Source organism: Nonomuraea fastidiosa, assembly GCF_042751225.1.
GTDB lineage: Bacteria > Actinomycetota > Actinomycetes > Streptosporangiales > Streptosporangiaceae > Nonomuraea > Nonomuraea fastidiosa.
In genome coordinates this window covers 3,250,981-3,308,651 of sequence record NZ_CP170570.1, presented here as the reverse complement: position 1 = coordinate 3,308,651, position 57,671 = coordinate 3,250,981, and the positions used below count along the sequence as shown (strand labels likewise).

General features: G+C 70.5%; 48 protein-coding genes (2 of these 48 only partly in view). 30 read left to right on the top strand and 18 right to left on the bottom strand.

The window, feature by feature from the left end; all coding sequences use genetic code 11:
- A protein-coding gene (locus ACFMQL_RS15090; RefSeq protein WP_364061991.1) for a GH92 family glycosyl hydrolase crosses the window boundary here: on the top strand, positions 1–169 show its 3' portion. The gene continues 2,837 nt to the left of window position 1, outside the view; 169 of the gene's 3,006 nt are visible here — the last part of the coding sequence; the start codon falls outside the window, past its left edge; its stop codon occupies positions 167–169.
- A gap of 30 nt (positions 170–199) precedes the next feature.
- On the opposite strand, the gene ACFMQL_RS15085 is transcribed toward ACFMQL_RS15090, so the two are convergent.
- Complete coding sequence (locus ACFMQL_RS15085) at positions 200–1,288, bottom strand: ROK family protein (protein ID WP_378785927.1); 1,089 nt, start codon at positions 1,286–1,288, stop codon at positions 200–202.
- A gap of 112 nt (positions 1,289–1,400) precedes the next feature.
- Between ACFMQL_RS15085 and xylA the strand changes: the two genes are divergently transcribed.
- From xylA to ACFMQL_RS15040, 9 genes are all read left to right on the top strand, one after another.
- On the top strand, positions 1,401–2,555 hold the full coding sequence (xylA, locus tag ACFMQL_RS15080; RefSeq protein ID WP_364061985.1) for a xylose isomerase: 1,155 nt from the start codon (positions 1,401–1,403) through the stop codon (positions 2,553–2,555).
- On the top strand, positions 2,552–3,295 hold the full coding sequence (locus ACFMQL_RS15075; protein ID WP_378785926.1) for a sugar phosphate isomerase/epimerase family protein: 744 nt from the start codon (positions 2,552–2,554) through the stop codon (positions 3,293–3,295). Before xylA ends, ACFMQL_RS15075 begins: the two co-directional genes overlap by 4 nt.
- Positions 3,292–4,392, top strand: a complete 1,101-nt coding sequence (locus ACFMQL_RS15070; protein WP_364061979.1) for a Gfo/Idh/MocA family oxidoreductase — start codon at positions 3,292–3,294, stop codon at positions 4,390–4,392. The genes ACFMQL_RS15075 and ACFMQL_RS15070 overlap by 4 nt, the downstream gene beginning before the upstream one ends.
- Before the next feature lie 155 nt (positions 4,393–4,547).
- Positions 4,548–5,834 carry a S8 family serine peptidase gene (locus ACFMQL_RS15065; RefSeq protein WP_378790161.1) on the top strand — a complete coding sequence of 429 codons (1,287 nt, stop codon included), beginning with the start codon at positions 4,548–4,550 and terminating at the stop codon, positions 5,832–5,834.
- 1 nt (position 5,835) lies between these two features.
- On the top strand, positions 5,836–6,057 hold the full coding sequence (locus ACFMQL_RS15060) for a hypothetical protein (protein WP_364061973.1): 222 nt from the start codon (positions 5,836–5,838) through the stop codon (positions 6,055–6,057).
- 47 nt (positions 6,058–6,104) lie between these two features.
- Positions 6,105–7,724 (top strand): lysine--tRNA ligase, encoded by a 1,620-nt coding sequence (gene lysS / locus ACFMQL_RS15055; RefSeq protein WP_378785925.1) that lies wholly within the window; start codon positions 6,105–6,107, stop codon positions 7,722–7,724.
- Positions 7,721–8,263 (top strand): AAA family ATPase, encoded by a 543-nt coding sequence (locus ACFMQL_RS15050; protein WP_364061967.1) that lies wholly within the window; start codon positions 7,721–7,723, stop codon positions 8,261–8,263. The genes lysS and ACFMQL_RS15050 overlap by 4 nt, the downstream gene beginning before the upstream one ends.
- 60 nt (positions 8,264–8,323) lie before the next feature.
- Positions 8,324–9,052: a glycosyltransferase family 2 protein gene (locus tag ACFMQL_RS15045; RefSeq protein ID WP_378785924.1), complete on the top strand. Its 729-nt coding sequence runs from the start codon at positions 8,324–8,326 to the stop codon at positions 9,050–9,052.
- 19 nt (positions 9,053–9,071) lie between these two features.
- Complete coding sequence (locus ACFMQL_RS15040) at positions 9,072–10,034, top strand: 2-dehydropantoate 2-reductase N-terminal domain-containing protein (protein WP_364061961.1); 963 nt, start codon at positions 9,072–9,074, stop codon at positions 10,032–10,034.
- On the opposite strand, the gene ACFMQL_RS15035 is transcribed toward ACFMQL_RS15040, so the two are convergent.
- Positions 10,009–10,536: a DUF6886 family protein gene (locus ACFMQL_RS15035; RefSeq protein WP_378785923.1), complete on the bottom strand. Its 528-nt coding sequence runs from the start codon at positions 10,534–10,536 to the stop codon at positions 10,009–10,011. The genes ACFMQL_RS15040 and ACFMQL_RS15035 overlap by 26 nt on opposite strands.
- A gap of 74 nt (positions 10,537–10,610) precedes the next feature.
- On the opposite strand from ACFMQL_RS15035, the gene ACFMQL_RS15030 reads away from it, so the two are divergent.
- Positions 10,611–11,033 (top strand): hypothetical protein, encoded by a 423-nt coding sequence (locus ACFMQL_RS15030; RefSeq protein ID WP_378785922.1) that lies wholly within the window; start codon positions 10,611–10,613, stop codon positions 11,031–11,033.
- On the opposite strand, the gene ACFMQL_RS15025 is transcribed toward ACFMQL_RS15030, so the two are convergent.
- Positions 10,969–11,394, bottom strand: a complete 426-nt coding sequence (locus tag ACFMQL_RS15025; protein ID WP_364061953.1) for a hypothetical protein — start codon at positions 11,392–11,394, stop codon at positions 10,969–10,971. The genes ACFMQL_RS15030 and ACFMQL_RS15025 overlap by 65 nt on opposite strands.
- Positions 11,395–11,456: 62 nt before the next feature.
- Here ACFMQL_RS15025 and ACFMQL_RS15020 point away from each other — a divergent pair, with 62 nt between their 5' ends.
- Positions 11,457–13,361, top strand: a complete 1,905-nt coding sequence (locus ACFMQL_RS15020) for a nitrate- and nitrite sensing domain-containing protein (RefSeq protein WP_364061950.1) — start codon at positions 11,457–11,459, stop codon at positions 13,359–13,361.
- A gap of 77 nt (positions 13,362–13,438) precedes the next feature.
- Here ACFMQL_RS15020 and ACFMQL_RS15015 read toward each other — a convergent pair whose 3' ends face one another.
- Positions 13,439–14,182, bottom strand: a complete 744-nt coding sequence (locus tag ACFMQL_RS15015; RefSeq protein ID WP_378785921.1) for an MBL fold metallo-hydrolase — start codon at positions 14,180–14,182, stop codon at positions 13,439–13,441.
- 9 nt (positions 14,183–14,191) lie between these two features.
- Positions 14,192–14,335, bottom strand: coding sequence for a hypothetical protein (locus ACFMQL_RS15010; protein ID WP_364061944.1), 144 nt, complete (start codon positions 14,333–14,335; stop codon positions 14,192–14,194).
- A 458-nt stretch (positions 14,336–14,793) separates the two neighbouring features.
- On the opposite strand from ACFMQL_RS15010, the gene rho reads away from it, so the two are divergent.
- From rho to ACFMQL_RS14995, 3 genes are all read left to right on the top strand, one after another.
- On the top strand, positions 14,794–15,915 hold the full coding sequence (gene rho, locus ACFMQL_RS15005; RefSeq protein ID WP_378785920.1) for a transcription termination factor Rho: 1,122 nt from the start codon (positions 14,794–14,796) through the stop codon (positions 15,913–15,915).
- A 37-nt stretch (positions 15,916–15,952) separates the two neighbouring features.
- Positions 15,953–16,993, top strand: coding sequence for a putative RNA methyltransferase (locus ACFMQL_RS15000; protein ID WP_364061938.1), 1,041 nt, complete (start codon positions 15,953–15,955; stop codon positions 16,991–16,993).
- A gap of 144 nt (positions 16,994–17,137) precedes the next feature.
- The gene (locus ACFMQL_RS14995; RefSeq protein ID WP_364061935.1) at positions 17,138–18,904 is read left to right on the top strand and encodes a prolyl oligopeptidase family serine peptidase; all 1,767 of its coding nucleotides are present in this window, start codon (positions 17,138–17,140) and stop codon (positions 18,902–18,904) included.
- Positions 18,905–19,030: 126 nt separating this feature from the next.
- Here the strand turns inward: ACFMQL_RS14995 and ACFMQL_RS14990 are convergent, their stop codons facing one another.
- Positions 19,031–20,509 carry a PP2C family protein-serine/threonine phosphatase gene (locus ACFMQL_RS14990; protein ID WP_378785919.1) on the bottom strand — a complete coding sequence of 493 codons (1,479 nt, stop codon included), beginning with the start codon at positions 20,507–20,509 and terminating at the stop codon, positions 19,031–19,033.
- Positions 20,510–20,698: 189 nt separating this feature from the next.
- Between ACFMQL_RS14990 and ACFMQL_RS14985 the strand changes: the two genes are divergently transcribed.
- Complete coding sequence (locus tag ACFMQL_RS14985) at positions 20,699–24,919, top strand: HAMP domain-containing protein (RefSeq protein WP_364061929.1); 4,221 nt, start codon at positions 20,699–20,701, stop codon at positions 24,917–24,919.
- 3 nt (positions 24,920–24,922) lie between these two features.
- Entirely contained in the window at positions 24,923–25,552 is a 630-nt protein-coding gene (locus tag ACFMQL_RS14980; protein WP_364061926.1) for a response regulator, read from the top strand.
- 35 nt (positions 25,553–25,587) lie between these two features.
- Here the strand turns inward: ACFMQL_RS14980 and ACFMQL_RS14975 are convergent, their stop codons facing one another.
- Positions 25,588–27,027 carry an NYN domain-containing protein gene (locus ACFMQL_RS14975; RefSeq protein WP_378785918.1) on the bottom strand — a complete coding sequence of 480 codons (1,440 nt, stop codon included), beginning with the start codon at positions 27,025–27,027 and terminating at the stop codon, positions 25,588–25,590.
- A gap of 180 nt (positions 27,028–27,207) precedes the next feature.
- Complete coding sequence (locus tag ACFMQL_RS14970) at positions 27,208–29,757, bottom strand: sigma-70 family RNA polymerase sigma factor (protein WP_378785917.1); 2,550 nt, start codon at positions 29,755–29,757, stop codon at positions 27,208–27,210.
- 688 nt (positions 29,758–30,445) lie between these two features.
- Here ACFMQL_RS14970 and pyrE point away from each other — a divergent pair.
- Positions 30,446–30,979, top strand: a complete 534-nt coding sequence (pyrE, locus tag ACFMQL_RS14965; protein WP_364061917.1) for an orotate phosphoribosyltransferase — start codon at positions 30,446–30,448, stop codon at positions 30,977–30,979.
- Between the two features lie 169 nt (positions 30,980–31,148).
- Here pyrE and ACFMQL_RS14960 read toward each other — a convergent pair whose 3' ends face one another.
- Both ACFMQL_RS14960 and ACFMQL_RS14955 read right to left on the bottom strand, forming a co-directional pair.
- Positions 31,149–31,616 (bottom strand): hypothetical protein, encoded by a 468-nt coding sequence (locus ACFMQL_RS14960; protein ID WP_364061914.1) that lies wholly within the window; start codon positions 31,614–31,616, stop codon positions 31,149–31,151.
- Positions 31,617–31,689: 73 nt separating this feature from the next.
- Positions 31,690–32,403: a DedA family protein gene (locus ACFMQL_RS14955; RefSeq protein WP_364061911.1), complete on the bottom strand. Its 714-nt coding sequence runs from the start codon at positions 32,401–32,403 to the stop codon at positions 31,690–31,692.
- Between the two features lie 187 nt (positions 32,404–32,590).
- Here ACFMQL_RS14955 and fbaA point away from each other — a divergent pair, with 187 nt between their 5' ends.
- From fbaA to ACFMQL_RS14940, 3 genes are all read left to right on the top strand, one after another.
- A complete protein-coding gene (fbaA, locus tag ACFMQL_RS14950) occupies positions 32,591–33,613 on the top strand; it encodes a class II fructose-bisphosphate aldolase (protein ID WP_364061908.1) in 1,023 nt (340 codons plus the stop codon).
- 34 nt (positions 33,614–33,647) lie between these two features.
- Entirely contained in the window at positions 33,648–34,058 is a 411-nt protein-coding gene (locus tag ACFMQL_RS14945; protein ID WP_364061905.1) for a DUF3151 domain-containing protein, read from the top strand.
- Positions 34,059–34,157: 99 nt separating this feature from the next.
- On the top strand, positions 34,158–35,441 hold the full coding sequence (locus tag ACFMQL_RS14940) for an adenylosuccinate synthase (protein WP_364061902.1): 1,284 nt from the start codon (positions 34,158–34,160) through the stop codon (positions 35,439–35,441).
- 4 nt (positions 35,442–35,445) lie between these two features.
- On the opposite strand, the gene ACFMQL_RS14935 is transcribed toward ACFMQL_RS14940, so the two are convergent.
- A complete protein-coding gene (locus ACFMQL_RS14935; protein ID WP_364061899.1) occupies positions 35,446–36,093 on the bottom strand; it encodes a GNAT family N-acetyltransferase in 648 nt (215 codons plus the stop codon).
- Positions 36,094–36,142: 49 nt separating this feature from the next.
- On the opposite strand from ACFMQL_RS14935, the gene ACFMQL_RS14930 reads away from it, so the two are divergent.
- A complete protein-coding gene (locus ACFMQL_RS14930; protein WP_364061896.1) occupies positions 36,143–37,108 on the top strand; it encodes a glycerophosphodiester phosphodiesterase family protein in 966 nt (321 codons plus the stop codon).
- A 25-nt stretch (positions 37,109–37,133) separates the two neighbouring features.
- On the opposite strand, the gene corA is transcribed toward ACFMQL_RS14930, so the two are convergent.
- A complete protein-coding gene (gene corA, locus ACFMQL_RS14925; RefSeq protein WP_364061893.1) occupies positions 37,134–38,174 on the bottom strand; it encodes a magnesium/cobalt transporter CorA in 1,041 nt (346 codons plus the stop codon).
- 974 nt (positions 38,175–39,148) lie between these two features.
- Here corA and purD point away from each other — a divergent pair.
- The 5 genes from purD to ACFMQL_RS14900 all read left to right on the top strand — a co-directional run bounded on the left by purD (position 39,149) and on the right by ACFMQL_RS14900 (position 45,914).
- On the top strand, positions 39,149–40,369 hold the full coding sequence (gene purD, locus ACFMQL_RS14920; protein ID WP_364061890.1) for a phosphoribosylamine--glycine ligase: 1,221 nt from the start codon (positions 39,149–39,151) through the stop codon (positions 40,367–40,369).
- 133 nt (positions 40,370–40,502) lie between these two features.
- Positions 40,503–41,339, top strand: a complete 837-nt coding sequence (locus ACFMQL_RS14915) for a phosphoribosylaminoimidazolesuccinocarboxamide synthase (RefSeq protein ID WP_364061887.1) — start codon at positions 40,503–40,505, stop codon at positions 41,337–41,339.
- 76 nt (positions 41,340–41,415) lie between these two features.
- Positions 41,416–42,681: a UDP-N-acetylglucosamine 1-carboxyvinyltransferase gene (gene murA, locus ACFMQL_RS14910; protein WP_364061884.1), complete on the top strand. Its 1,266-nt coding sequence runs from the start codon at positions 41,416–41,418 to the stop codon at positions 42,679–42,681.
- A gap of 200 nt (positions 42,682–42,881) precedes the next feature.
- Entirely contained in the window at positions 42,882–44,171 is a 1,290-nt protein-coding gene (locus ACFMQL_RS14905) for a GTP cyclohydrolase IIa (RefSeq protein ID WP_364061881.1), read from the top strand.
- A 783-nt stretch (positions 44,172–44,954) separates the two neighbouring features.
- Complete coding sequence (locus ACFMQL_RS14900) at positions 44,955–45,914, top strand: EamA family transporter (protein WP_364061878.1); 960 nt, start codon at positions 44,955–44,957, stop codon at positions 45,912–45,914.
- Here the strand turns inward: ACFMQL_RS14900 and hisC are convergent, their stop codons facing one another.
- The 6 genes from hisC to ACFMQL_RS14870 form a co-directional block, all read right to left on the bottom strand.
- The gene (gene hisC / locus ACFMQL_RS14895; RefSeq protein ID WP_364061875.1) at positions 45,915–46,973 is read right to left on the bottom strand and encodes a histidinol-phosphate transaminase; all 1,059 of its coding nucleotides are present in this window, start codon (positions 46,971–46,973) and stop codon (positions 45,915–45,917) included.
- Positions 46,974–47,036: 63 nt separating this feature from the next.
- Positions 47,037–47,702, bottom strand: coding sequence for an NUDIX domain-containing protein (locus tag ACFMQL_RS14890; RefSeq protein WP_378785916.1), 666 nt, complete (start codon positions 47,700–47,702; stop codon positions 47,037–47,039).
- A gap of 69 nt (positions 47,703–47,771) precedes the next feature.
- The gene (locus ACFMQL_RS14885) at positions 47,772–49,571 is read right to left on the bottom strand and encodes a DUF4434 domain-containing protein (RefSeq protein ID WP_364061869.1); all 1,800 of its coding nucleotides are present in this window, start codon (positions 49,569–49,571) and stop codon (positions 47,772–47,774) included.
- A gap of 28 nt (positions 49,572–49,599) precedes the next feature.
- Entirely contained in the window at positions 49,600–50,688 is a 1,089-nt protein-coding gene (locus tag ACFMQL_RS14880; protein WP_364061866.1) for a glycosyltransferase, read from the bottom strand.
- Between the two features lie 19 nt (positions 50,689–50,707).
- A complete protein-coding gene (locus tag ACFMQL_RS14875; RefSeq protein WP_364061864.1) occupies positions 50,708–51,955 on the bottom strand; it encodes a nucleotide sugar dehydrogenase in 1,248 nt (415 codons plus the stop codon).
- A gap of 130 nt (positions 51,956–52,085) precedes the next feature.
- The gene (locus tag ACFMQL_RS14870; RefSeq protein WP_364061861.1) at positions 52,086–53,771 is read right to left on the bottom strand and encodes a glycosyltransferase family 4 protein; all 1,686 of its coding nucleotides are present in this window, start codon (positions 53,769–53,771) and stop codon (positions 52,086–52,088) included.
- A 56-nt stretch (positions 53,772–53,827) separates the two neighbouring features.
- Between ACFMQL_RS14870 and wecB the strand changes: the two genes are divergently transcribed.
- The 3 genes from wecB to ACFMQL_RS14855 all read left to right on the top strand — a co-directional run.
- The gene (gene wecB / locus ACFMQL_RS14865; RefSeq protein ID WP_364061858.1) at positions 53,828–54,958 is read left to right on the top strand and encodes a non-hydrolyzing UDP-N-acetylglucosamine 2-epimerase; all 1,131 of its coding nucleotides are present in this window, start codon (positions 53,828–53,830) and stop codon (positions 54,956–54,958) included.
- 54 nt (positions 54,959–55,012) lie between these two features.
- On the top strand, positions 55,013–57,049 hold the full coding sequence (locus ACFMQL_RS14860) for a glycosyltransferase (RefSeq protein ID WP_364061855.1): 2,037 nt from the start codon (positions 55,013–55,015) through the stop codon (positions 57,047–57,049).
- 84 nt (positions 57,050–57,133) lie between these two features.
- Positions 57,134–57,671, top strand: the 5' portion of a protein-coding gene (locus ACFMQL_RS14855; protein ID WP_364061852.1) for a winged helix-turn-helix domain-containing protein. Its footprint extends 428 nt past the window's final position; 538 of the gene's 966 nt are visible here — the first part of the coding sequence; it begins with the start codon at positions 57,134–57,136; its stop codon lies off the right edge, out of view.

The window sequence follows — 57,671 nt, the reverse complement described above, 5'->3', positions numbered from 1 at the left end:
GCCCGCGCTGACCGCAGACACCCGCTACAACGTCAATGGCACGGCCGACGGCCGCAAGGTGACGATCTGGCGGGTCTCGGTGCCGGTGGACGCCTCCCGCGAGGCGGTCTCGTTCACCAGCACGGCGGTGCCCAACCTGAAGGTCTTCGCGCTCACCGCACGCGGCTGAAGCAAGCGCGGCCGGGCGTTCATAGGCCGGTCAGAGGCCGAGCAGCTTGGCGGGCTCGGCGATGATCTGCTGGATGACCAGCCCGGCCGCCCCCAGCACGGCGGCGTCGGAGCCGGTGGACGAGACGGCGAGCGCGGGCGGCGCGCCGCGCATCTGCCCGAGCCTGGTCTCCAGGCCGGCGGAGACCGGCTCCGACAGCCAGGGGAACAGCGGCGCGAAGATGCCGCCGAGCACGATCGTGCCGGGGTCGAGCAGGTGCACGGCCGAGGTGAGCGCGACGCCGAGCGCGTGACCCGCCCGCCGGCACGCCTCAAGTGCCGCTTCGTCGCCCGACTCCAGCACGCACACCAGCTCGGTCACCGAGCCGAGGTCGCCGAGGAGCGCGTCCTGGCCCGCGTACACCTCCAGGCAGCCGCGCCCGCCGCAGCGGCAGCCGGGCCCGTCGGGCACGACCACGACGTGGCCGAGCTCGCCGGCCAGCCCGTACGTGCCCCTGAACACGCCGCCCTGCACGACGAGGCCCGCGCCGATGCCGATCTCGCCGGAGACGTAGAGGAAGTCGCTCTCGCGCGGGCCGAACCACAGCTCGCCGAGCGCCGCCAGGTTGGCCTCGTTGTCGATCTCCAGGGGCACGTCCACTAGATCGGCCACGCGTACGTCGCGCCAGCCGAGGTGCGGGGCGCTGCGCAGCATGCCGCCCTCGACCAGGCCGGGCACGGCCAGCGCCGCCCCGATGACGCGCAGTCCCTCGGCGGCGGCCTCGGCGGTGATCTCCTTGGCCAGGCCGCGCAGGCGTTCCAGGATGACGGCGGGGTCGGAGTTGCGGTTGTCGGCGGGGATGATGTGCCGCACCCGGACCGTACGGGTGAGATCGACGACGCAGGCGGCGAGGTAGTCGATGTTGATCTCCAGCCCGAGCGCGGCCACCCGGTGCCCGCTGAGGCTGACCGCCACGCCGGGCCGCCCGCGCTCGCCCGCGCGCACGGCGCCGGTCTCGGTCACCGCGCCCGCCTCCAGGAGGTCGGCGACCAGGCTGGATACGGTGGTCTTGGTGAGCCCGGTCCGCTCGGCCAGCGCCGCGCGGGTGTGAGGTCCTGATCGGTGGATGGTCGCCAGCACTACGGCCAGGTTACGGGCACGCATGGAATCGTGCCTGACCCCTCTTGACGACACGGTGCCCACCTCCTCAGGATAAGTACAGATTATGGACTAAAAGTTACAGGGGCCCGAAATGACCGCTTCCTTCACGCCGACTCCCGAGGACCGTTTCACCTTCGGCCTGTGGACCGTGGGCTGGCAGGCCCGCGACCCGTTCGGCGACGCCTCCCGCCCGCCGCTCGACCCGGTGGAGACCGTCCACCGCCTCTCCGAGCTCGGCGCGTACGGCGTCACGTTCCACGACGACGACCTGCTCGCCGTCGAGCCCGACCGCGAGAAGGCCATCGCCGCCTTCAAGAAGGCGCTCGACGAGACCGGCATGAAGGTGCCGATGGCCACCACCAACCTGTTCACCCACCCGGTGTTCAAGGACGGTGCGTTCACCAGCAACGACCGCGACGTCCGCCGCTACGCGCTGCGCAAGGTCATGCGGAACCTCGACCTCGCCGCCTCGCTCGGCGCGAAGACGTACGTGTGCTGGGGCGGCCGCGAGGGCGCCGAGTCCGACGCCGCCAAGGACGTCAAGGCCGCGCTGGACCGCTACAAGGAGGGCCTGGACCTCCTGTGCCAGTACGTCATCGACAAGGGCTACGACATCCGCTTCGCCATCGAGCCGAAGCCGAACGAGCCGCGCGGCGACATCCTCCTGCCCACGATCGGCCACGCCCTGGCGCTGATCAACGAGCTGGAGCACCCCGAGATGGTGGGCCTCAACCCGGAGGTCGGCCACGAGCAGATGGCCGGGCTCAACTTCGTCCACGGCATCGCCCAGGCGCTGTGGCACGGCAAGCTCTTCCACATCGACCTCAACGGCCAGCACGGCCCGAAGTACGACCAGGACCTCATCTTCGGCCACGGTGACCTGAAGAGCGCGTTCTTCCTGGTGGACCTGCTGGAGAACGGCGGCTACGACGGCCCGCGCCACTTCGACTACAAGCCGCTGCGCACCGAGGACAAGCAGGACGTGTGGGACTCCGCCGCGGCGAACATGCGCACGTACCTGATCCTCAAGGAGAAGTCGCGCGCCTTCCGCGCCGACCCCGAGGTGCAGGAGGCGCTCAAGGCCTCGCGCGTGGACGAGCTGGGCAAGCCCACGCTCGCCGAGGGCGAGACCTGGCAGGACCTCGCCAAGGACGACTTCGACGTGGACGAGGCGGCCGCCCGCGGCTTCCACTTCACCCGGCTCAACCAGCTCGCCCTCGAGCACCTGCTCGGGGTGCGCGGATGAGCAGGCCGCTCAGCGTCCAGCTCTACACCGTCCGCGAGGCGCTGGCCGAAGACCGCGACGCCACGCTGCGCCGCGTCGCCGAGGCCGGCTACCGCGCCGTCGAGCCCTTCGACCCGCTGAACGACCCGAAGGGCTTCCGCGCGGTCGCCGACGATCTGGGGCTGAGCGTGTCGGGCACGCACGCGATCGCGCTGCTGCAGCGCGAACCCGCCGAGGTGTTCGACGCGGCCGCCGCCATCGGCACCGACAAGGTGATCGTCCCGGCCGGGATCGCGGAGGAGGAGTTCACCTCCCGCGACGGCCTCGGCCGGGCCGCCGACCTGCTCAACGGCCTGGCCGAGCAGGCGGCCCGGCACGGCGTGCGGCTCGGCTACCACAACCACTGGTGGGAGATCGAGCCGCAGGTGGACGGCAGGCACGCCATCGAGGTGCTCGCCGACCTGCTGGCGCCCGAGGTGTTCCTGGAGATCGACACCTACTGGGCGGCCGTGGGCGGCGCCGACGTGCCCGCCCTGCTCGGCCGCCTGGCGGGCCGGGTGGAGGCGCTGCACGTCAAGGACGGCCCGGTGGTCAAGGGCGAGCCGCACACGGCGGTCGGCGCCGGCGCCATGCCGGTGCCGGCGATCCTGGCCGCCGCCCCCGGCGCCCGGCGCGTGGTCGAGCTCGACGAGTGCGCGACGGACGTCTTCGCCGCCCTGGCGGACAGCCACACGTATCTCACCTCCTTGGAGGGCTCTTGAGCAACGGCCCGGTCGGCGTCGCGATCGTCGGCGCCGGTGTGATCAGCGGCCAGTACCTCAGCAACCTCACCTCCTTCCCCGACGTGCGCGTGCTCGCCGTCGCCGACATCGACACCGGCAGGGCCGCGTCCGTGGCCCGCGAGCACGGCGTGGAGGTGTCCGGCACGCTCGCCGACGCCCTCGCCGTGCCCGAGGTGGAGATCGTCGTCAACCTCACCGTCCCGTCCGCGCACGCGGCCGTCGCGCTGGAGAGCCTGCGCGCCGGCAAGCACGTGTACGGCGAGAAGCCGATGGCGATGACCACCGGCGAGGCCTCCAAGGTCATGTCCGAGGCGGCGAACCGCGGGCTGCGGGTGGGCGGCGCGCCCGACACGTTCCTCGGCGCGGGCCTGCAGTCGGCGCTGCGGGCGCTCGCCTCCGGCACGATCGGCAAGCCGGTGGCCGTCACCGCGGCCACGCAGAGCCTCGGGCCGGAGTCGTGGCACCCCAACCCGGAGTTCTTCTACCAGCCGGGCGGCGGCCCGCTGTTCGACCTCGGTCCCTACTACCTGACGGCGCTGGTCGCGCTGCTCGGTCCCGCCGTCCGGGTGGCGGCCGGCACGCGCAAGGCCCGCGACCAGCGGGTGGTCGGCTCGGGGCCGAAGGCGGGCAAGCTCTTCCCGGTGGACGTGCCCACCCACGTCAACGCCCTGCTGGACTTCCCCGGCACGGCGACGGCGTCGGCCACGTTCAGCTTCGACTCGCCGATCAGCAAGCGGATGATCGAGGTGATCGGCACCGAGGGCGCGCTCTCGCTGCCCGATCCCAACACGTTCGAGGGGCCGCTGCTGGTGCGCGGGCCGGCCGACGCCGACTGGCGTGAGCTGCCGGTCACCGGCACGACGGCGGGGCGGGGCATCGGCGTGCTCGACATGGCGAGGTCGATCCGCGCAGGCGTGCCGCACCGCGCGTCCGGCGAGCTGACCTACCACGTGCTCGAACTGATGTCGGCGATCACGGAGTCGGGCGAGCGGTCCGAGTTCCGCGACATCGACTCCGCTCCCGAGGCTCCGGCGCCGCTGCCGGAGGACTGGGACCCGTACGCCGCCACCCTGTAAAGAAGATCGCGTGTGACCGGGCCCGATGCCGGGTCCGGTCACACAGGCATCCTCGATGATTACGATGGGTAATCATGCGGTAACCGAAAGCTCAAGGGGATGCCCATGCGTGTCATGATCCAGCTCCGGCCGGCCTCGACGTCGTCGCGTCGGTGATGGACACCGGCGCCGCCAGCGCGGCGGGCGACGTCGCGGGCGACCTGCCGGGAGTCGCCATCGACGAGGCGTTCGAGCCCGTCGCGGTGCCCCGCCCGGTCTCGCTCTCGCCTTATCAGCGCATGCAGTTCTCAATGGCGCCGGAAGACGCCTCGGTGCTCGTCAGAGGCGAGATCGCCGACGGCGACCTGGCCACCAGGTCGGCGCTGCTGACCTCCTCCGTACGCGAGGTCGCGGGCGTCTTCGCCGACCCCCACATCCAGCCCCATCCCGTCTGCGGCGGCGACGGCCCCGTGGGCGACTGGCAGGAGGTCAGGCGGCTGCTGCACGCCGAGGAGCTGTGGTCGGCGGGCCACGACGGCGAGGGCGTCACGGTCGCGATCGTCGACGGCGGCGTCAATGCCGATCACGTCGCCGCCCGCATCGGCCACGAGGTGACGCTCGACGCCCAGCGGAGCTGGAGCCCGCCGGGCGTGCCCGCGCGGCCCGGCCGCCACCCGGTGGACCACGGCACGATGTGCGCGTTCGACGTGCTGCTCGCCGCGCCCAAGGCGACCCTGCTCGACATCCCCGTGCTGCTCAGCAGGCGCGAGGGCGGTTCGCTCGCCGACGGCCTGCTGTCGGACGCGCTGGCCGCCTACGCCCACCTCGACCGCGTGCTGCGGGCCATGCCGGCCGAGTCCAGAGCGCTGGTGGTGAGCAACAGCTGGGGGCTGTTCTCGCCCGACATGGACTTCCCGCCCGGTCACCCGGGCAACTACTCCGACAACCCGGCGCACCCGTTCAACGTGATCGTGGGCAGCCTGGAGGGCACGGGCGCCGACATCCTGTTCTCGGCGGGAAACTGCGGCCGCGAGTGCCCCGACGGGCGCTGCGGCTACCCCGACAGGACGATCGTGGGCGCCAACTCGCACCCCGCCGTGCTGTCCGTCGGCGGCGTCGACACGCGGGGCGAGCGGGTCGGCTACTCCTCGCAGGGGCCCGGCAGGCTGTCGGAGCGCAAGCCCGACCTGTGCGCCTACACGCACTTCGCCGGCTCCGGCGCGGTCGGTCCTGCCGACACCGGCACCTCGGCGTCCTGCCCGGTCGCGGCCGGCGTGGTGGCCGCCGTCAGGACGCGCCGCTCGGCCGCCGATCTGTCGCCCGCCCAGCTCCGTACGCTGCTCCACCGCACCGCCGACGACCGCAGCACGGTCGGCTTCGACTACGACTACGGCTTCGGCGTCATCGATCCGCCCGCCGTGCTCGCCGCGCTCGCCAGGCAGAACCGCACCCGCGCTGCCTGAGATGGCGATGATCCAGGTACGCCTGCCGCCGGACGCCACCCTGGGCGACGCGCTGCGCCTGCTCGGCTTGTCCGACGACGACGCCGACGCCGGCTTCGGGCTCGTGCCCGTCGCCCCCGGACGCCACGTCCTGAGGGTCACCGACGAGGCCGCGCGGCGGGTCAGCCACGAGCTGGCCGAGGTCTTCGCCGACCCCCGCATCGAGCCCGATGACTCCTCATGAGCCGTATTGCGTTGGCTTACGGCTCGCGGAGCCGCGACAATGCTGCGATGGCTGACAGTAGGGAGACCGACTGGGTCTCCAGGTTCGCAGACGAGGTGATCTCCGAGGCGGAGCGGCGCGCGCCCGGCCGGCCGATCGTCTGCGCCTCAGGGCTGAGCCCGTCGGGCCCGATCCACCTGGGCAACCTGCGCGAGATCATGACGCCCCACCTGGTCGCCGACGAGATCAGGCGGCGCGGCCACGAGTGCGTCCACCTGCTGTCGTGGGACGACTACGACCGCTTCCGCAGGGTGCCCGCGGGCATCGACCCGTCGTGGGCCGAGCACATCGGCAAGCCGCTGAGCGCGGTGCCGGCTCCGCCGGGCAGCCCCTACGCCACCTGGGCCGAGCACTTCAAGGCACCGTTTCTGGAGGCGCTGGCCGAGCTGGGCGTCGAGGTCCACGCCATCAGCCAGACCGAGCAGTACACGTCGGGGGCCTACCGCGAGCAGATCCTGCTGGCGGTGCGCGAGCGGGCGAAGATCGACGCCGTGCTCTCCCGCTACCGCACCAAGCAGCAGGGCGAGCCGGCGCGGGAGGGCGAGTATTTCCCGTACAAGCCGTATTGCGAGCTGTGCGGGCGCGACCTGACCACGGTCACCGCGTACGACGACGAGACCACCGAGCTCGCCTACACCTGCGAGTGCGGCTTCGGCGAGACCGTGCGCCTGGCCGAGCACGACAAGGGCAAGCTGGTCTGGAAGGTCGACTGGCCGATGCGCTGGGCCTACGAGGGGGTGATCTTCGAGCCGTCGGGCGTCGATCACCACTCGCCGGGGTCGGCGTGGGTCGCGGGCGGGCAGATCGTCCGCGAGGTGTTCGGCGGCGAGCAGCCCATCGGGCCGATGTACGCGTTCGTCGGCATCACCGGCATGGCCAAGATGAGCAGCTCCAAGGGCGACGTGCCGACGCCGTCCGACGCGCTGCGCATCATGGAGGCACCGGTGCTGCGCTGGCTGTACGCCCGCCGCAAGCCCGCCCAGTCGTTCAAGATCGCTTTCGACCACGAGATCCAGCGGCTGTACGACGAGTGGGACGCGCTCGGCCGCAAGGTCGACAGCGGCCGGGCGCAGCCCGCCGAGCTGGCGGCCTATACCAGGGCCGTGTCCACCGCCGCGGGCCCGCTGCCGATGACGCCGCATCCGGTGGCCTACCGCACGCTCGCCTCGGTGCTCGACATCACCACCGGCCACGCCGAGCAGACCCTGCGCATCCTGCGCGACCTCGACGGCGTTGAGTCGCTCGACGCGGCGCGCCCCCGGCTCGACAGGGCGCAGCGCTGGGTGGCCGAGCACCTGCCCGCCGACCAGCGCACGCGGGTGCGCGAGTCGCCCGACCACGAGCTGCTCGGCTCGCTCGGCGACGAGGAGCGCGAGGCGCTGCGGCTGCTGGCCGACGGCCTCGACAATTGGACGCTCGACGGCCTGACCGACCTCGTGTACGGCGTGCCCAAGATCCAGGCGGGCCTGCCGCCGGACGCGAAGGCCACGCCCGAGCTGAAGGCGGCGCAGCGGGCCTTCTTCGCGCTGCTGTACAAGCTGCTGGTCGGCCGCGACACCGGCCCCAGGCTGCCCACGCTGCTCATGGCGGTGGGCGCCGACCGGGTGCGCAAGCTGGTGGGTGCATGAGGGGAGTCATCCTCATCACCGGCATCTCGGCGGCCGGCAAGTCCACGGTGGCGCAGCGCCTGGCCGAGCGGCTGCCGCGATCGGCGCACGTGCGGGGCGACGTGTTCCGCCGGATGGTGGTCGGCGGGCGCGCCGAGATGACGCCGGAGGCGGATGCCGAGGCGGTGCGCCAGCTTCATATGCGTTATCGCCTGGCGGCCGCAACGGCCGATACCTATTGCGATGCCGGATTTACGGCAATCGTTCAAGATGTCGTTCTTGGCCGCGATTTACAGCTATTTACAGAAATAATACGATCACGGCCGCTTTATGTGATCGTACTGGCTCCCGACCCCGCCACCGTTGAGCGCCGCGAGACCGCCCGCGCCAAGACCGGCTACGGCGGCGGATGGACGATCTCCCAGCTAGACGCCGTACTCAGGGAGGAGACGCCGCGCATCGGCCTGTGGCTCGACACCTCGCGCCAAACGCCGGACGAGACCATCGACGAGATCATTTCCAGGGCCGGAGAGGCGCAAATAGCGGGCGCGCCGGAATAACCACCGCCGCTGCAAGAAATCATCAAGCGGCTTGCATGTGCACGGGGAAAGCTTTGTGGCATGAACAAGCCGCCTTTCGCCGCGAGCGTCAGTGTCATCGTCCCCGCGATGAACGAGGCCGAGAACCTTCCTCACGTCTTCGCCACGCTGCCCGACTGGATCGACGAGGTCATCCTCGTCGACGGCAACTCGACCGACGACACCGTCGCCGTCGCGCGCAGGCTGCGCCCTGACCTCCGGGTCGTCACCCAGAGCCGGCGCGGCAAGGGCAACGCGCTCATCGAGGGCTTCCAGGCCGCCCGCGGCGACATCATCGTCATGATCGACGCCGACGGCTCGACCGACGGCAGGGAGATCCGCTCCTTCGTCGCCACCCTCATCAACGGCGCCGACTTCGCCAAGGGCTCCAGGTACGCCCCTGGTGGCGGCTCGGACGACCTCAGCCCGATCCGCTCGCTCGGCAACAGGTTCCTCACCGCGGTCACCAACCTGCTCTACGGCACCCGCTACACCGACCTCTGCTACGGCTACAACGCCTTCTGGCGGCGCCACCTGGAGGTGCTCGACCTCGACTGCGACGGCTTCGAGATCGAGACGCTGATGAACGTCCGCGCCGCCCAGGCCGGCCTGGTCATCCGCGAGGTCCCAAGCCGCGAGCGCTCCCGCATCCACGGCGCCAGCAACCTGCACGCCGTACGCGACGGCTGGCGGGTGCTGCGGACCATCTGGCGCGAGCGGTCGCGCGGGGCCGCCGTGACGGGCAGGACCCAGGTGGCGCTGGCGAAATGAGGAGTGACATCCTCGAACAATGCGCTACATAGTGATCGGAGCAGGAGCGGTCGGGGGCACGATCGGGGGCCGCCTGTTCCAAGGCGGGCACGAGGTCGTCCTGATCGCGCGCGGGGCACACTACGAGGCTCTCAAGCGTGACGGCCTGCGCCTGATCACCCCCGACTCCACCGAGACCCTGCCCATCCCCGCCGCCGACGGCCCGATCCCCACCCGCGACGACGACGTGCTCGTCGTGGCCACCAAGACGCAGGACACGATCGCCGCGCTGGCCCCGTGGTCGCCCGACCTGCCCGTGGTGTGCGCCCAGAACGGCGTCGCCAACGAGCGCATCGCGCTGCGGCGCTTCGAGCGCGTCTACGGCATGTGCGTGTGGCTGCCGGCCCAGATCCCCGCACCGGGCACCGTGGCGGCGCACGGGTACCCGTACTCGGGGATGCTGCACGTCGGACGCTATCCCCAGGGTGTGGACGACCTCGCCGAGCAGATCGCCACCGACCTCGGCAAGCACGGCCTGGTCGGGCGCACCTCGCCCGACGTGATGCGCTGGAAGTACGGCAAGCTGCTCGGCAACCTGGCCAACGCCGTGGAGGCGCTGGTCGGCCACGTGCCCGGTATGTCCGACCTCGCCGAGCTGGCCAGGGCCGAGGCGCGCACCGTGCTCGACCGGGCCGGCATCGCCTACAACACGCCCGAGGAGGAGGCCGAGGTCCGCGGCCACAAGGTGGACGCGAGGCCCATCGAGGGCGTCGAGCGCGCCGGCGGATCGTCCTGGCAGAGCCTGGCCAGGGGCAGCGGCTCGATCGAGTCCGACTACCTCAACGGCGAGATCGTGCTCATCGGCCGGCAGCACGGCGTGCCGACGCCGGTCAACGAGACGCTGCGGCGCGAGGCCAACAGGGTCGCCCGCGAGCGGCTCGCCCCCGGCTCGATGACCCCTGATCAGGTGCGCGCGCTCATCGACGCGCGTTCCGCAGCCTGATCCCGCTGAACTCCAGGGTGCTGGTGATCACCTCGTCCCAGAACGGCCAGAGGTTGTCCAGCACCCTGAGCTGGATGCCCGCCTCCTCGTGCAGCGCCAGCAGGTCGCCCACCGGCTCAGGCGGGCCGAGCGGCGTCACCGGCACCGTGGAGACCATGGCCGTCGGCGGGTCGCCGATGGGCTTGAAGGTGCCGGCGGGCAGCCGGTAGGCGTACAGGCGGACGTTCATGATCGGCTTGAGCCAGCCGTACTCGATGGCGTGCACGCGCGGGCCGCAGCCGGCGCCGAGGATGCGGGCCGCGTCGTGCTCGGTGGTGCGCGGTCCCACCCAGGCCATCGCCCGCGGGCAGGCGCGCGGAAACCAGAAGTCGGGGCAGCGGTCGGGGCCGACCGCCCACACGTACGCCTCGCTGTGCCGGCTGGTCGGCGCCACGTGCGGCGCGAAATGCTTGATCGTCGGGTCTTCCGAGAAGTGCAGAACCTCCCCAGGCGCTGGTCTCATAGCGCCATCCTCGCGCATATCCCGCCGATCTCCGGGCAGTGGGAAGCCTCTCTTTCCGACAAGGGGTGAGTTGGATGATCGTGCTGGGACTGCTCATGATCCTGCTCGCCGGTGCCGCCTTCGCCCTGGTGCTCGTCGAGCAGAGCTCCAGGTACGTCCTGTTCGGCCAGACCTTCGAGCTCGGCTACGTCGAGATGTTCCTCACGGGGGCCGCCGCGGCGGCGCTCCTGCTGGTGGGCCTCTGGCTGATGGGCTCGGGTTCGCGCAGGACGGCCAGGCAGCGGCGCCGGCTGCGCAGCGCGCGGGCCGAGGCCTCCGACCGGGTCGCCCGGCTGGAGGACGAGAAGCGCGAGCTGGAACGGCGGCTCGAACGCGAGCGCGCGGGCGACGGCGACCACCTGGTGGCCGGCCTGCGCCGAGGACCGCCGGTAGTCAGGCGGTGGCTTCGTGGCGCGGGGGCAGCAGCCTGCCCTCGCGCCACAGCGCGACCCCGGTGATCACGGCCCCGAGCCCTTCCCACAGCCCGACGCCGAAGAACTCGCCCGGCGCTGCCCCCGTCACCACCAGCGTGGTGAAGACCGTGAACGTGACCAGCCGGAACGGCACCGTCCACCGGAAGAACGGCGCGTAGTCGTGCGCGGCGGCGAAGACGTAGTAGGCGCCCATGTTGACCGCCGCCATCGATGAGGCGGCGAGGTAGACCAGCGTGTAGTCGCCGGCGGGCCGCACGTCCGGCACCTCGAAGCCGAGCATGGCGAGCAGCGTGCCCGGCGAGATCAGGCCCAGCAGACCCAGCGCGAAGGCGAGGACGCCGAAGACGCCTATGGTCCAGCCGGAGAAAGAACGCGGAAGACGCACGGAAATCCTCTCAAAGGGGGGTGTAATCTGCGAGGCGGTCTCATCATGCACCCGGAGGTCGCATGCCCCCCACGCGTGGCCGCCCCATCACCGTCAAGCTGCTCGTCCTCCTGCTCGTTCCGCTGCTGTCCCTGGTGGGTCTGTGGGCGTTCGCGGCCGGCCTGACCGGCGGCGACGGCCTGCGCCTGCTGGAGGCCAACGAGATGGCGGAGCACCTGACAGGACCGTCCACGCAGGTCAACGTCGCGCTGCAGGACGAACGGCTGGCCTCTGTCGAGTACATGATGGGCCACCGCGACGCCGCCGAGGTGAAGAAGGAGCGCGGCAAGACCGACGAGGCGATCAAGCGCTTCCGCGCGTCGGCGGGCGGCGTGCGCGACCTGCCGCCGGAGATGACCACCCAGCTCCAGGCGCTGAACGTCAAGCTCGACCAGCTTTCCGAGATCCGCCGCCAGGTGGACGTCAACGTCGTCGAGCCCATCGACGTCATCGACGACTACAACCAGATCGCCGACGCCTCGTTCCGCCTGTACGACGCCATGATCATGGTGCCGGAGCAGTCGCTCTACCAGCAGGCACGAGCGATGATCATGATGGGCGAGGCCACCGAGGTGCTCTCCAGGGAGCGCGCGGTGATCGCGGCCGTGCTGGCCAGGGGCCGCCTCGACGGGCGCGAGCGCGAGGCGTTCACCGGCATGGTGGCCACCAGGCGGCTGCTGTTCGCGCAGGCGATGTCGTACCTGGACGGCGGGCTGCGCGGGCCGTACGAGCGGCTGTCGGGCTCGCCGGTCTACAAGGAGTGGATGACGACCGAGGACGCGGTCAAGGACCAGTCGCCGAACGACGGCCTGCCCGCGGCGGCGGCCACCTGGCCCATCGACGGCGAGAACCTGTGGGCCGCGGTGCAGCGCAACCAGGCCGAGAGCACGCGGGCGCTGGCCGAGCGGGTGCGGCCGACCGCGGTCGGCATGCTCGTCAAGATCGGCGTGGCGGCCGGCGCCGGCCTCATCGCGGTCGTCGCCTCGATCCTGTTCTCACTGCGCTTCCGCAAGCGGCTGGTACGCGAGCTGGCCGCGCTGCGCGACGCCGCCACCGAGCTGGCCGAGGTACGGCTGGCCGGGCTGGTCAAGCGGCTGCGGACGAACACCGAGCCGCCCACGTCCGCCGAGATCACGCCGCTTGAGGTCGAGGCGACCACCACGGAGATCCGCGACATCGTCAAGGCGTTCAACGACGTGCAGGCCACGGCCGTGGAGGCGGCGGTGGACCAGGCGCGGCTGCGGCACGGCGTCAGCCAGGTCTTCGTGAACCTGGCCAGGCGCAACCAGTCGCTGCTGCACCGCCAGCTCATGCAGCTCGACAGCATGGAGCGGGAGACCGAGGCGCCGGAGACGCTGGCCGACCTGTTCAAGCTCGACCACCTCACCACCCGCATGCGCCGCCACGCGGAAAGCCTCATCATCCTGTCCGATCAGGCGCCCGGCCGGGCCTGGCGCAAGCCGGTGCCGGTGCTCGACGTGCTGCGCGCCGCCGTCGCCGAGGTGGAGGAGTACGAGCGGGTGGAGGTGCTCTCGCCGCCACCCGTCTTCCTGGTCGGCTCGGCCGTGACCGACGTCGCCCACCTGATGGCGGAGCTGATCGAGAACGCCACCCTCTTCTCACCGCCGCAGACCCGGGTGGACGTGCGCAGCGCGCTCAGCCCGCACGGCATGGTGGTCGAGGTGGAGGACCGCGGGCTCGGGCTGCCCAGGACCGAGCTGGACGAGCTGAACGACCGGCTGGCCAACACGCCCGAGTTCGACCTGGCGCAGAGCGACCGGCTCGGCCTGTTCGTGGTCTCCAGGCTGGCGGCCAGGCACGGCATCAAGGTCATGCTGGTGTCCTCGCCGTACGGCGGGCTGACCGCCAGGGTCGCGCTGCCGTCGTCGCTGCTCGCCGACCAGCCCGCCCTGGCCGGGCACAACTGATCGCCGGACCCTTCGACCAGAGGGCCCGGCGTCGACGTGGAAGCCGGCCTGCGAGCAGGCCGGTGACAGAGCCGGTGTCAGAGCCGGTGGAACGGCTCGCTGAAGTGCGCGGTGGCGAGGATCGCGCGCTCGGCCCTCAGCTCGGCGAGCATCTCGGCGCGGGTGCGCGCGGCGGTCTCCTGGTCCTGGTCGTAGAGGTAGCGGATGGCCGGGTCGGCGAGCTGCATGGGGTGGAGGACCAGGTCGCCGGTCATGGCCAGCTCTCCCGCGCGGGCGATCTGGTGCCCGGGAGTGTGTCCCGGCGTGGCGTGCACGTGGATGCCGGGCGCGACCTCGGCGTCGCCGTCGACGACGTGGAGCTGTCCCTTGAGCGGGGTGACGATCTCGTCGAGCATCCGGCCGCCCGCGGCGTCGAGCTCGGCCCGCTGGAGCACGTGGCGCGCGTTCTCGAACACCGGCCTGCCGTCGGCGACCGCGCCTGAGGCGTGGTCGCTGTGCAGGTGAGTGAGGATGACCGTGTCGATCTCGGCGGGCGTGACGCCGGCGGCGGCCAGCTCACGGGGCAGCGTGCCGGGAACCGGGGCCCAGCTCGACGCCGGGGAGTCCGCGGCGCCGATGCCGGTGTCGACCAGGGTCAGCCGGCCCGCGGCGTCGCGGATCAGATAGCAGTGGAAGTGGAGGACCCAGGGCTCGTCTGGCAGCCCGGAGCCGGGGAACAACTCGGCCGGCGGGCGGGCGATGGACGGCCCCATGGGTCCCACGGCGTCGCAGAGGGGTGTCACCTCGACGCCGGAGGTGGTGCTGATCGGAGGGTGTGGCACCCGACCAGCCTAGGCGGCGACGGGCTCCCGCGGAACGTACTCGTTCTCGATGTCGGCGGCGTAGACGGCGCGCCGGCAGTGCGCGCAACGGTAGATGATCGGGCCCTCGTCGAGCTCGTGGTGGCACCGCGGGCAGCGGTTGACGGTCTTCATGGGTGCTCTCCTGAGGAGTCTTTCTTCCTATGTCATACAAACCCTCATCGGGTTGCAGGGTCCCTGCATGCCGCTTGAACGCGATGGCGGCACGCTGATGGGGCCCCGATCCGGGCCCGATGTGGGTTCTGTGTCGTTGAGAACACCTGCTGCGGTCATTTTCTTCGCGAGCCGGTGTCGCAAGAACATTGTCACCCTCAAGACACTCGCGCGCGTGCGAAGACACGAGAACAGCCCGGGAATAGCCCATCAGGGCTAGGCGTTGTATGAGCCAGATCGTGTGGTATCTTCCGACTAAGCGTTGAGCTTCAGCTCCGCTTGGCTCTCACCTCGGGCTCCGCCCTTCTCTTCCGGACTGCTTGTCTTCCGTACGGCGCGCGGCCCTGCTCTTTTCGTTCTCTTCATCACCAGCCGATCGCCTTGGCACGATCAGGCGTATCTCCCTCAAGGGGCTCACCATGCTCGAAACGTCCGCGCACACCATTCCCGCGCAGCGCACGTCCGCCCAGGCCCGCTCGATGATGCGCGGCCTGCTGGACGTACGCGACAAGTCCGCCTTCATCCGGGCGGGCCACCTGCCGGGACCCGGCGACGTCCGCGTCCCGCCGGAGAAGATCCGTCAGTACGACCTGCGCCCCGGCGACCACGTCACCGCGCGCTTCACCGGCAACAAGCTCATCGCCGTCGACGCGGTCAACGGCCTGTCCGACTGGCGCGAGCGGCCCGCCTTCGCCGCGCTCACCCCCGTACACCCCACAGAGCGGCTGCGCATCGAGACCGAGTCGCTCAGCACCCGCGTCATCGACCTGTTCGCTCCCATCGGCAAGGGGCAGCGCGGCCTCATCGTGGCCCCGCCCAAGGCCGGCAAGACCATGGTCATGCAGGCGCTGGCCGCCGGCATCAGCCGTAACCACCCCGAAGTCCACCTCATGGTGCTGCTCGTCGGCGAGCGGCCCGAGGAGGTCACCGACATGCGGGCCCGCATCGGCGGCGAGGTGTACGCATCCACCTTCGACCACCCCGACCGCGACCACACGGCGCTCGCCGAGCTGGTCATCGAGCGGGCCAAGCGGCTCGTCGAGTCCGGCCGCGACGTGGTGGTGCTGCTGGACTCGCTGACGCGGCTGGGGCGGGCGTACAACAACGTGGCGCCCGGCGGCGGGCGCGTGCTGACGGGCGGCATCGACGCCCGCGCGCTGTATCCGCCGAAGCGCTTCTTCGGGGCCGCGCGCAACGTCGAGGGCGGCGGCTCGCTCACCATCCTCGCCACCGCGCTGGTGGACACGGGCTCGCGGATGGACAACAACCTGTACGAGGAGTTCAAGGGCACCGGCAACATGGAGGTGCACCTGACCCGCGAGCTGGCGGAGCGGCGGCTGTTTCCCGCCGTCGATCTCGACGCCTCCGGCACCCGCCGCGAGGAGATCCTGCTGCACGAGCAGGAGCGGCGGATCGTCTGGCGGCTGCGCCGCTCGCTGTCGGCGATGGAGCCGGCGCGCAAGATGGAGGTACTGGTGGAGCGGCTGCGCTCGACGCCGTCCAACGCCGCCTTTCTCATGGACGCCGCCGCGGCGGCCTGATCCGGCACCCCACCTGTGCGTGCACCAGAATGGCCGCATGCTGGCCGACATCGTCGAACATCTCATCTGTCCCGTCTGCGGGGTCGATCGCCAGGCCGGGCTGCGGCTCGACGCCGGCGCCCTGCGCTGCGCCGCCGGGCACTCCTTCGACGTGGCGCGGCAGGGATACGTCAGCCTGCTGGTCGGCTCGCGACCGCCGGGCACCGCCGACACCGCCGCCATGGTGGCGGCGAGGGCCGCGTTTCTCGACAAGGGTCACTACGCGCCGCTCGCGAATGCGCTCGCCGAGGCCGTCCTGACCAGGATCGATGCGGCAGAACATGAGTCCTCTACCGAAACGAATGACGGCGCGGAGTTGAGGGCGTACCGTGGGGCGGGAGTGGAGGCCGGCGACGGCCCGGGATTTGGTGATTCCGGGCGGAAACCGGACACCGTCGATGACCGTGGCGTGAAGGGCAGGATCTCGCCGGTGGTCGTCGACGCGGGCACGGGCACCGGACATTATCTGGCGGCCGTGCTCAATGCGATGAACGATGGCATCGGGATGGCGTTCGATGTGTCGAAGCACGCTGTACGCCGGGCGGCGCGGGTGCATCCCAGGGCAGGGGCGTTCGTGGCCGACGTGTGGCGCCCGCTTCCGATCAGGAGCGGGGTGGCCGATGTGGTGATCGACGTGTTCGCGCCCAGAAACGGGCCCGAATTCCGGCGCATCCTGCGTCCCGGCGGCGCTGCCGTGGTCGTCACTCCGGCGCCGCATCACCTGAGTCCGCTGGTCGAGGAGCTGGGGCTGCTCTCGGTGGACGAGGAGAAGGAGCGCAGGGTGGCACGCAGCCTCGACGGTTTCGTGGAGATCGACCGGCGCTCGATCGATTTCGAGATGGAGCTGGGGCATGGAGACATCACCCAGGTCGTCGGTATGGGACCGAATGCATGGCATAACGACCCGGCCACGCTCGATGAGCGAATTGCCGCATTTGTGGCAAGAAATGTCGCCGCAGGAAAACACGGTGTAGTTACCCGTGCGGCATTCCATCTGTCCATCTTCGAACCGGCACCCCGTTCAAGCGCCGTTTCTTGACGGGCAGGTGCGACCGGTGTTACTGATGGGGCATTTAGTCCGAAATTCCCCCACATTCTCGAAGAATTTCCCCGGCGCAGGCGCAATACTGGACGACATCCCACGCCCCGGAGCGCGGGACATCTATGGGAGGGGGCGCACCGGATGAAGGCGGAGGAACGCTGGCAGGCCAGGTTCCGTGCGTCGCGCATGACGCTGCCGTCCTGGGCGCGACAGGCCCCCAACCGCTCCATCTACCGCTCCAACGCCACCGGCAAGTGGGAGGTCTACGCCTGGGACCGCGTCACCGGCTCCGTCCGTCAGGTCACCGACCAGCCCAAGGGCACCAGGTACGCGGCCATCGACCCCACCGGCCAGTGGATCTACTGGTTCGCCGACACCGACGGCGACGAGCTCGGCGGATGGTGGCGCCAGCCGTTCACCGGCGGTGCGAGCGAGCCCATCGCGACCGACCTGGAGCCGGGACAGCCCAGCGGCATCGGCCTGTCCATCACCGGCTCCGCCGCCATCAGCCTGGCCGGCGGCGACAAGTTCCGCGTGCACCTCGTACGCCCCGGCGAGCCCACCGAGACCCTGTACGAGCACACCGAGGCCGCCTGGGTGGCCGCCATGTCGCTCGACGGCTCGCTCATCGCCATCAACCACGGCGAGTACGGCGACTTCCGCCACCCGGCGCTGCGCGTGGTCCGCCACAACGGCCGCACGGTCGGCGAGCTGTACGACGGCCCGCGCAAGGGCGTGACCGGCCTGAGCTTCGCGCCCGTCGCCGGCGACCGCCGCCTGCTCGCCCTGCACGAGCGCAGGCAGCGCAGCGAGCCGCTGGTGTGGGACCCGGTGACCGGCGAGCAGCGCGAGATCTGGCTGCGCGACTCCGGCGACCTCGCCGCCGAGTGGTACGACGACGGCCGCGGCCTGCTCATCCTGCGCGACCACCGCGCCCGCACGTACCTGCACCGCTACGACCTCAGGGGCGGCGGCCTGACCCCCATCGAGACCCCGCACGGCGTGATCGAGGAGGCCGCGCCCAGGCCCGGCGGCCACGTCGAATACCTGTGGTCGAGCGCGTCGCGCCCGCCGGTCATCCGCTCGACCAGCGGCCAGGTCGTGCTCAACTCGCTCGGGCCGCCCGCGCCGCCGAGTGTGCCGGTCGAGGACATCGACGTCGAGGGCGCGGGCGGGCGCATCCACGCGCTGGTGTCGCGGCCGGAGGTCGGCACCGCCCCCTACCCTGCGGTGTTCCTGCTGCACGGCGGGCCGTCCAGCCACGACCGCGACGAGTTCTCGCCGGAGGTCGCGGCCTGGGTGGACGCCGGGTTCGCGGTCGTGCGGGTCAACTACCGCGGCTCCACCGGCTACGGCTCGGCCTGGCGCGACGCGCTGCACGGCGACGTCGGCCACATCGAGCTGGCAGACGTCGCGGCCGTGCGCGAGCAGGTGGTCGAGCACGGCATCGTGGACGGCTCGCGGACGGTGCTCGCCGGCACCTCGTGGGGCGGCTACCTCACGCTGCTCGGCCTCGGCACCCAGCCCGACCTGTGGGCCTGCGGCATCGCCGCGGTACCGATCGCCTGCCACCAGACGTCGTACGAGGACGAGGCCGAGAGCCTGCGCGCCTACCACCGGGCGCTGTTCGGCGGCTCACCCGACGAGCAGCCCGAGCGGTATGCGGCCAGCTCCCCGATCACGTACGTCGACCGGATCAAGGCCCCGCTGCTGATCCTGGCCGGCGAGAACGACACCCGCTGCCCGCTGCGGCAGATCGAGAAGTACGTGGCGCGGCTGGCCGAGCACGGCGTCGAGCACGAGGTCTACACCTACGACGCGATCCGCGGCTCGCTGGTGGTCTCCGAGCGCATCGCGCAGACGGCCATCCAGCTCGACTTCGCGCGCAAGCACGCCGGGCCCATCTGATCGCGCTTTCTTACCAAGGGCTTGACCTTCGGTCATCCGGCGTGTCAGCATCACGGCACCCCGTACCCACCCGGAAAGAACGTACGTGAGCAGCGACAACACGAGCCCGCCATGATCGGACGAGCCCTAGCGGGCGCGCAGCACCACGATCGCCAGGTCGTCGGCGCTGGGCTCGGAGGCGAACTCGGCCGCGCCCCTGCGGATGCGCTCGGCCACCGCCCTGGCCGACAGGCCCGCGCACTCGGCCAGCATCTTGGCCAGCCCGCCGTCGTCGTCGAGCAGCCGCCCGCCGGAGCGGCGCTCGGTCACCCCGTCGGTGACGGCGAGCAGCACGTCGCCGGGGTCGAGCCTGACGGTGTCGGCCTCGAACGTCACCTCATGGAAGACCCCGAGCAGCGACTGCGGGGTGGTGACCGCCTCGACCTTGCCGCTCGGCTTGAGCCGCAGCGCCTCGGGGTGGCCCGCCGAGACCAGCCGCACCTCCAGACCCCCTTCGGGCATCGGCGTGATGTCGCCGTGCAGCAGGGTGAGGAACCTCGCCCGCTCGCCCTCCTCCAGGATCGCCTGGTTGAGCCGGCCGAGCACGGCGGCCACGCCGTAACCCTCCCTGGCCAGCAGCCGCAGCGTGTGGCGGGCCAGGCCGGTGACGGCGGCGGCCTCAGGGCCCGTGCCGCACACGTCGCCGATCGCGAAGCGCCAGGAGTCGTCGCCGGCCTTGAACAGGTCGTAGAAGTCGCCGCCGACCTCGTTGGCCTCGCCGGCGGGCTCGTAGATGACGCCGTAGTCGAGGCCGGGCACCTCGGGCTCGTTGGGCGGCAGGAGGCTGCGCTGCAGCGCCCGGTTGGCGGCGGCCTGCTGGGCGTAGAGCCTGGCGTTGTCCATGGCCAGCGCCGCGCGCCTGCCGATGTCGTCGGCGAACTGGATGACCTCGTCAGGGAAGCGGTCGGAGCGGCCCAGGCACATCATGCCGAGCGTGCGGCCGCGGGCGATCAGCGGCACCGCGAGCACCTGCCACTCGGCGAGGTGAATGGTGGAGGTGACCTGGGTGTCGGCCGCGGCGGCGACGTCCATCTCGCCGAGCTGTTCACGCAGGCCGTCGATGCGCGCCTCGTCGGCGTGCCAGAGGTAGACCAGCCGCGGCGGCGCGCTGTGGTCGGAGGTGTAGACGGCGCACCAGCTCGCCAGGCGCGGCACCACGACCTGGGCGATGATGGCCGGCACCATGTCGGGGTCGAGCGTGCCCGCGAGCAGGTCGCTCGCGTCGGCGAGGAAGCCCAGCCAGTGGGGGCCTCTGTTGCTCTCCTCCGTCCATTCGGCGGCCATGGTGTCCGGGGAGCCGGGTAGCGTGAGTCTGGCCCAGTGGACACGGGAGTCGCCCGAGAAGGTGACTCCCCACTCCTCGACGTGCACGGAAGGAGCCCTCAGATCACCTTGGGAGAGGTTTCGCTGCCGCAGCTCGACCTGGACTGCGTCCCCGAAATGCTTCCAGATCACCTCGAACGGCTCATCGGCGGCCTGCGCGGTGAGATCTCCGGCGACCTGCTCGGCGGTATGGAGCACGCCGCCGGTGGCCCACGCGGTCATCACCTCGCGCGTGAACCTCATCGCAGCCGTCGCAGCGGACTCGCCCGGCGCGAACGTCGCAGCGAGCACCGCATGGGGAGAAGCAGTCATCCTCACGTGCCTACCACACTTCCCGCTGACTTGGGGTAAATCCAAGGACAGGACTACGAGCTACTCATCGTGACAGACTTGAATCACTCGCTGGAGCCAGCCGCGAGTGAAGGAGGCCCCATGACCACGGCCAAAGTTGCGCCAAGTCCAAAGGAGAGGACGTACACGGAGTCGGATCTCGTACCCATCCTGGAGACTCTCTACTCTTGGCGTGACGGCGACTTCCGGCGTCGGGTTCCTCATGCTCCTCCCGGCATACTCAGCGAAGTGCGGATGGTGCTCAACGACATCGCCGACCGTCGCGAGCACCTGGCCAAAGAGCTGACGCGCGTACGTAAAGAAGTGGTCAAGGAAGGTCGCTTCAGCGAGCGTCTGACGCCCGGGCCCGGCGTCGGCGCGTGGGCGGAGAGCGTCGAGTCCGTCAACCAGCTCATCGACGCCCTGGTCAGCCCGGTGAGCGGCGCGGCCGACGTCATCGACGCGGTCGCCAAGGGCGATCTGTCGCGGCGCATCGACCTCGACAGGTCGGCGCGCGGCGAGGTGCGCAGGCTCGGCAAGGCCATCAACGGCATGGTCGACCAGCTCGCGCTGTTCAACTCCGAGGTCCTGCGGGTCGCCCGCGAGGCGGGCACCGAGGGCCGGCTGGGCGGCAGCGCCAACCTGCGCGGCATGTCAGGGAGCTGGCGCGACCTGACAGAGGCGGTCAACACGATGTCCTCGCGCGTGGCGGCGCAGGTGCGCGACATCGCCGTGGTGACCACCGCCGTGGCGAAGGGCGACCTGAGCCGCAAGGTGACGGTCGACGCCGTGGGCGAGATGTTCGAGCTGAAGAACACCGTCAACACGATGGTGGACCAGCTCTCCGGCTTCGCCGACGAGGTCACCCGCGTGGCCCGCGAGGTCGGCACCGAAGGCCAGCTCGGCGGCCAGGCGCGGGTGACCGGCGTGTCCGGCGTCTGGAAGGACCTCACCGACAACGTCAACTCCATGGCCAACAACCTCACCTCGCAGGTGCGCAGCATCGCGACGGTGGCGACGGCCGTGGCCAAGGGCGACCTGTCGAAGAAGATCACCGTCGATGCGCAGGGCGAGATCCTGCAGCTGAAGGACACCCTCAACACGATGGTGGACCAGCTGTCGTCCTTCGCCGACGAGGTCACCCGCGTGGCCCGCGAGGTCGGCACCGAGGGCAAGCTGGGCGGCCGTGCCGAGGTCAAGGGCGTGTCGGGCGTCTGGAAGGACCTCACCGACAACGTCAACTCCATGGCGGCCAACCTGACGTACCAGGTGCGCAACATCGCGCAGGTCACCACCGCGGTCGCCAACGGCGACCTCACCCGCAAGATCGACGTGGACGCCCAGGGCGAGATCCTCGAGCTGAAGTCCACGATGAACACGATGGTCGAGCAGCTGTCGTCGTTCGCCTCCGAGGTGACCCGCGTCGCCCGTGAGGTGGGCACCGAAGGCCAGCTCGGCGGCCAGGCGCAGGTAAGAGGCGTGTCGGGCGTCTGGAAGGACCTCACCGACAACGTCAACTCCATGGCCAACAACCTCACCTCGCAGGTGCGGCAGATCGCGGCCGTGTCCTCCGCGGTGGCGCAGGGCAACCTGTCGAAGAAGATCACCGTTGACGCGCAGGGCGAGATGCTCCAGCTGAAGGACACCCTCAACACGATGGTGGACCAGCTGTCGTCCTTCGCCGACGAGGTCACCCGCGTCGCCCGCGAGGTCGGCACCGAAGGCCAGCTCGGCGGCCAGGCGCGGGTGAAGGGCGTGTCGGGCGTCTGGAAGGACCTCACCGACAACGTCAACTCGATGGCCAACAACCTGACGTACCAGGTGCGCAACATCGCCGAGGTGACCACCGCGGTCGCCAACGGCGACCTCACCCGCAAGATCGACGTGGACGCCCAGGGCGAGATCCTCGCGCTCAAGACCACCGTCAACCGGATGGTGGACCAGCTCTCGTCGTTCGCCTCCGAGGTCACCCGCGTCGCCCGCGAGGTCGGCACCGAAGGCCAGCTCGGCGGCCAGGCCCGCGTCGAAGGCGTCGAGGGCACGTGGAAGCGGCTCACCGAGAGCGTCAACGAGCTGGCGAGCAGCCTCACCACGCAGATCCGCGCCATCGCCACCGTGACCAGCGCCGTCGCCCGCGGCGACCTCACCCGCTCCATCTCCATTGAGGCGCAGGGCGAGCTGGCCGAGCTGAAGGACAACATCAACTCCATGGTGGCCAGCCTGCGCGAGACCACGCAGGCCAACCAGGAGCAGGACTGGCTCAAGTCCAACCTGGCCCGCATCTCCCGGCTCATGCAGGGCCACCGCGACCTGCTCGAAGTCGCCAAGCTCACGATGAGCGAGCTGACCCCGCTGGTCTCGGCCCGCTACGGCGCCTTCTACAGCATCGACCCCGACGCCGACAACGAGCTGATCCTCATCGGCGGCTACGGCGTACGCCCCGACCGGGGTCCGCGCCGGCGCTTCGCCATCGGCGAGGGCATCGTCGGCCAGGCCGCCGCCGAGGGCCGGCACATCGTGCTCGACGACGTGCCGCCCGAGTTCATCACCATCGACAGCGGGCTCAGCCGCTCCACGCCCGCCCAGATCGTGGTGCTGCCCATCCTGTTCGAGAACCGCGTGCTCGGCGTGCTGGAGCTGGCCTCGTTCACGCCGTTCGGCGAGGTGCATCTCGACTTCCTGACGCAGCTCGTCGAGACCATCGGTGTCACGATGAACACCATCATCGCCAACTCCCGCACCGAGGACCTGCTGAAGGAGTCGCAGCGGCTCACCCGCGAGCTGCAGGAGCGCTCCGACGAGCTGCAGCGCCAGCAGGAGGAGCTGCGCAGGTCCAACGCCGAGCTGGAGGACAAGGCGGCGCTGCTCGCCAAGCAGAACCGTGCCATCGAGATCCAGAACTTCCAGATCGAGCAGGCCCGCCGCACGCTGGAGGAGCGCGCCGAGCAGCTCGCGGTGTCCTCGCGCTACAAGTCCGAGTTCCTCGCGAACATGTCGCACGAGCTGCGCACGCCGCTCAACAGCCTGCTGGTGCTGGCCAAGCTGCTCACCGAGAACGCCGAGGGCAACCTCACATCGCAGCAGGTGGAGTTCGCGCGGACCATCCACAGCGCGGGCTCGGCGCTGCTGCAGCTCATCAACGACATGCTCGACCTGTCGAAGGTCGAGGCCGGCCGGATGGACATCCACCCCATCCAGGTGTCGCTGCCGAAGATGGTCGAGCTGCTCGAGGCCGCCTTCGCGCCGGTGGCCCAGGACAAGGGCCTGGCCTTCAGCGTGGAGATCGAGCCCGACGTGCCGCAGGAACTGCGCGCCGACGAGCAGCGGCTCCAGCAGGTGCTGCGCAACCTGCTGTCCAACGCGGTCAAGTTCACCCCGCGCGGCGAGGTCAAGCTGCGCGTCTCCACCGCGCCGCCCGGCGTGCAGTACGACGACGACTCGCTGCACGACGCCGAGGACCTGCTGGCGTTCCAGGTGATCGACACCGGCATCGGCATCGCGCCCGACAAGCGCGACGTCATCTTCGAGGCGTTCCGCCAGGCCGACGGCACCACCAGCCGCAAGTACGGCGGCACCGGCCTCGGCCTCGCCATCTGCCGCGACATCGCGCGGCTGCTCGGCGGCGAGATCCACGTGGACAGCGAGCTGGGCAAGGGCAGCACGTTCACCCTCTACCTGCCCGCCTCCTACACCGGCCCGCTGGCCGCCACCGACGGAAGCTCCGCCTCGCGGCGCCAGCTCATGACGCCGCCGCCGGAGGAGGTGACCGGCACCGCCACCGCCGCGACGACCACCGCCGCCACCACCGTGCCCGAGCCGCCGCTGCCGCTCGACCTGCCCATGCCCGAGCTGGTCGAGCCGCCCGTCGAAACGCCCAGCAAGTGGCAGGGCGACGACCCGCTCAACGGCGCGAAGATCCTCATCGTCGACGACGACATCCGTAACGTCTTCGCGCTGACCAGCGTGCTCGAACGCCACGGCTCCACCGTGGTCTACGCTGAGAACGGGCGGGAAGGCATCGAACAGCTCGAACGGAACGAGGACGTCGCGCTCGTGCTGATGGACATCATGATGCCGGAGATGGACGGCTGGGCCACGACCTCGGCCATCCGCCGCATGCCGCAGTTCGCCGACCTGCCGATCATCGCGCTGACCGCCAAGGTCATGCGCGGCGACAGGGAGAAGTCCATCGCGTCGGGTGCGTCCGACTACGTTCCCAAGCCCGTCGATGTCGACCGCCTGCTCGAGCGCCTGCGCGGCTGGCTCAGCCGGGGAAGCGGCGGCTCGGCCGACACGTCCGCACCGCCATCCGAAGGGTCGTGATCGATGCCGGAGCGTGCCAAGATCCTCCTCGTCGATGACCGCGAGGAGAACCTGATCGCCCTTGAGGCCATCCTCAGCTCGCTCGACCTGGTGCCGGTACGCGCCAGATCGGGCGAGGAGGCGCTGAAAGCGCTGCTCAACACCGAGTTCGCGCTGATCCTGCTGGACGTTCGCATGCCCGGCATGGATGGCTTCGAGACGGCCGCCCACATCAAGCGGCGCGAGCGTACCCGCAACATCCCGATCATCTTCCTGACCGTGGTCGACAGCGCGCCCGACTACGCCTTCCGCGGCTACGCGGCGGGCGCCGTCGACTACCTCACCAAGCCCTTCGACCCGTGGGTGCTGCGGGCGAAGGTGTCGGTGTTCACCGAGCTGTACAACATGAACAAGCGGCTCGCCGAGCAGGCCAGCATGCTGCGCGACCGGCTCAGCGGCGAGCTGCCGCCCGGCGCGGGCGACCAGGCGTCGGTGCTGCCCGAGCTGTCGCGGCGGCTGACGGCCGTCGAGGACGAGCTGGCCAGGGTGCGCGAGCTGGCCCGCAAGTCTCAGGACCCGGCGCTGGCGGTGCCGCTCGCCGATCTCGCCGACCGCGTCGCCCGGCTGCGCGCGGGCTTCGACGCCCTCTCCTGACCTCCACCGCTCGCCACGGCCCTGGCCGGAAAGGGTCAGTGGCGGGCGCGTTCCAAAGCGTCCCAGAAGCCGCGCCGCAGGGCGTGGCGTACCTCGTCGTGCAGCAGGAAGTCGATCGGCAGCGACGAGCCCTGGAGCAGGCGGGCCTCCAGGTCGGAGGGCATGCGGGGCTTGCGTGCCAGCACGGCCTCCAGCCAGAGTGCGGGCGCGTCGCGGGCGACGGACTCGCCGAAGTCGTGGCCCTCCCGGTGCGCGGACTTGACGGCGTCGGCCAGCGTGGTGGCACCGGCCGTGGCGGCGGGGGGCGGGTTGATCGGGGCGGGCTGCGGCCCGGTGTAGGGGCCGAGCTGCGCGGGCTGGTAGGTGCTGTTCGACTGGGCGGGCTGCTGTTGCTGGTAGGAGCCGCTCGACTGCGCCGGCTGCTGTTGCTGGTAGGAGGTGCTCGGCTGGGCCGGGAACTGGCCGGTGCTGCCGTTGCCGCTCTGCGACGACTGCGGCTGCGCCTGGACCGGCGCGGTGGCGGTCGGGTTGGCGGGCGCGGGCGGCGGCGTCTGCGCCGGCTGCTCGGGCTGATAGTTCGCGTACGCCGGCAGCACGGGCTGCGACTGCTGCTGGCCCGACGACGGCCCGTTGGAGGCCGCGTGGCTGCCGGTGGACGAGGAGCCCGACTGCGATCCCGCGGCGTGGCTGCCGGTGGGCTGCGGCGTCTGCTGAGGCTGCTGACCCTGCTGAAGCTGCTGGGACTGCTGGGACTGCTGGGGCTGCGGGGCCTGCGGCATGGGCGGCAGCGAGGACGACGCCGGCAGCGACGGCTGCTGCGCCGGCTGAGCGGGCTGGGGCTGAGCCTGGGCCTGAGCCGGTTGGGCGGGCGGCAGCGAGTGGGCGGCCTGCCCGTTGCTGAGCGGCTGGTGGCCGTTGGACGCCTCGGTGGCACCGGAGACGAGCGTGACGTACGGCCGCAGATGGACCGCTCCCAGCTCCACGAGGTCGTCGCACTCCTGGCGCAGCGAGCGCGAGACGGCCCAGCCGCCCTCGGCGGCGATGTGGATGACGGTGACCCTGATGCCGAGGTCCTGGGCGTCGCACACGACCTGCGCCAGGTCCTCATCGCCGCTCACCACGACCGCGTCGCAGATGGCGTTGTTGCGGGCGAGCGTCATCAGGTCGCGATGGACCTGAGCGTCCACGCCCTCGCGACGGCCCGGCCTGATGCGCGACAGCCGCAGCTTGAGCCCGGGGATGTCGGCCAGCGCGTCGTGCTCTGGAGTGCGGCGGCCTTCGACCGTCGCCTCGTACCAGTAGCAGCGCAGCAGCGGCAGGCCGGTGCGCTCACGCGACAGACTGGTCATCAGCTGGAGCAGCCCTGGGTAATCCCAGGCGACCGCTTCACGATGACGCGTGCCGTGCACGGCCATCGCGCCATCAGCCAGCAGATAGCCAGCGTCCACGAACAGCGCGCAGCGATCCACTGACACCGCCCCTTTCCTGGTGGTCCGACCTTGCTGGCTCTGCACCGTCAGAGACCGGACTCGGCGGCCCTCTCTCAGGGTAATGAAAGCAGGTGATCGCGCGAGGCTTAATCACCACGATTCGAATAGCACTCGCCGTCTCACCAGAGCAATCAGCCGAACCGTACCAGTTTGTCCCGTTCACGGTCACTGCCTCGCCCGTACGCTCACCGCGGCCACTCCGAACAGCACCACGTCCTTGTCCGTGACGATCGTCAGCCCGGGATCGGCGCCCAGCTCGGCGGTGACCGTGTCGACGTCCACCCCGAACGTCAGCTCCGGCACGCCGCGCGATGAGCCGTCGAAGACGTTCGAGCGGTCACGGTCGCCGCCCACCGGGGTCAGCGCGCCCGTGCCCAGCGAGACCTTGTCGCCCCGCAGGTCCACGTCGCCCTCCCAGGTGACCAGCTCCGCCCTGGCCGGCGCGGCGGCGGGCGTGAGTCCGCCGAGCGGGAAGCGTACGCGCCGTGACGCGCCGCCGATCACGGTGGCGGTGTCGAGCACCATGGCCCGGCCGTACGGCTCGTCCGGGTCGCTGACGATCATCACCAGGCTCCAACCCGCGTGGCGGGCGGGGCCCTCCTCCATGGGGGCGTCGCCCGCCCAGTAGGTGCCGCTCTTGCCGACCAGGTGGGTGACGTCGGCGAACGCCTGGTAGACCGGGCCGAGCGGCAGCTCGCGCACCGCCACGTCGGCGGGCTTGACCGTCACGTAGCGCCGCCGCCCCGGGGGCCGCAGCTTGATCGGGCCTGCCTCGTCGCCGGTCGCCGACCAGTACAGGCCCGCCCACACCACCTTGCCGCCCTTCGGCAGCGTCAGCTTCGCGCCGCTTGATGACTTGGTCTCGGAACGGTCGTCGAGGTCGAGCGCCATCATCGGCCACAGGTCGTTGTCGCGCTGGGCGCCCGCGCGCCTGCGTGCCTCGGCGCAGCTCGCGACCTCGCGCGGGCAGGTCAGCAGGGTGTTGCCGATCGCGCGTACCGTCACAGGGCCGTCGGTGGCGAACCTGGCGGGCGCGCCGGACGCGCGTACGCCGTGCTTGGCCTTAGCCCGCACACGCAGCGACCCGGCCGCGACCCGGACCGAGGGGCCACCGCCCTCGGGCGCGCTCTCGGCCACCAGGACCCGCAGGAACACCGCCGTCCCCTGCCCCGCCGCCAGCGGCCTCCTCGTGCACGTGGCCCCGCCGGAGGACGGCCGGCAGGTCCACCCGTCCATCGTGCTCTTCGGACCGGAGGACCCGTCGGACTTTGCCCCGGCCGCCTCATCGGACCTCCGCCCGGCCGCCCGCTCGACCGCCTCAGCAACCGCCGCACCACCCCCGCCACGAGCCGTGACAGCGGCCCCCTGAGCAGACGGAACTCCCGACGCCGGCCGACCGGAGGAGCCCGTGAAGGGGTGAGCCGCCGGGACCGCGAAGCCGGGGCGGGCCGCCGGGGCGGGGATGAGGGTCACGCCGGAGGGCAGGCGTACGTCGGCGGACAGGCTCGCGCTCGCGGAACCGCCGTAGTTGCGCAGGCGCAGCGCGATCAGGCCGGTCTCGGCCCGGACGAGCGCGCCCAGCGGCTCGATCGTGACCCGCAGCCGGGCGGGGCCGGGCTTGGCCGTCTTGACGGGCGGCGGCACCCTGGCCGGCGCCTCGCTCGGGCTCGGCGCCCGTACCGGCACGGGGGTCTCGGCATCGGATGGCGCATCGACCGGCACCGGCACCGGATCGGGCGTGACCGGCGACTGCGCGACCGGCGTGGCCGCCGGATGCGCGGCCTGCAGCGGACGTTCGTCGGAGACCAGCAGCAGCCCGGCCGCCGTGGCCACCAGCACGGCCGTGCCGCCCGCCATCATGGCCTGCTGCTGCCTGGGCGTCCGCCGCAGCCGCCGCAGCATGCCGAGCAGACCGCCCGCGCCGCCGGTCGCCGTGGCCTTGGCCAGCGCCGCCGCGTAGCCGCCGAACATCGGCCCGGCGATCAGCGGGCCCACCATGACGCGCAGCCCGCGGTTGACGTCGGTCAGCTCGAGCAGCACCCCATTGCATTCCTCGCACGACTTGACGTGCTCGTCCACCGCCTTGGACTCGCGCCTGGCCAAACCGCCGCGTACGTACGCCCCCATCTTGCTCAGCACAGGACGGCACTCGCGCTGCGGCGGCGCGCCCAGGTGCAGCTGCAGGTACGCCTGCCGCAGCCCTTCCCTGGCCCGGTACGCCAGCGCCGCCACGCCGTTGGCCGACAGGCCCAGCAGCGGCGCCACATCCGCCGGCTTGAGCCGCTCGACCTCCGTGTGCCACAGCACGGCCCGCCACCGTTCGGGCAGCGACAGGTACGCCCTGGCGATCAGCGACTTCTCCAGCCCCGCCAGCGCGGGATCGATGAACGGCACCCCGGGGTCGTACTGCTCGATCTCGCCCGAGCTCACCTGGCGGCTCTCCACGCGGGAGCGGTCGTGGACCGTGCGGCGCACGACGGTCAGCAGGTAGGTGCGGAAGGCCGTGTCGGGCCCGCCACCCCTGCCCACCAGGTCGAGGATCTTCGTGAACGCCTCCGCCACCACGTCCTCGGCCTCGGCACTCCTGACGAGCTGCCGGGCCATGGCACGCGCCGCTACCACGTGGCGCTCGTAGAGCTGCCCGTAAGCAGCGGCATTGCCCTCTCTGACCGCCTGAAGGAGCTCTGCGTCGCTCTGTGCCGATACGGTACCCATAGTGACCTCACGATTACGCGGGGTTGCCCGCGCAATCATTCCGCACTCCCCCTGTTGACTAAACCGCGCACGGCCCTTTACTCCGCGCGACCGCAGCCTTGCTATCGGCGAGCCGCGGACCGGCGGCCACGGGAGAGCGGCGCGGGCAGGGCGGCGAGCACGAGCACCGGCGCACGCCGTGGCGAGGGCATGCGCCGACGAGCACGAACACCGGCGCACGCCGTGGCGAGGACGTGCGCCGACGAGCAAGGCAGCGTGGCGGCCGCGCGTGCCTCGGCGCGAACAAGCGAGCCGCGCCCCCGCAGCGCACGCCAGCCGCCACGAACCGACACGAGCTGACACAAGCCGCCCCACCGCACGCCCACCGCGCACACCAGCCAACGTGAGCGGAAGGCGCAGGTGAGGCGTGGCTGTGCGGCACCGGTAAGTGCGAGGGCCATTGCCCGAGCAAGGCGAGAAGCGCGAGCAGCGGGCCACCGCGAAGCGCAGTGGCGCGCAGCACGGGCGGCACGTAACGCGGGCGGCGCACCTCAGCGAGTGCGGGCGGCGGGCACCCGCGAGGGCGGGCGATCCGCGCCTGCGGCGTGAGGGCGTCACCGACCGGGGGCGAGCAGGCGGAAGCAGGGGGCGGTGCGCCTGCGGCGTACCGGCGGAGGGCCGTTTTGATCAGGAGCCTAAGCTTGGACGCATGACGGATCGCGACACCCTCCTGGCCGAGATCACGAAGAAGGCCATCGTGCACGGCAAGGTCATCCTGTCCTCGGGCAAGGAGGCCGACTTCTACCTCGACCTGCGGCGCATCACGCTCGACGGCGTGGCGGCGCCGATCGTCGGCCGCGTGATGCTCGACCTGACCGGCGACCTCGACTACGACGCCGTCGGCGGGCTCACGATGGGGGCCGATCCTGTGGCGGTCGCGATGCTGCACGCGGCGGCGGCGCGGGGCCGTACGCTCGACGCGTTCGTGGTGCGCAAGGCGCAGAAGGCGCACGGCCTGCAGAAGCGCATCGAGGGGCCCGAGGTCAAGGGACGGCGGGTGCTGGTCGTCGAGGACACCTCGACCACCGGCTCGTCCCCGCTGACGGCCGTGGAAGCGCTGCGTGAGGCGGGCGCCGAGGTGGTGGCGGTCGCGACGATCGTCGACCGTGGCGCCACCGAGCGGATCGCGGCCGAGGGGCTCGAATACCGCTCGGCGTACACGCTGGCCGATCTCGGACTTTGAGCACACCACTTCGGGCCAGGGCCGATCTCAGACTCTAAGCACACCGCTCCCGGCCGGGGCCGATCTCGGTCTCTGATCACACCGCTGCCGAGGCCGACCGGGGCCCGATCTCGGACCTGAGCGCACAACGGCCGAGACCGCCAGGTCGCGGCCGACGCAGCGGTTCGGGTCAGTCGGGGGCGGTGGCGGTGAAGGCTTCGCGTTTGCCCGGGGCGCCCTGGGGGCGGAGTTCGCCGTTCTCCGTGACGCGGACCGTGGCGGCGTCGCTCAGCACCACGTCCAGCTCCGGCTCGAAGTAGCTGACCTCCTCGCCCCGCGCCATGTCCCGGTACAGAAGCACGTCCCCACCCGGTACGCGGACTGTGACGAGGGGGCAGGTCTCGGCGATGCATTCGATGCGTACGGTGGGCACCCGCGCACTGGCAGAGGGGGTCTCAGCGCCCGTCTCTGCGTCCGTCTCTGCGTCCGCCTGCGTGTCCGCCTCCGTGCCCCCGTCGGGCGCCGGGGAGGAGCGTTCGCGTGCGGTCTCACCGGCCGCGTCGCCGAGCATGCCGAGCAGGGCGCGGCCGCCGACGAAGAGGAGTGCCACGACGGCCAGCGCGGTCACGACGAGGAGCGCTAATCGGGCGAGGCCCATCGGTTCAGACCTGTGGCGTCCCACAGGGGGCAGCGTACCTGGAGACGATCCGCCCCGCCCGGCTCACGAGCGGTCAGTATTGGCCGTCGAAGCTCGAGGGCACGCGGTGGTGCTTGCCGCTGGGCTCGGGGAGCCGCTTGCCGGCGCGGCGGTGCTTGATGGCCTCGACGATGATCGGGATCAGCGAGATGAACACGATCAGGAAGACGCCCGGCAGGATGTACTTGTCGATCTGCTTGGGATCGACCTGGGCGCCGAGGAAGTTGCCGAGCAGGATGAGGCCCTCGACCCAGATGACGCCGCCGACGACGTTCCAGATGAAGAATCGCTTGCTGCTCATCTGCAGCACGCCGGCGACGGGATTCATGAACGTGCGGACGATCGGCACGAACCTCGCCAGAATCACCGCCCTGGCGGGACCGAACTTCTCGAAGAACTCCTCGGCCCTGACGACGTGTTCGCGCTTGAACAGCCGGGAATCGGGTTTGTCGAACATCTTGCGGCCGAAACGCATGCCGAGGAAATGTCCGAGCTGAGCGCCCGCGATGGCGCACAGCGGTGTGCCGATCACCAGGACGGGGAAGGAGAGCGGTTCGATGCCCATGCCCTGCGCGACCGAGGCCGAGCTGAAAATCCCCGCGGCCACCAGGAGCGAGTCGCCGGGCAGGAAGAACCCTAGGAGCAGACCCGTTTCGGCGAAGATGATGGCGAGAACGCCGATGGTGGCGAAAGCGCCCAGAATGGTCAGCCACCATGTCGGGTCAAGGAGATTCAAGAGCCAGTCCACGGCGGAGAGCCTACCTGTAGCCGGGATGCGGCAGATGACCTTCAAGGATGCTGTCCCCGTCATCTGCCGTCAAAGACGTGTTGTCTCCACTACAGACCATGAAGCGCGCGTTGTCTCTACCACAGCGGGTAGTGAGCCGGGATACTGGGCCCTGGCGCGAAGCCGCAACTTCTCAGGGAGATGAATCATGCCTATTGCGACTCCAGAGGTCTACGCTGAGATGCTCGACCGGGCCAAGGCCGGCGGATTCGCCTACCCGGCGATCAACGTCACCTCCTCCCAGACGCTGAACGCCGCCCTGCGTGGCTTCGCCGAGGCCGAGAGTGACGGCATCATCCAGGTCTCCACGGGCGGCGCCGAGTACCTCTCGGGCAGCACGGTCAAGGACATGGTCACGGGCGCGACGGCGCTCGCGGAGTACGCCCGGGTGGTGGCCGCGAAGTACCCGGTCACGGTGGCGCTGCACACCGACCACTGCCCGAAGGACAAGCTCGACGGCTACATGCGGCCGCTGCTCGACATCTCGATCGAGCGGGTCAACAAGGGTCTCGACCCGCTGTTCCAGTCGCACATGTGGGACGGCTCGGCCGTACCGCTCGAGGAGAACCTGGAGATCGCCAAGGAGCTCCTGGACAAGTGCGCCAAGGCGCGCGTGATCATGGAGATGGAGATCGGCGTCGTCGGCGGTGAGGAGGACGGCATCGTCGGCGAGATCAACGAGAAGCTCTACACCACTCCCGAGGACGCGCTGGCCACCGCCGAGGCCGTCGGCCTGGGCGAGAAGGGCCGCTACATGCTGGCGGCCACGTTCGGCAACGTGCACGGCGTCTACAAGCCGGGCCACGTCAAGCTGCGGCCGAGCGTGCTGAAGGAGATCCAGGAGGCGGTGGGCGCCAAGTACGGCAAGGAGAAGCCGTTCGACCTGGTCTTCCACGGCGGCTCCGGCTCGCTGCTGGAGGAGATCCACGAGGCCATCTCGTACGGCGTGGTGAAGATGAACGTCGACACCGACACCCAGTACGCCTTCACCCGCCCGATCGCCGACCACATGTTCCGCAACTACGACGGCGTGCTGAAGGTGGACGGCGAGGTCGGCAACAAGAAGACCTACGACCCCCGCTCGTACGGCAAGGCCGCCGAGGCCGGCATGGCCGCCCGCGTGGTCGAGGCGTGCCAGCACCTCAAGAGCGCTGGGACGAAGATCTCCTAGTCATGTGGGCGGCCCTGCGGGTATGACTTGTCCTATGGAAAACCTTCTCGCCGGGCCGCCCCCGACCAAGCTGCCGGACCTGCCCGAGGCCAGGCAGGCACTGGAATCCGGTGCCAAGGCGGCCGACGTGGCCGCGCGTTTCCCCGCCTACCCGGCTGCGTGGGCCGCGCTGGCGGAGGAATACTTCGCCCAGGGCCACGCCGTGACCTCCTACGCCTTCGCCCGTACGGGCTACCATCGCGGGCTCGACCAGTTGCGCCGTAACGGCTGGAAGGGACACGGCCCGATCCCCTGGGAGCATGAGCCCAACCGCGGCTTCCTGCGCTGCCTGTACGCGCTGCACCGCGCCGCTCAGGCGATCGGCGAGAAGGACGAGGCCGAACGCTGCCTGCAGTTCCTCAAGGACAGCACGGAGAGCGGATACGACGCGCTGACCAAGGGCTGACCCTTGGGACGAATAGGCACGTTCGGGTAGTCTCTCTACGCAAGAGCCCCTGTCGCGCTTGCGCCAGGGGTTTTCGTTTTGTGCTCGGGAGACTGAACCATGCCGGCTGCCGTACTCGTGGGTGCCCAATGGGGCGATGAGGGCAAGGGCAAGGCCACCGACCTGCTCGGTGGCGACGTCGACTATGTCGTCCGCTATCAGGGGGGCAACAACGCGGGTCACACCGTGGTCATCGGTGATCAGAAGTACGCGCTGCACCTGCTCCCCACGGGGATTCTGTCACCGGACGTCGTACCGGTGATCGGCAACGGCGTGGTGATAGACCCGGGTGTGCTGCTCGGCGAGATCGACGGGCTGGCCGAGCGGGGCATCTCCGCCGAGCGGCTGCTGATCTCGGCGAACGCGCACCTGATCATGCCGCACCACAAGGCCCTGGACAAGGTGACCGAGCGCTACCTGGGCAAGGCCAGGATCGGCACCACCGGGCGCGGCATCGGGCCCGCGTACGGCGACAAGATCGCCCGGATGGGCGTGCGCGTCCAGGACCTGCTCGACCCGGGCATCCTGGCGAAGAAGATCGAGGTCGCGCTGACCGAGAAGAACCAGGTGCTGACCAAGGTCTACAACCGCCGCGGCATCGACCCGGCGGCGGTGCTGGACGAGTACCTCGCCTACGCCGAGCGGCTCAAGCCGCACATCGCCGACACCTCGCTGGTGCTGTCGAAGGCGCTGGACGAGGACAAGTTCGTGCTGCTGGAGGGCGGTCAGGGCACGCTGCTGGACATCGACCACGGCACGTACCCGTTCGTCACCTCCTCCTCGCCCACCTCGGGTGGTGCGTGCGCGGGTGCGGGCATCCCGCCGAACCGGCTGACGAAGATCATCGGCATTCTGAAGGCGTACACCACGCGCGTCGGCTCCGGCCCGTTCCCGACGGAGCTGGAGGACGAGATGGGCGAGTGGCTGCGCACGACCGGCGGCGAGTACGGCGTGACCACCGGCCGCAACCGCCGCTGCGGCTGGTTCGACGCGGTGATCGCCCGGTACGCGACCCGGATCAACGGCATCACCGACTACTTCCTGACCAAGCTGGACGTGCTGTCGGGGCTTGAGCGGATCCCGGTGTGCGTGGCGTACGACGTGGACGGCGTGCGGCACGAGGAGATCCCGATGACGCAGACCGACTTCCACCACGCGGTGCCGGTCTACGAGGAGCTGCCCGGCTGGCAGGAGGACATCTCCAGCGCCAAGTCGTTCGAGGACCTGCCGCCGAACGCGCAGGCGTACGTGCGCGCCATCGAGGAGATGAGCGGCGCGCCGATCTCGGCCATCGGCGTGGGCCCCGGCCGCGACCAGACGATCGTGGTGCGCCCGCTGGTCTGAGCCGCTACCCCGTGAGGACGGCCGCCGTCATGGGGGTGTGCAGGGTCCACCCGAGCGTGGAGTAGAGCGCGCGCCCCTGGGCGGTGGCCACCAGGACGCCGTTGGTGGCGCCCATCGAGGTGGCCGCGGTCGCGATCGTCTTCATCACGACGGTGCCGAGGCCGCGGCGGCGGTGGTTCGCGGCGGTCTCCACCTGGTCGATGACGGCGGTCTCGCCCGCGATGGCGAACTGGCCGCGCGCCGCGACCTCGCCCGCCGCGGTCAGCACCCTGGCGACGGTGACGCCGGCGCGGGTGGTGACGGCCAGCGTGTAGCCGTCGGGCGCGGGCACGGGGTCGCGGACCAGGCGGGCGGTCATCATGAACTCCGGGTCCTGTACGGCCCAGGGCTCGGGCAGCAGCGGGGCCACGGCCTCGGGCGGGGCGCAGAGCTTGAGCCAGGTGCCCGGGGTGCGGATGGTGGCCGTCAGGCGGCGGAGGATCTCGGGCGTCGGCGCCGAGACGATGTGGCGGGCCACGTGGCCGGGCAGCCCGACGTCCACGCGCAGGCCCCACGGTTCGCGTACGGGCCGGGGGGCTTTGCGGGAGATGACCCAGCCGTCAACCCACGCCCGTACTGTCGGGAAATGGGCTGACTTGAGAACCTCCGTCATGACGAACAGCCTATTGTCTGGCCTGATTCACCCGACCGGGCGTATCAGGATGAAAAGGACACGGCGTGGCTCTGCCTTCAAGAGCCTCCGGCCAGGTAGGGTCCCGGGTGTGCGCGTTGAGATACATGGTCACCGGGGGGCTCGCGGCCTCTGGCCGGAGAACACCCTGCCCGGGATGAGCCGCACGATGGAGCTGGGCGTCCACGCGCTGGAGCTCGATGTCGCGCTCACCGCCGACCGCCGCCTCGTGCTCACGCACGACCTGACGGTGTCGGCCGTCACCAGCGCCGACCGGCGTCCGGCCTATCCCGGCGATCCCCTCTACCCCTACGTCGGCAAGCCCATCAACTCCCTGACGCTGGCACAGCTGCGCACGCTCGACGTGGGCGTACGCGTGCCGCGTCACCCCAACGACCCGTTCGCCATGACTCAGGTCCCCATGCCCGAGACCCGCATGCCGACGCTCGGCGCGGTGCTGGGGCTGATCAACGCCTACGAGGCCGATGGCGTACGGGTGCACGTCGAGCTGAAGTCGGACCCGACGCGGCCGCACCTGACGTCGGACCCGCACATGTTCACCGAGCTCGTGCTCGAAGAGCTCGAACGGCACCGCAGGCTCGACAACGCGGCCATACTCAGCTTCGACTGGCGGATCATCAGGCACGCCGAGAAGCTCGCGCCCGGCACGCGGCGCTTCGCGCTGATCGAGCTCGACACCCTGCACTGGAACGAGGGCGTCGGCGACGATGTGCCTGCGGCGGCGCGCGATGCGGGCGCCACCACGCTCTCGCCCGAGCACATCATGGTCGACGAGACGCTGATGGCGCAGTCGCGGGCCGCCGGGCTCGACGTCGCGGTGTGGACCGTCAACGACACCGCCCTGGCGGCGCGGATGCTGGATCTGGGCGCGGCCGGGATCGTCACCGACTACCCCGACCGGATGCGGGAGCTGTGGCGGGAGCGGGGGCTCGAGCTTCCCGAACCGGTCGGCCCGCTCAAGCCGGTCGGCGTGTGAGCCGCACCGGGGCGTGGCTCAGGCTTCAGAGCCAGCCGTTACGACGGAAGCCCCGGTGCAGCAGCACGCAGACCGTCACCATGACGCCCAGCACCGCCGGATAACCCCACACCTGGTTGGTCTCGGGCATGAAGTCGAAGTTCATGCCGTAGATGCCGGCGATCATCGTGGGCACGGCCAGGATGGCCACCCACGACGAGATCTTGCGCATGTCCTCGTTGGCGAGCGCGTTGGAGCGCGCCAGCGCGGCCTGCAGTATCGAGTTGCACAGCTCGTTCGACGACTCCACCTGCTCGCACACCCGGGACAGGTGGTCGCCGACGTCGCGGAAGTACTCGCGCATCTCCGACGGGATGACGCGGCGCTGGGGCAGCGCCTGCAGCGGCGCCTGGAGCGGCGTGACCGCCCGCTTCATCTCCAGCATCTCGCGCTTGAGCTGGTAGATGCGGTTGATGTCGCGGGAGCTGACGTCGGCGAACACGGTCGCCTCGACCTCCTCCAGCTCCAGCTGCATCAGGTCGGCCACCTGGAGGTACTGGTCCACCACGTGGTCGGCGATCGCGTGCAGCACACCGGAGGGGCCGCGGCTGAGCAGCTCCGGCTTGTCCTCAAGGCGCTCGCGCACCCCGCCGAGCGGACAATGGCGGCCGTGGCGCACCGTCACCACGAAGTCCGCGCCGAGGAACATCATGATCTCGCCGGTGGCGATGATCTCGCTGCCGTCGCCCGGCTGCTCGTGGTCGAGGTAGGCGACGGTCTTGAGCACCATGAACAGCGAGTCGCCGTACCGCTCGACCTTGGGGCGCTGGTGGGCCTTGACCGCGTCCTCGACGGCCAGCGGGTGCAGGCCGAACACGCCGGCCAGCCACTCCACCTCGGGAGCGGCGGGCTCGTGCAGGCCGACCCAGACGAAGGCGTTCGCGCCGTCGGAGGTCGCGTTGTGCTCGCGTACGAGCTCCAGCGCCTCGACGATGCCGGGCGCGGGCATCTTCTTGCCCTGGACGTAGGCGCCGAACTCGACGACGGAGTCGCCCGGCGGCACGCGTACCGGTGCCGGGGGCTTCACGTGCTGATGCTTGGCACGCGTAGGTACGGACGAGTGTCGGTTGATGCGACGGAAAAGGGTGGACGAGCGCATGGCAGTCCCTTTCCGCCCGACCAGGCACGCTCCACGCGCGACGAAGTCACCTCAATCAAACACACATGCGTGGAGGCACGATCAGGCTGCCGAATTGGAGTGGTCGGGGGTATGCACGGTGTACGTGTGCGAGCACGTACTGCTGGGATCACCAGGATTCATCCCGGACCACCTCCAATCACACGAGACGCCGTAGAGCCGCCCTAACCTACCACAGGCGGGAAGAACCCATCTGACGATACTCGCCCCCAGGCCCCCGCCGATGTAGAACTCCACAAAGTTTCTTGCCTATTCCGCCATCCCCGCCGCCGTACCCCGGGGCCCGCCGTTGCGAGGGCCTGTCCGCACTTCGGTACTGTCCTTCGGGGCCCATCCGGCGAAGTCCGCCGAGCACGGAGCCGACCCGGCGGCTCGGCGGCCCGGCGGAAGCCAGGGCGGCGCCCCTCCGAGGCCGGAACCCGGCACACCGGGCAGCACCGAAGCGACCGAGCCGCACGGCTCCCCCCTGCCGCCCCCGTCTCCCGAAGGACAGCACCGAAATACGGCGGGAGCGTCGCGACGGCGGGTCGGCGAAACGGCCCTCGCCGACCACCGCGAGCGCCCGGCCGTGGACGGCCCGACGCAGCGGCTGCCACCTCCTCCTCTTCCCGAAGGACAGCACCGAAGTACGGCGGGAGCGCCGGAGCGCAGGGTCAGCCGGACGGCCCCACCCGACCACGGCGAAGTCCGCCGGACACACCGCCGGCGGGACAGACCCGGCGAAGCCGGGGCAACACCCCTCCGAAGCGAAGATCAGCAGCCCCGACCCCACCGAAGGACGCACCCCGCCCCGCCGAAGAGCCGCGTCTCGGCGGGTGGGCGGGGGACTCGTGGGTGGTGGTGGGCCTGCGAGAATGGGGCGCGTGCGCGTTCTAGTCATTGGTTCCGGAGGGCGTGAGCACGCCCTGTGCCGTTCACTCAAGCTCGATCCGCAGGTCAGCGAGCTTCACTGTGCGCCAGGCAATCCTGGCATCGAGGAGGTCGCCACCGTCCATCCCGTCGATCCGCTCGACCCCGAGCAGGTGGCGGGGCTGGCGACCAGACTGCGGGTCGATCTGGTGGTGATCGGGCCGGAGGCGCCGCTCGTGGCCGGGGTGAGCGACGCCGTACGCGAGGCGGGCTTCGCCTGCTTCGGTCCCTCGCGCGACGCGGCCATGATCGAGGGCTCCAAGTCGTTCGCCAAGGAGATCATGACGGCCGCCGACGTGCCGACCGCGCGCTCGCGCACCTGCACGACCGAGGCCGAGGCGGCGGCGGCGCTCGACGAGTTCGGCGCCCCGTACGTCGTCAAGGACGACGGGCTCGCGGCGGGCAAGGGCGTCGTCGTGACCGAGGACCGCGACAAGGCGCTCGCCCACGCGCGGGCCTGCGAGCGGGTGGTGATCGAGGAGTACCTCGACGGGCCCGAGGTGTCGCTGTTCGCGCTGTGCGACGGCAGCACGGCGGTGCCGCTGCAGCTCGCCCAGGACTTCAAGCGCGCCTACGACCGCGACCAGGGCCCCAACACCGGCGGCATGGGCTCGTACACGCCGCTGCCGTGGGCACCCGACGGGCTGACCGAGCAGGTCATGCGGGAGATCGTGCATCCGACGATCGGCGAGCTGACCCGGCGCGGGCTGCCGTACCAGGGCGTGCTGTACGTCGGGCTGGCACTCACCTCGAAGGGCCCGAAAGTGGTGGAGTTCAACGCCCGCTTCGGCGACCCCGAGACCCAGGTGCTGCTCGACCGGCTGGAGACGCCGCTCGGCGGGCTGCTCATGGCCTGCGCCACCGGTGAGCTGGGGCTCGACCCGGTCTTCAAGGCCGGCTCGGCGGTGTGCGTGGTGGTGGCGTCCGAGGGCTACCCCGACTCGCCGGTGAAGGGCGACGTGATCCGCGGCCTGCAGTCCACCGACAACGCGTACGTGCTGCACGCCGGTACGGCGTGGAAGGACGGCGAGATCGTCTCGGCCGGCGGCCGGGTGCTCAACGTCATCGGCCACGGGCCCGACCAGGAGAGCGCGCGGCGGGCGGCGTACGAGCTGGTCGGCCGCATCGAGATGCGCGGCTCGCACCACCGTACGGACATCGCCACCGTGAAGTGACCACCGCATGGACTTCGCGACCGTGAAGTGATGTGACGCCGCGGGCGAGGGGCCGCATGGCCCTTCGCCCGCCGGGCCCGCCGGACGTGCCCCCTCGCCCGCCGGGGCGGGCGGCCGGTGGCAGACTTGACCCGTGAAGCATGTGCACTCTGGCAAGGTCCGCGATCTCTACGAGACGGACGACGGCCTGCTGGTGATGGTCGCGTCCGACCGGATCTCGGCCTTCGACCACATTCTTGAGCCCGACATCCCCGACAAGGGGGCCATTCTCACCCAGCTCTCGCTGTGGTGGTTCGACCAGCTCAAGGACGTCGTGCCCAACCACGTCGTCAAGCGTGGCGACGACGCCCGCAGCGTGGTGTGCAGGCCGCTGAAGATGGTCGCGGTCGAGTGCGTGGCCAGGGGCTATCTGACGGGTGGCGGGCTGAGCGAATACCGCGCCACGGGCACGGTGTCGGGAGTGCCGCTGCCGCCGGGGCTGGAGGACGGCTCCAGGCTGCCCGAGCCCATCTTCACGCCGTCGACCAAGGCGCCGCAGGGTCAGCACGACGAGCCGATCTCGTACGAGCGGGTCGTGGCGGAGGTCGGCGCGGAGACCGCCGAGGAGCTGCGCCGGATCACGCTGGCCGTCTACGAGCGCGGCGCGGAGATCGCGGCCGAGCGCGGCATCATCGTGGCCGACACGAAGATCGAGCTGGGCTGGGACTCCGACGGCGTGCTCACGCTGGGCGACGAGGTGCTCACTCCCGACTCGTCGCGGTTCTGGCCTGCCGACGAGTGGCAGCCCGGCCGCAGTCAGACTTCTTTTGACAAGCAATTTGTACGCGATTGGCTGCTATCGCCCGAATCCGGATGGGACAAATCCACCGGAAACCCCCCACCGCGCCTTCCGGACCACATCGTCGAGCGCACCCGGCAGCGATACCTAGAAGCGTATGAGCGCATCACGGGGGCTCCCTTTAGCGGATGATTCGGCTGGGCCAAGTGGTGTGAGCGACTACTGTTGGCCCGTCCGAGCCTCACCGGAAATCAAGGAGCCGCACGAAATGGTCCGTTACCGCGTGCGCGGTGGCAACGCACTGCGTGGAACCGCGTTCATCCAGGGCGCGAAGAACGCCGTGCTTCCCATGATCGGTGCGGCCCTGCTCGCCGCCAAGGGCCGCACCGTCCTGCGCAACGTGCCGATCATCGAGGACGTGCGCCGCGCGGTCGAGCTGGCCGAAGCGGTCGGCGCGTACGTCGAACTGCACGAAGCCGAGCGCACGCTGGTCATCGACGCCTCCAAGGTCAGCAGCCCCGTCCTGCCCGCCGAGATCGCCCGGCGCTTCCGCGGGTCGGTGCTGTTCACCCCCGCACTGCTGCACCGCCTCGGCGAAGCCGTCGTGGAGGGCGTCGGCGGCTGCAACCTCGGCAGCCGCAACCTCGACTTCCACTACCTCGGCTACAAGCGCCTGGGCGCGGTCGTCGACGAGGGCGAGACCGTCATCCACGTCAAGGCGGCCGGCCTGACCGGCGCCACCCTCTACCTCGACACCCCGTCCCACACCGGCACCGAGAACCTCATCATGGCCGCCTGCCTGGCCAAGGGCACCACGGTGATCGAGAACGCCGCCCTTGAGCCCGAGGTGCTCGACGTCATCGACATGCTCGGCAAGATGGGCGCGCGCATCAGCGGCGGCGGCACGGGCTTCATCACCGTCGAGGGCGTCGACGAGCTGCACGCCGTCGAGCACACCGTCATGCCCGACCGCCTCGACGCCGGCGTCTTCGCCATGGCGGCGGCGATCACCCAGGGCGAGCTGAGCCTCGTCGGCACCGGCCTCGACCTCGGCGTCGTGCGCTACAAGCTGGAGCAGATGGGCGTCGAGTTCCACCGGCAGGGCGCCGTCCTGCACGTACGCTGCGACGGCCCGCTGCGCCCGATCAACATCATCACCGACACCTACCCGGGCTTCGCCACCGACCTGCAGTCGCCGATGATGACCGTCGCGGCGCTCGCCGACGGCACCAGCTACATCCACGAGCGCATCTTCGACGGCCGCTTCGCGCTGGCCGGCGAGCTCAACAAGATGGGCGCCAACGTCGAGGTGGAGGGCAGCAGGGCCATCGTCCGTGGCCGTACGCCGCTCACCGGAACGCACGTGACCGCTCACGATCTGCGATCGGGCATCGCGCTCGTGCTGGCCGGGCTGGCCGCCGAGGGCGAGACGGTGATCGACTCCGGTTACCTGATCGACCGCGGCCACGCACATCTCGCGGCGCGAATGCGTGCTCTCGGAGCGGACATTACACGAGAGATTTCTGAGCGCTAAAAACGCCAGAAAAGTGGCGTTGAGCTGCCAAAACACGTAGTCGGACGGTCCAGCAGAACGGCTTTCCGGAAAAGTCGGGCGTGACATTACGGCCCCCGCGAGCGATCGTTCCAAAAGAGAGCACTGCAACGGACGGCAGGATGGGACGAACATTGGTCGAGAGGGCCGAAGAAACTCCCCGAGTGTCACGCCCGGGCGCTATGACACCGGACCTCACCATCGGCGTGGTCGGACCCCACGACCTGGTCGAGCGAGTCATGCTGATGGGTCACGCCGCGGCGCCGCTGCCGTGTCGCCTGGTCGCCGCGGCCTACCGCGACGAGCAGGAGGCGCCCGACAAGGTGACGCGGCTCGGTCCCGGTGTCGACGCGTGCCTGTTCGCCAGCCCGGTCCCCTACGACCTGGCCCGGCGTTCAGGCGTGCTGACGATGCCCGCGACGTACGTGCAGCTCGGCGGAGCGGCACTGGTGGCGGCGCTCGCCAAGGCGGCGCTCGACACCCGCATCGACCCGAAACGGGTCAGCATCGACGTGGTCACCAGGGCCGACGTCGAGGAGGCGTACACCGACCTCGGCATCCCCGCGACGGACGTGCACAGCCGCGACGAGCCGGGCGCCACCGGCACCATCGCGGCCTACCACGAACGCCTCGCCCGGCAGGGGGCCACCACGGGCGCGCTCACGTGCCTGCCCGCGGTGGCCGAACGCCTGCAGACGGCGGGCGTGCCCGTCATCAGGATCAAGCCGACCTCGGCGGCGGTCCGTACGGCGCTGCACACCGCGGCGCTGCTCGGAGCGCACCACCGCCTGGAGGAGTCGCAGCTCACCGTCGTGCTGGTGGAGGTGCCGACGCTGCGCGAGCCCGTGCGGCGTGCGGCGCCCCGCTACTGGCGCGACGAGCTGCGGCTGTCGCTGCACCGGCTGCTGGTCCAGGAGGCGAACCGCATCAACGCCACCGTCTGGCCCATCGACGATCACAGCTACCTGGTGACCGCCACCAGAGGCTCGATCGCGGCGGCCACGGACGGGTTCAGGGTGTTGCCTTTCGCCGCCAGGATCAGGGACGAGCTGGGGCTGGCGGTCGAGGTCGGCGTGGGCATGGGCCGCACGACGCACGACGCCGAGTCGCACGCCCGCGCCGCGCTGGCGCGCACGCAGGCGGGCAAGCAGGCACAGGGCTTCGCGGTGGACCGCGAGGGGCGGGCGCTGATCCCGGCTCCGCGGATGCCGCCGACCGGGGCCACCGCATTGAAACCGAAAGGAGTGGAGGTACTGGCCCGGCTGGCGGCCAAGCTCGAAGGCGGCGACACGGTGGTCGACGCCGAAGGGGCGGGCAAGATGCTCGGGGTGACGCCGCGTACGGCACGGCGGTTGCTGCGCACGTTGGTTGACGAGGGACTCGCGTGGCCGCTTCCGCCGAACCGCACGCCGCAGCCTGGGCGTCCACGGCAGCTCTACCGGCTGATCGTGGAGAAGCTCGGACCCCGCTGAGCCGGGACGACGAGGCCGGTCCGCTCTGCGCGGGCCGGCCTTCTTCTTGGTCCGGACCTTGACTGGAGCGTGCCGGCCTCTTTCTTGGTCCGGACGTTGACCGGAGCGTGTCGGCTTCAGGAACATTGCGGGCGCACTTTTGTGAACGGATTGGTTGACCCGTGGAGATGCGGGTATGTTCTCCCACGCCCCCGATCGACGGGATTCGGACGGGGGCACCAAATCCTCACCATCGTCGACGATCCGGTGTGACGCTCCGCCTGCGCAACGTACGTTTTCGTACCCTTTTGCGCCTTTTCTGGGGCTTTTTCGGGTTTGTTGAGGAAATGACGGCCGGGGTGGGCGGCGGAATAGGGGCTGTGCGGGCCTGTACGGCGCTGTGAGCGCCCGCCGCCGTAGGGGTGGCTCTCGGGATTCGGCCATCCTGAACGGCGCCCAGAACCGGCCCTGTAAGCGCTCCCGCCGACCCACCCGGTTACGTCCCGTCGAGTGACCGCCGCGCGCCCGGACACGGCCCACGCGTGCGGCGGGGCGGGTGGGGCACGCGGCCAGTGCGGGCAGGCCCGCGCGGGGCGCACGAACGGGAGCTGCGCAGGCCGCGCGAGGCGCACGAACGGGAGCTGCGCAGGCCGTGCGGGGCGCACGAACGGGAGGTGCGCGGGCGTGTGCGGATGGCCGCGCGGACGTCAGAAATGACCTGAGTGCCCGATGGGTCGGCCTTGGGGGTTCAAGGGCTGATATTCGCAGGTGATCTGTCGTACCCGGGCTGTACAGTCATGAGCCATGAGTGCAAACGCTCCTGTCAGCCGATCCCCGCTCCTCATCTGGGGCGCGCTGGCGATCGTTTACGTCGTGTGGGGCTCGACGTACCTCGGCATCAGAATCGCGATCGAGACGCTGCCGCCGCTGCTGCACGGCGCCACGCGCTTTGTCACCGCCTCACTCCTGCTGGCGGGGTTCCTGCTCATCAAGAAGGGCACGGCCGCGTTCACGATGACGCCGCGCCAGTTCGGCGGCGCCGCGCTGGTCGGCCTGCTGCTGCTGACCGGCGGCAACGGCATGGTGGCCGTGGCCGAGCAGCACATCTCCAGCGGGCTGGCCGCGCTGCTCGTGGCCAGCGTGCCGCTGTGGCTGGTCGTGTTCCGGATCATCGCGCGCGACAGGCCCGCGCTGCTGACGGTGGCGGGTGTGCTCGTCGGCTTCGGGGGTGTGGCCGCGCTGTCGCTCAACGGCGGCGGCGAGGAGGCCGGTACGACCGGGATCGTGGTGATCCTGCTGGCCTCGCTGTCGTGGTCGATCGGCTCGTTCATCTCCAGCCGCATCCCGATGCCGCCCAACGTGTGGACGGCCAGCGCGGTCGAGATGCTGGCCGGCGGCGCCGGGCTGGCGATCGTCAGCACCTCGATCGGCGAGCACGTCGATCTGGCCGCGGTCTCCGGGCGGTCGTGGGCGGCGCTCGCCTACCTGGTGCTGGTGGGCTCGCTGGTCGGCTTCACCGCGTACACGTGGCTGCTCGGCAACGCGCCGATCTCGCTGGTCTCCACGTACGCCTACGTCAACCCGGCCGTCGCCGTCGTCCTGGGCGTGCTCGTCGTGAACGAGCACGTGACGGCGCAGATCGTGCTCGGCGGCGTGGTGATCCTCATCGGCGTCGCCCTGGTGGTCTCGACAGAGCGACGCGCGAAGAGGACACCGGCACCCGCCCAGGCCGGCGAGGTCGATACGGCCCCGCAGCAGGCCTGATCAGCGGGGGAAGCGCGCGGCGACGGCGAGGAAGGCGTCGTTGGCCTCGGGCGAGCCGATCGACACCCGCACGCCTTCGGGGTGGAACGGCCGCACCGCCACGCCCTCCGCGGCGCAGGCGGCGGCGAAGTCCTGGGTACGATCACCGAGCCGCAGCCAGACGAAGTTGGCCTCGCTCGGCGGCACCGTCCAGCCCTGACCGATCAGCGCCTCGCGGACGCGGGTGCGCTCCTTGACCACCTGCTCGACCCGGTCGAGCAGCTCGTCCTCGGCGGCCAGCGAGGCGATGGCGGCGACCTGGGCGAGGTGGTTGACCGCGAACGGCATCATCGTCTTGCGGACGGCCGTGGCCACCGGCTCGTGCGCGATCATGTAGCCGACGCGCAGCCCGGCCAGGCCGTACGCCTTGGAGAAGGTGCGCAGCACGGCCACGTTGGGCCGGTCGCGGTAGAGGGTCAGGCCGTCGGGCACGTCCTCGTCGCGCACGTACTCGCGGTAGGCCTCGTCGAGCACGACCAGCACGTCCTGCGGCACCCGGTCGAGGAACGACTCCAGCTCGGCCCTGCGGATGGCGGTGCTGGTCGGGTTGTTCGGGTTGCACACGAACACCATGCGGGTCCTGTCGGTGATCGCCTCCGCCATGGCGTCGAGGTCGTGGTCCTCGCCCGCCAGCGGCACCCGTACGGACGTCGCCCCCGCCAGGTCGGCGAGCAGCGGGTACGCCTCGAACGACCGCCAGGCGTAGACCACCTCGGCGCCCGGCTCGCTCACCGCCTCGAAGAGCTGCTGCGCCACGGTCACGGACCCGGCGCCCAGCGCGATGTGCTCGGCCGGCACGGAGAACCGCTCCGCGATGGCCTCGGTCAGCTTGACCGCGCCGGCGTCGGGGTAGCGGTGGATGGTCCTCGCGCCCTCGGCGATGGCCTCTGCCACGGAGGGCAGCGGCTCGTACGGGGACTCGTTGGACGACAGCTTGTACGACCGCCCGTCGGGCGCGACGACCGCCTTGCCCGGGGTGTAGGGGGCCATGGTGTCCAGAATCTGGCGGAAACGAGGCATGGCATCACCTTAAGAGGAACGGCCGGGTGGGACATCACCCGGTTGCCCTTCGATCTTCGAGGCTCATTCTTTGAGGCTGCGGAGCATGGGCGGGTGGAGCAGCTCCGCGGGGCCGCGGCGGTAGAGCTTGGCGGGCCGCCCGCCGTCGCGGGCGGTGGTGCCGCCGGTCTCGACGAGGAAGCCCTCGGCCTTGGTGACCTTGCGGTGGAAGTTGCGCGGGTCGAGCGTGCGGCCCCAGACGATCTCGTAGACCCGCCGCAGGTCGGCCACGGTGAACTCGGGCGGGCAGAACGCCGCGCCCAGCGAGGTGTATTCGAGCTTGCCGCGCGCGCGTTCGACGCCGTCGAGCATGATGCGCCGGTGGTCGAAGGCCATCACGGTCAGCGAATCGATCGGCTGCCAGCTCATGTGGGCCTTCTCCGAGGCCGGCAGGTCGGGGGCGAGGCCGAGGTAGGCGACGCTGAGCACGCGCTGGCGCGGGTCGCGGTCGGGGTAGCCGTAGGTCTGGAGCTGCTCCAAATGCACGGGCGCGCCGGGCAGCCCGGCACGCTCGGACAGGATGCGGTGGGCGGCGGCCGGCAGGTCCTCGTCGAGCTGGATGAAGCCGCCGGGCAGCGACCAGCGGCGCAGGAACGGCGGGTTGTCGCGGCGCCACACGAGAGCGCTCAATGCCTGGTTGCGCACGGTGAGCACGACCAGGTCGACACTGACCGGGATGCGCGGGACCATGCCCGGCACGTTACACGCAGTCGTACGAACGCAGCGAACCGTACGTCATGCCGCACGTCATCCTTTACGTCATGCCGGTGCCGCGATGCGGACGTGCAGCTCCTCGGTCGTGGCCTGGCCCGACGGCAGCCTGACCCCGATGCGCACCCATTCGCCCGGCGGCACCTGCGTCCAGTCGAACGGCACCCATGCCGCCGCCATGCCCTCGGGCAGCTCCTCCTCGATCGGGTCGCGGTCGAGGTAGCCGGTGCTCGCGATGTCCCGTTCCTCGGTGCCGCCGGACCACTGGATGGTGACGGTGCCGAGGTCGAGGTTGTAGCCGCGGACCTCCACGCCGTCGTCGGCCTCGCGGGGCCGTCTGATGGCGTCCACGGCGATCGGGCGCTGCCAGTCCTTGATGATCTCCTCTTCGATGGACGGCTTGCCGCACGTCATGAAGTCGCTCCACATGTAGGAGACGATCTTCTGGACGTACCGGCCGGCCATCGCGACCGCCTGGTCGAGGCGCTCCTTGTCGGTCTTGCCGCGGGTGCCGGTGGGCGCGCACGGCTTGTCGCCGGACGGCTCGAAGACCTCGACGTTGGCCCAGAGCTGCACGTGGTGGCCCTCGTCGATCATCTGGTCGCGCGCCTCGGACATCGCGCGGTAGTAGTCGCGGGTGGAGCCGTGGTAGGCGGTCCCGTACGTCGACTCCCCCACCACCGGCCGCAGCCGCTCGTCCACCTCGGTGTCGCGCTCGTCCGGCCAGAACAGCCCGACCTTGCCGGTGCCGCGGCTGTCCTGCGGCGCGATGATGCCGACCCCGGTGCGCGCGAGCGCCTTGAAGCCCTCGGCCACCTGCTGCGGCGTCTGCCCGAACGCCACCCGCTTGCGCGCGTCCATGTAGGGGCTGATGAGGATCGGCTTGCCCGGCAGTTCCTGCTGCACGATGCGGTGCTGGTCGGCGTAGACCTCAAGCGTCGGGTTGTCGGCGAGCGTCGCCGACATCTGCACCTCGAACGGCTGGTAGACGCCGCCGAGCGACTCGCGGTCGGCGAAGCGCTGGCCGTAGTCCTGCAGGATGCGCCTGGTCAGGGTGGTGAGCGTGCCGAGGTGGCGCTTCTCCGCCCTGATCGGCGTCTTGTGGTCGCGCGGGGCCAGCGGCAGCGCGGGGAAGATCCGCATGCCGAACTGATCTCCGAGGTTGAGCAGCTCGCTCAGGCTGTCGGACGGCGAGCCGGCCACCAGGATCATGTCGTACGCCTGCGCCTTGCTGCTGAAGTCGCAGGTGGCGTCGTCGGAGCCGTCGGCCTGGGTGATGAGGCGGTAGTAGATGCGCTTGCCCGCCTCGATGGAGTGCTCCATCTCCGGGCAGCGGTACAGGCCGGAGCCGAACGCCTCGTCGGTCCTGTAGACGTACACGCGGCCGATGCGGTTCTTGGGGTTGGCCCGCTTCAGGTCGCGCTCGGCCGCGTCGTGGCAGCTCATGCCGTCCTCGACGCACGCCTTGTACAGCGAGTCGATCTCGCCGTCCTTGGTGCGCACCTGGCCGGAGGCGGTGACCGTACGGAACTGCAGGCCGTAGCCGATTCTGATGATCGTGTCGCCGCCGACGCGGTGGATCTCCTGGAGCTGCTTGCGCCAGGTGCAGGGGTTCGACTTGGGGGTGATCCAGTAGCCGGTCACCGCGTACGGGGCGATCTCGCCGGTGTCGAACGTTCCACAGGGGTCGGTGAACTCGCTCACCTTCGGCGTCGGGAGCGTGCTCGACGGCTTGGCCACCGGGGACCTCGCGGCCGTCGGCTCGGAGTCGCCGAACGGCAGCACGATCACCACCGCGGCGATCACCGCGAGAATGGCTGCGCCCGCGACCAGTAAGAGCCAGCGCACGTTCAGGAACCTACCCGCCCCTCGTTGGTTACGGCTTGACCCCGGCCCAGGCCTCCAGCTGCGCCACGAACCGCTTGGCGGAGTTGGGCCAGTGGTGGTTGGCGCGGGCCGCCGCATAACCGCGTGCGCCCTGCCGCCGCCGCTCCTCCTCGTCGTCGCGCAGCGTCAGCACCGCCTGCGCGACCGCCTTCGGGTCCTCCCACGGCACCACGACGCCGCTGTCGTAGCGCTCGACCAGCTCGACCGCGCGCGGCGACGGCGTGGTGATGACCGGGATGCCGTGCGCCATGTACTCGACGATCTTCGTCGGCATCGAGTGCCGGTAGTTGGGCTCGTCGTGCAGCAGCGACAGGCCGGCGAGCGCGCCGTCGAGCCGCTTGAGCGCCTCGTCGTTGGGCATGAAGTCGCGCCACTCCAGCAGGCCCTCGGTGACGGCCTTGTTGAGTATCGGGCGGCTCTGCGGGTCGGCGTACCCGATGAGCTCGACCGCCACCTGGTACGGCTGGAGCAGCTTGGCCACCTCGACCGCCTCGCACACGCCGCGCGCCCGCGACAGCCACCCGAGGTAGACCACCCGGTCGTCGCCGGGCGGCGTCACCGTGTCGGGCACCCACGTCTCGTTGGGCACGATGAGGTGGGCGTGCTTGAACCGGCCCGCGTACGCCGTCTCGGCGAGCAGCAGGTGCAGGTGCCGCTCGGCGGTGCCCTCGAGCAGGCGGGCGAGGAAGCGTACGGGCGGGCGCAGCATCGCGGGCAGCCACGGCTTGAGCGAGAGCGTGGCGGGGGTGTCCTCGTGGACGTCCCACACCACCGGCGGCCTGTTGCGCACGCCCCACACGGCGAACAGCAGCTCGGGGTCGTGGATGAGCACGAGGTCGACCTTGTCGCGCATGCGCTTGAACAGCCGCCGCGCCGCGAGCACGGCGGCGATGCGCTTGCGCTGGGCCGCCCGCGGCAGGTCGACGCCGTTGACCCAGGGCCTGGGGACGACGCCGTGCGCGGTGTAGGAGGCGGCGTACGTGACCTCATGACCGGCGTCCACGAGAGCGCGGATCTGCCGATGCAGGATCCTCGCGTCCTCGGGGTTATGCACCACCGTCATGACGAGCACGTGCACTGCGCGCAGCCCTCCGTCGCTACAGCCGCTCGACGCGTTCACCCTCGGCGAGCACGCCGCGGGTATCCAGCACGAGCTTGGCCTTCGCCTCGACCATGTCGAGATCGAACGCGGAATGCTGCTGCAGCAGCAGCGTCACGTCCGCGTTCGTCACGGCCTCCGCCAGATCCTCCTCACGCTTGACCGGGGTGCCGTCGACCGACCACTCCTTCACATAGGGGTCCGCGAACGACAGCTCGGCGCCCAGCTCCAGGAGCGCCCGCGCCACCGGCAGCGCCGGGGTCTCGCGTTCGTCGGCGATGTCCGGCTTGTACGTGACGCCGAGCAGCACGACCTTGGAGCCGTTGACGGCCTTCTTGTGCCGGTTGAGCAGGCGCTGCGCGCGGGCGACCACGTACGACGGCATCCGCTCGTTGATCTCCTGCGCCAGCTCGACGAACCGGAACGGGTAGCCGAGCTTGCGCACCGTGTACGACAGGTACGACGGGTCGACGGGGATGCAGTGACCGCCGACGCCGGGCCCCGGCAGGAACTTGTGGAAGCCGAACGGCTTGGTGGAGGCGGCCTCGATGGCCTCCCACAGGTCGATGCCCAGCTCGTCGCAGAAGATCGCCATCTCGTTGACGAGCGCGATGTTGACGTGCCGGTAGGTGTTCTCGAGCAGCTTGGCCATCTCGGCCTCGCGGGTGCCGCTGACCGGCACGACCCGCTCGACGAACCGCCCGTAGAACGCCATGGCCCGGTCACGGCAGGTCGGGGTGTAGCCGCCGACCACCTTGGGCGTGTTGCGCAGGCCGAACTTGGGGTTGCCCGGGTCGATGCGCTCGGGCGAGAAGGCGAGGTGGAAGTCCTCGCCCGCGACGAGCCCGGACGCTTCGAGCAGCGGTCTTGCGACCTCGTCGGTGGTGCCCGGCCAGGTGGTGGACTCGAGCACGACGAGCGTGCCCTTGGTGAGGTTGCGGGCGACGGCCTTGGTCGCGCCCTCCACGGCGGACAGGTCGGGTCGATGGTCCTCGTCCAGCGGGGTGGGCACGCAGATGACGATCGTGTTGCTTCTGGCCAGCACGGTCTCATCGAGCGTGGCGCTGAACCCGTTGGCCAGCATGTGCTCGAGGTCGGCGTCGGTCAGGTCATCGATGTACGACCGCCCGGCGTTGAGCGAGTCGACCTTCGCCGGGTCCACGTCGAGGCCGACGACCCGGAGGCCGGCGCTCACCGCCTCCTTGGCGAGAGGCATGCCGACGTAGCCCAGACCGATGACAGCCAAGTCGATTTCTGTCACAGCTGTGCCTTTGGGAGCCGGAAACAACACTTCATGGTGGCAAAGGTTATCTCAAGTCCACCTAGCTCACGCCTAATGCGAGCGAACCAGTCACAAGAGACAGCCATCTGAACGGTCAACGTTCGGTAAGTGAACGGTATAGAGCTTGATAAGTCTCGGCAACGCGGCTCCACGTGCGCTTGGCCGCGACCTCGGCCTTGCCCGCCTCGCCCATCTCCCTGCGCTTGGCGGGGTCGTCGCGCAGCCCGGCGATGGCCTTGGCCAGCGCCTCCGGATCGCCTGCGGGCACGAGCATCCCGGCACCGTCGGAGCCGACCAGCTCGGCCAGCGCGGGCAGATCGCTCAGCACGACCGGCTTGCCGAGCGCCATCGCCTCGACGGGTTTCAATGGCGTAACAAGTCGGCAGACCCGGAGGTCCTCGCGCGGGCAGGCGAAGATGTCGATCGCGTCCTGGGCCTGCAGCGCCTCGTCGGGGCCGACCCGGCCGGGCAGGATCGCGTCCTTCAGCCCCAGCTCCTCGACCAGCTGGAGCAGGTTCTCGCGCTCGGTGCCGTCGCCGACGAGCAGCACGCGTACGGGAGAGCCCTCGTCGCGCAGCAGCGCCGCCGCCCGCAGCAGTGTGGCGAATCCCTCATAGGCCACGATGCTCGACACCGAGCCGACGACGATCTCGCTGTCGGCGATGCCGTACGCCCTGCGGAACGAGGCGCCGTCGTACTGCGCCGTCAGCAGCGAGTCGTCCACGGCGTTGGGCGCGAGGTGGATCTTCTCCCTCGGGACGCCGCGCTCGACGATCTCCTGAGCCATGGTCTCGGCCAGCGTGACGACCGCGTCGGCCTCGCGCATCAGGAACGCCTCGCGCTCGCGCTGGAGCACGTGACGCTGGCTGCCGACCCTGATCGGGTTGCGGGAGGCCCAGGTCTCCTCCAGGAAGCCGCGGACCTCGTACACGAACGGCGTGCCCGTGCGGTCGCGCACGGCGTGGGCGACCGAGCCGTTGCGGTGGTCGGTGGCCGCGTGCAGGATCTGCGGGCGCAGCTCGGTCACGAGCTTGGTGACCCGGTCGGCGCCCCTGATGATGCGGCCCTGCGTCTCGAACGGCATCTCGATGCCCGGCTCGGGCAGCAGCCGGTGGTAGGGGATGCCGTCGATCTCGTCGTACGGCGCCGCGTCGGCGTGGCCCTGCAGCATCGGCCAGCCCCAGCTCGTGACCACGTGCGGGTCGATGCCCGCGGCCTTCTGGGCGGTGACGATGCGGTGGGTGCGCACGGTGTAGCCGGCCTGCGTGTACGGCAGCGCGTTCGTGACGACGTGGAGCACCCGGTTGCGGACCCGCTCCAGGATGGCCACCTTCGGGCCCGGCGGGATCGGGTCGGGGCTGATCGCGGCCAGCTCGCCGCGGTAGTAGGCGGCCCTGCGCTTGACGAACGGGTACTTGGTGTGGGCCTCGAGCACCGCGGCGGCCTCGCTCACCCGCCCGGCGTCCCAGTGCTCCTTGGCCTCGTTCCACGGGCCCTTGACCACGCGCATGCCGAACTTGCGTACCATGCGGCGGGCCTTGCGGGCGGCCGGCCAGGCGACGCTGCCCACGACGGGACGCAGCTTCGGCGGAAGCGTCTCGGCCGCGGCCTGTGCCACGCGGACCGGGTCGGTCCTGACCTTCGTCCACACCACGCGGGAGACGATGACGGGGTGGTTGACGAACCCCCTCAGAAGCCCACCGACGCCGGCACGGGCGGACTTCGCGGAGACCCGGTCGTTCGTACGGGAGGAGTCTTGACGACTGGCGTCGGATGCCACGGTGGGACCGTACCATAGGCAGCGTTTTTTCCCTTCCGCTATGAAAGGCGAGGTCAATGAGGGAGAACCCCCTGGTCCTGCACGTATTGGGCGCTCGCCCCAATTTCGTGAAAGCGGCCCCGGTGGTGCGGGCACTCGGCGAGCTCGACGTGCGGCAGGGCATCATCCACACCGGTCAGCACTACGACGCGCTCATGTCGGACGTCTTCTTCGCCGACCTCGGGCTGCCCGAGCCGGTGGCCAATCTGGGCGTCGGATCCGGCAGCCACGCCAAGCAGACGGCGGCGCTGCTCGTCGGTCTCGAAGAGGTCGTGCAGGAGCAGGACCCGGACCTGGTCGTGGTGTACGGCGATGTGAACTCGACGCTGGCCGCCATCCTCGTCTGCGCCAAGCTGGGGGTGCCCACGGCGCACGTGGAGGCGGGGCTGCGCTCCTACGACCGCAGCATGCCCGAGGAGGTCAACAGGGTCGTCACCGACGCGCTGGCCGACGTGCTGTTCGCGACCTCGCCTGAGGCGCTGTCGTACCTGGCATCCGAGGGCGTGCCGGCGCACAAGGTGCACCTCGTGGGCAACCCGATGATCGACAGCCTCTTCTCCGCGCTGCCCAAGCTCGACCCCGCGCCGATCAAGGCCAGGCTCGGCCTGCCCGGCCGGTACGCGGTGGCCACCCTGCACCGCCCGGCCAACGTCGACACCGCCGAGGCCGCCAAGGAGCTCGTGGACGCGGTGCTGGAGGTCTCGCGTCAGGTCCCGGTCGTGGTGCCGGTGCACCCGCGCGGCAAGGCGCGGCTGGCCGAGGCCGGTCTCGTGGACGGCGAGACCGTCAAGGTCATCGACCCTCTCGGGTATGTGGACTTTCTCTCACTCGTACGCGGCGCCGCGCTCGTCGTCACCGACTCCGGCGGCGTACAGGAGGAGACGACCATGCTGGGCGTCCCCTGCCTGACGGTCCGGCCCAACACCGAGCGGCCGATCACGATCACGCACGGCACCAACCGCCTGGTCACGCCCGCGCTGCTGCCGGTCGCGGCGGAGAAGGCGCTGGCCGACGGCGCCGCCACCCCGGCGGGCGAACTGCCGGTGCTGTGGGACGGCAAGGCGGGCCCGCGGATCGCCACGGTGATCGCCGCCTGGCTGAAGGGGGACAACCTCGCGCCGGCCTCTCAGGCCAAACGCCCCGAATAGCGGCAAACCCCGCCGTAGTATGAAACACCTCCGCTGAGCGATAGGCGTACCACCATGGCCGAAACCCCCGAACAGCCCACGTTCCAACGGCTCGGGCCCGTCAACTGGCTGCCCGAGGAGCGCAAGCTCGTCGAGCGTTACGAGGCGGAGGTCAGGGAGCTGCGCAAGCGGCTGGAGATCGCCGAGGCCAAGGCCGCGTACGCCACCTGGAAGCTGGAGGCCACGCAGGCCAAGCGGACGTACAAGCTGGGCGAGGCCCTGGGTTCGAAGAAGCCCAGGAAGATCGTCGAGGCCGTACGCTCGCGGGAGCGCGCGCCCAAGCCGCCGATCCCGGTCAGCGAGGCCATCCAGCAGGCCGAGAACCGGCCGCCGCTCGTCGAGGTGCCGCCGGTCAAGTGGCCGAAGGGCCCGATCAACCGGCCCGACCTGAAGGTCGCGGTGATCCTCGACGACTTCTCGCGCATGGCCTTCCGCTACGAGTGGGACCAGATCGAGTTCGGGCTCAAGGACTGGAAGGACATCTTCGCCGAGAAGCGGCCCGACCTGCTGTTCTGCGAGTCGGCCTGGCACGGCAACCAGGGCCGCTGGCGCTACCAGATGACCGGCACCAACGCCCCCAAGGAGCCGCTGCGCGAGCTGGTCGCCTGGTGCAAGCAGGAGGGCATCCCCACGGTCTTCTGGAACAAGGAGGACCCGCCGAACTTCGACTTCTTCATCGACACGGCCAAGCTCTTCGACTACGTGTTCACCTGCGACGGTGACATGATCCCGAAGTACCGGGAGGTCCTCGGGCACGACCGGGTCGACGTGCTGCAGTTCGCCGCCCAGCCGCGCGTGCACAACCCCATCCAGCAGAACAAGGGCCGCCTGCACGACGTGGTCTTCGCCGGGATGTACTTCCGCGACAAGCACCCCGAGCGGCGCGAGCAGATGGAGATCGTGCTCGACCCGGTCAGGGAGCTCGGCCTGCACATCTTCGCCCGCAACGGCGAGGTGGACGAGAAGTACGCCTGGCCGGAGAAGTACCGGCCGCACATCGTGGGCGAGCTGCCCTACGACCAGATGCTGGCCGCGTACCGGATGTACAAGGTCTTCCTCAACGTCAACTCCGTGCTCGACTCGCCCACCATGTGCGCGCGGCGCGTCTTCGAGCTGTCCGCCTGCGCCACCCCCGTGGTGTCCGGGTGGTCGCGGGCCATCGAGGAGACGTTCGGCGACCTCATCCCGATCGCGCGCGAGCCGGTCGAGGCGTACAACCAGGTGCTGCACCTGATCAACAGCCCCGAGCTGCGGGCCCGGCTCGGGCACCTCGCGATGCGCGAGGTCTTCGACAAGCACCTGTTCTCGCACCGCGTGGACCAGATCCTGCAGAACCTCGGCCACAAGGTGACGCCGCGCTCGCGCTCCATCAGCGTCGTGCTGCCCACCAACCGCGCCTCGCAGATCGAGCACGCGATCTCCTCGGTGGCCAAACAGCGGCACCGGCCGCTCCAGCTCGTCATGGTGCTGCACGGCCTCGACATCGACCCCGTCGTGGTGGCCGACAAGGCCAGGATGGCCGGCGTCACCGACGTCGTCGTCCTGCCCGCCGACCCCTCGCTCACCCTCGGCGCCTGCCTCAACCTCGGCATCGCCGCCGCCGAAGGCGAACTGATCGCCAAGATGGACGACGACAACCTCTACGGCGAGCATTACCTGTCGGACCTGGTCAGGGCCTTCGACTACTCCGACGCCGAGCTGGTCGGCAAGGGCGCGCACTACGCGTACTTCGAGGGCATCAACACCACGATGCTGCGGCTGCCCGGCCTGGAGCACCGGTACTCGTGGCTGGTGCAGGGCGGCACCTTCCTCGGCAAGGCCGACTTGTTCCGCAAGTACCAGTTCGCGGACATCACCCGGGGTGAGGACACGCACCTCGTACGCCGGCTCAAGGAGGACCGGGTCAAGATCTACTCGGCGGACCGGTTCAACTTCGTGTACTGGCGCAGCGCCGACACGAAGATGCACACCTGGCAGGCCGACCACATCAAGCTGACCCGCAACGCCCAGTTCTCCTTCGTCGGCCGCCCGGACGACCACGTGCTCATCTGAGACGTCACGTGACGCAGCGTTACATTCGTCTACATATGATGACGAAGCGGAAAGTGTGCCGTAAGTGGGTGAAGGGGCGCGTTCGTGCATACGAGCCTGCTCATCGAACGCATCGACCGCGTGCCGGTGACGGTCACCCTGACGCCCGGCCTGTCGATGCTCGCTTTGATCACCGACGCCCTGGCGGGCCGCGCGCGGGGCGCGCCCGAGGCATGGCGGCGGCTGGTGCGCTCGGCGGCGCGCCGGCCCGACCCGACGGTGGTGCGCTCGCTCGCCAGCCCCGGCTTCAGCGTGCTGCCCGACCTGGTGCTGCCCGGTGAGTTCACCCGCGACCTCGACGTGCCCGACCAGCTCGACATGCTGCGCGACCTGCCGGGTGACGCGCTGGTCGAGGAGGTGGAGACGATCGTCGGCGGACGCCCGCCCGAGCACTGGCGGCCCGCGCTCACGCACCCGCACCGCTGGCTGCACGGCTACGCCGCCCTCCTGGAGGAGGTCTGGTCGGCGATGCGGCCGGTCTGGGAGCGGGCGCGGCCGCTGCTGGAGCGCGAGGTGGAGCGGGTGGCGGTGGCCGCCGCGCGCCGCTCGCTCGACGTCCTGCTCAACAGCCTGCACCCCAACT

Excerpts from the sequence above, each read along its gene's own strand:
- ACFMQL_RS14900 (WP_364061878.1), top strand. The coding sequence starts at position 44,955 with ATGAGTGCAAACGCTCCTGTCAGCCGATCCCCGCTCCTCATCTGGGGC.
- ACFMQL_RS15030 (WP_378785922.1), top strand. The coding sequence starts at position 10,611 with ATGATCGTGCTGGGACTGCTCATGATCCTGCTCGCCGGTGCCGCCTTC.
- ACFMQL_RS14980 (WP_364061926.1), top strand. The coding sequence starts at position 24,923 with ATGCCGGAGCGTGCCAAGATCCTCCTCGTCGATGACCGCGAGGAGAAC.
- ACFMQL_RS14905 (WP_364061881.1), top strand. The coding sequence starts at position 42,882 with ATGACACCGGACCTCACCATCGGCGTGGTCGGACCCCACGACCTGGTC.
- ACFMQL_RS14860 (WP_364061855.1), top strand. The coding sequence starts at position 55,013 with ATGGCCGAAACCCCCGAACAGCCCACGTTCCAACGGCTCGGGCCCGTC.
- wecB (WP_364061858.1), top strand. The coding sequence starts at position 53,828 with ATGAGGGAGAACCCCCTGGTCCTGCACGTATTGGGCGCTCGCCCCAAT.
- ACFMQL_RS14940 (WP_364061902.1), top strand. The coding sequence starts at position 34,158 with ATGCCGGCTGCCGTACTCGTGGGTGCCCAATGGGGCGATGAGGGCAAG.
- ACFMQL_RS15010 (WP_364061944.1), bottom strand. The coding sequence starts at position 14,335 with ATGAAGACCGTCAACCGCTGCCCGCGGTGCCACCACGAGCTCGACGAG.
- ACFMQL_RS15035 (WP_378785923.1), bottom strand. The coding sequence starts at position 10,536 with ATGAGACCAGCGCCTGGGGAGGTTCTGCACTTCTCGGAAGACCCGACG.
- ACFMQL_RS14890 (WP_378785916.1), bottom strand. The coding sequence starts at position 47,702 with ATGGTCCCGCGCATCCCGGTCAGTGTCGACCTGGTCGTGCTCACCGTG.
- ACFMQL_RS15020 (WP_364061950.1), top strand. The coding sequence starts at position 11,457 with ATGCCCCCCACGCGTGGCCGCCCCATCACCGTCAAGCTGCTCGTCCTC.
- fbaA (WP_364061908.1), top strand. The coding sequence starts at position 32,591 with ATGCCTATTGCGACTCCAGAGGTCTACGCTGAGATGCTCGACCGGGCC.
- ACFMQL_RS15065 (WP_378790161.1), top strand. The coding sequence starts at position 4,548 with ATGGACACCGGCGCCGCCAGCGCGGCGGGCGACGTCGCGGGCGACCTG.
- ACFMQL_RS15050 (WP_364061967.1), top strand. The coding sequence starts at position 7,721 with ATGAGGGGAGTCATCCTCATCACCGGCATCTCGGCGGCCGGCAAGTCC.
- hisC (WP_364061875.1), bottom strand. The coding sequence starts at position 46,973 with ATGCCTCGTTTCCGCCAGATTCTGGACACCATGGCCCCCTACACCCCG.
- ACFMQL_RS14970 (WP_378785917.1), bottom strand. The coding sequence starts at position 29,757 with ATGGGTACCGTATCGGCACAGAGCGACGCAGAGCTCCTTCAGGCGGTC.
- ACFMQL_RS15060 (WP_364061973.1), top strand. The coding sequence starts at position 5,836 with ATGGCGATGATCCAGGTACGCCTGCCGCCGGACGCCACCCTGGGCGAC.
- rho (WP_378785920.1), top strand. The coding sequence starts at position 14,794 with ATGCTCGAAACGTCCGCGCACACCATTCCCGCGCAGCGCACGTCCGCC.
- pyrE (WP_364061917.1), top strand. The coding sequence starts at position 30,446 with ATGACGGATCGCGACACCCTCCTGGCCGAGATCACGAAGAAGGCCATC.
- xylA (WP_364061985.1), top strand. The coding sequence starts at position 1,401 with ATGACCGCTTCCTTCACGCCGACTCCCGAGGACCGTTTCACCTTCGGC.
- ACFMQL_RS14930 (WP_364061896.1), top strand. The coding sequence starts at position 36,143 with ATGAAAAGGACACGGCGTGGCTCTGCCTTCAAGAGCCTCCGGCCAGGT.
- ACFMQL_RS15000 (WP_364061938.1), top strand. The coding sequence starts at position 15,953 with ATGCTGGCCGACATCGTCGAACATCTCATCTGTCCCGTCTGCGGGGTC.
- murA (WP_364061884.1), top strand. The coding sequence starts at position 41,416 with ATGGTCCGTTACCGCGTGCGCGGTGGCAACGCACTGCGTGGAACCGCG.
- ACFMQL_RS14990 (WP_378785919.1), bottom strand. The coding sequence starts at position 20,509 with ATGAGGTTCACGCGCGAGGTGATGACCGCGTGGGCCACCGGCGGCGTG.
- ACFMQL_RS14945 (WP_364061905.1), top strand. The coding sequence starts at position 33,648 with ATGGAAAACCTTCTCGCCGGGCCGCCCCCGACCAAGCTGCCGGACCTG.
- ACFMQL_RS15045 (WP_378785924.1), top strand. The coding sequence starts at position 8,324 with ATGAACAAGCCGCCTTTCGCCGCGAGCGTCAGTGTCATCGTCCCCGCG.
- ACFMQL_RS14960 (WP_364061914.1), bottom strand. The coding sequence starts at position 31,616 with ATGGGCCTCGCCCGATTAGCGCTCCTCGTCGTGACCGCGCTGGCCGTC.
- ACFMQL_RS14985 (WP_364061929.1), top strand. The coding sequence starts at position 20,699 with ATGACCACGGCCAAAGTTGCGCCAAGTCCAAAGGAGAGGACGTACACG.
- lysS (WP_378785925.1), top strand. The coding sequence starts at position 6,105 with ATGGCTGACAGTAGGGAGACCGACTGGGTCTCCAGGTTCGCAGACGAG.
- ACFMQL_RS14935 (WP_364061899.1), bottom strand. The coding sequence starts at position 36,093 with ATGACGGAGGTTCTCAAGTCAGCCCATTTCCCGACAGTACGGGCGTGG.
- ACFMQL_RS14995 (WP_364061935.1), top strand. The coding sequence starts at position 17,138 with ATGAAGGCGGAGGAACGCTGGCAGGCCAGGTTCCGTGCGTCGCGCATG.
- ACFMQL_RS15075 (WP_378785926.1), top strand. The coding sequence starts at position 2,552 with ATGAGCAGGCCGCTCAGCGTCCAGCTCTACACCGTCCGCGAGGCGCTG.
- ACFMQL_RS15040 (WP_364061961.1), top strand. The coding sequence starts at position 9,072 with ATGCGCTACATAGTGATCGGAGCAGGAGCGGTCGGGGGCACGATCGGG.